53 protein-coding genes and 7 tRNA genes (2 of these 60 only partly in view) are annotated in these 56,459 nt (G+C 63.9%); 11 read left to right on the forward strand and 49 right to left on the reverse strand.

Features of this window, described 5'->3' with window-relative positions; genetic code table 11:
- The 6 genes in view from KSS90_RS18220 to ccmA are tightly spaced (at most 46 nt apart) and all read right to left on the reverse strand, a layout consistent with a single transcriptional unit that may run on beyond the window.
- A protein-coding gene (locus tag KSS90_RS18220) for a heme lyase CcmF/NrfE family subunit (RefSeq protein ID WP_217869825.1) crosses the window boundary here: on the reverse strand, positions 1-25 show its start. The gene continues 1,949 nt to the left of window position 1, outside the view; 25 of the gene's 1,974 nt are visible here — the first part of the coding sequence; its start codon is at positions 23-25; its stop codon lies off the left edge, out of view.
- Between the two features lie 11 nt (positions 26-36).
- Complete coding sequence (gene ccmE, locus KSS90_RS18225) at positions 37-492, reverse strand: cytochrome c maturation protein CcmE (protein ID WP_023632021.1); 456 nt, start codon at positions 490-492, stop codon at positions 37-39.
- Positions 489-665 carry a heme exporter protein CcmD gene (gene ccmD, locus KSS90_RS18230; protein ID WP_217866701.1) on the reverse strand — a complete coding sequence of 59 codons (177 nt, stop codon included), beginning with the start codon at positions 663-665 and terminating at the stop codon, positions 489-491. Before ccmD ends, ccmE begins: the two co-directional genes overlap by 4 nt.
- Positions 662-1,429, reverse strand: a complete 768-nt coding sequence (locus KSS90_RS18235) for a heme ABC transporter permease (RefSeq protein ID WP_023632019.1) — start codon at positions 1,427-1,429, stop codon at positions 662-664. Before KSS90_RS18235 ends, ccmD begins: the two co-directional genes overlap by 4 nt.
- A gap of 46 nt (positions 1,430-1,475) precedes the next feature.
- Entirely contained in the window at positions 1,476-2,144 is a 669-nt protein-coding gene (gene ccmB, locus KSS90_RS18240; RefSeq protein ID WP_031315999.1) for a heme exporter protein CcmB, read from the reverse strand.
- On the reverse strand, positions 2,141-2,773 hold the full coding sequence (gene ccmA, locus KSS90_RS18245; RefSeq protein ID WP_217866702.1) for a cytochrome c biogenesis heme-transporting ATPase CcmA: 633 nt from the start codon (positions 2,771-2,773) through the stop codon (positions 2,141-2,143). Before ccmA ends, ccmB begins: the two co-directional genes overlap by 4 nt.
- A 133-nt stretch (positions 2,774-2,906) precedes the next feature.
- On the opposite strand from ccmA, the gene fliK reads away from it, so the two are divergent.
- Positions 2,907-4,475 (forward strand): flagellar hook-length control protein FliK, encoded by a 1,569-nt coding sequence (fliK, locus tag KSS90_RS18250; protein WP_217866703.1) that lies wholly within the window; start codon positions 2,907-2,909, stop codon positions 4,473-4,475.
- The gene (locus KSS90_RS18255) at positions 4,472-4,813 is read left to right on the forward strand and encodes an EscU/YscU/HrcU family type III secretion system export apparatus switch protein (protein ID WP_217866704.1); all 342 of its coding nucleotides are present in this window, start codon (positions 4,472-4,474) and stop codon (positions 4,811-4,813) included. The genes fliK and KSS90_RS18255 overlap by 4 nt, the downstream gene beginning before the upstream one ends.
- On the opposite strand, the gene KSS90_RS18260 is transcribed toward KSS90_RS18255, so the two are convergent.
- The gene (locus tag KSS90_RS18260; RefSeq protein WP_217866705.1) at positions 4,804-5,985 is read right to left on the reverse strand and encodes a M91 family zinc metallopeptidase; all 1,182 of its coding nucleotides are present in this window, start codon (positions 5,983-5,985) and stop codon (positions 4,804-4,806) included. The genes KSS90_RS18255 and KSS90_RS18260 overlap by 10 nt on opposite strands.
- A gap of 263 nt (positions 5,986-6,248) precedes the next feature.
- Here KSS90_RS18260 and KSS90_RS18265 point away from each other — a divergent pair, with 263 nt between their 5' ends.
- The gene (locus tag KSS90_RS18265) at positions 6,249-9,005 is read left to right on the forward strand and encodes a dermonecrotic toxin domain-containing protein (protein WP_217866706.1); all 2,757 of its coding nucleotides are present in this window, start codon (positions 6,249-6,251) and stop codon (positions 9,003-9,005) included.
- A 57-nt stretch (positions 9,006-9,062) separates the two neighbouring features.
- Here the strand turns inward: KSS90_RS18265 and KSS90_RS18270 are convergent, their stop codons facing one another.
- The 18 genes from KSS90_RS18270 to leuC form a co-directional block, all read right to left on the reverse strand.
- On the reverse strand, positions 9,063-9,458 hold the full coding sequence (locus tag KSS90_RS18270) for a DUF2802 domain-containing protein (RefSeq protein WP_217866707.1): 396 nt from the start codon (positions 9,456-9,458) through the stop codon (positions 9,063-9,065).
- Position 9,459: 1 nt separating this feature from the next.
- Positions 9,460-9,939, reverse strand: coding sequence for a chemotaxis protein CheW (locus KSS90_RS18275; RefSeq protein WP_023630607.1), 480 nt, complete (start codon positions 9,937-9,939; stop codon positions 9,460-9,462).
- A gap of 67 nt (positions 9,940-10,006) precedes the next feature.
- A complete protein-coding gene (locus KSS90_RS18280; RefSeq protein WP_217866708.1) occupies positions 10,007-10,927 on the reverse strand; it encodes a CheW domain-containing protein in 921 nt (306 codons plus the stop codon).
- A complete protein-coding gene (locus tag KSS90_RS18285; RefSeq protein WP_046854695.1) occupies positions 10,927-11,715 on the reverse strand; it encodes a ParA family protein in 789 nt (262 codons plus the stop codon). The genes KSS90_RS18280 and KSS90_RS18285 overlap by 1 nt, the downstream gene beginning before the upstream one ends.
- A 78-nt stretch (positions 11,716-11,793) precedes the next feature.
- Entirely contained in the window at positions 11,794-12,651 is an 858-nt protein-coding gene (gene motD / locus KSS90_RS18290; protein ID WP_217866709.1) for a flagellar motor protein MotD, read from the reverse strand.
- 3 nt (positions 12,652-12,654) lie between these two features.
- Positions 12,655-13,395: a flagellar motor protein gene (locus tag KSS90_RS18295; protein WP_217866710.1), complete on the reverse strand. Its 741-nt coding sequence runs from the start codon at positions 13,393-13,395 to the stop codon at positions 12,655-12,657.
- Complete coding sequence (locus KSS90_RS18300; protein ID WP_217866711.1) at positions 13,395-14,519, reverse strand: protein-glutamate methylesterase/protein-glutamine glutaminase; 1,125 nt, start codon at positions 14,517-14,519, stop codon at positions 13,395-13,397. The genes KSS90_RS18295 and KSS90_RS18300 overlap by 1 nt, the downstream gene beginning before the upstream one ends.
- A 45-nt stretch (positions 14,520-14,564) precedes the next feature.
- On the reverse strand, positions 14,565-16,772 hold the full coding sequence (locus KSS90_RS18305) for a chemotaxis protein CheA (RefSeq protein WP_217866712.1): 2,208 nt from the start codon (positions 16,770-16,772) through the stop codon (positions 14,565-14,567).
- 12 nt (positions 16,773-16,784) lie between these two features.
- A complete protein-coding gene (locus tag KSS90_RS18310; RefSeq protein ID WP_217866713.1) occupies positions 16,785-17,573 on the reverse strand; it encodes a protein phosphatase CheZ in 789 nt (262 codons plus the stop codon).
- Between the two features lie 19 nt (positions 17,574-17,592).
- Entirely contained in the window at positions 17,593-17,967 is a 375-nt protein-coding gene (locus KSS90_RS18315) for a chemotaxis response regulator CheY (protein WP_177182950.1), read from the reverse strand.
- A gap of 104 nt (positions 17,968-18,071) precedes the next feature.
- A complete protein-coding gene (gene fliA / locus KSS90_RS18320; RefSeq protein WP_038706555.1) occupies positions 18,072-18,812 on the reverse strand; it encodes an RNA polymerase sigma factor FliA in 741 nt (246 codons plus the stop codon).
- Positions 18,809-19,642 carry a flagellar synthesis regulator FleN gene (fleN, locus tag KSS90_RS18325; protein WP_023630864.1) on the reverse strand — a complete coding sequence of 278 codons (834 nt, stop codon included), beginning with the start codon at positions 19,640-19,642 and terminating at the stop codon, positions 18,809-18,811. The genes fliA and fleN overlap by 4 nt, the downstream gene beginning before the upstream one ends.
- 114 nt (positions 19,643-19,756) lie before the next feature.
- On the reverse strand, positions 19,757-21,070 hold the full coding sequence (flhF, locus tag KSS90_RS18330; RefSeq protein WP_217866714.1) for a flagellar biosynthesis GTPase FlhF: 1,314 nt from the start codon (positions 21,068-21,070) through the stop codon (positions 19,757-19,759).
- An 11-nt stretch (positions 21,071-21,081) separates the two neighbouring features.
- Complete coding sequence (gene flhA / locus KSS90_RS18335; RefSeq protein WP_217866715.1) at positions 21,082-23,211, reverse strand: flagellar biosynthesis protein FlhA; 2,130 nt, start codon at positions 23,209-23,211, stop codon at positions 21,082-21,084.
- A gap of 206 nt (positions 23,212-23,417) precedes the next feature.
- Entirely contained in the window at positions 23,418-24,530 is a 1,113-nt protein-coding gene (gene asd, locus KSS90_RS18340) for an aspartate-semialdehyde dehydrogenase (protein ID WP_023630514.1), read from the reverse strand.
- Between the two features lie 63 nt (positions 24,531-24,593).
- Positions 24,594-25,676 (reverse strand): 3-isopropylmalate dehydrogenase, encoded by a 1,083-nt coding sequence (leuB, locus tag KSS90_RS18345; protein ID WP_217866716.1) that lies wholly within the window; start codon positions 25,674-25,676, stop codon positions 24,594-24,596.
- Positions 25,677-25,790: 114 nt separating this feature from the next.
- Positions 25,791-26,432 (reverse strand): 3-isopropylmalate dehydratase small subunit, encoded by a 642-nt coding sequence (leuD, locus tag KSS90_RS18350; RefSeq protein ID WP_217866717.1) that lies wholly within the window; start codon positions 26,430-26,432, stop codon positions 25,791-25,793.
- Positions 26,429-27,862, reverse strand: a complete 1,434-nt coding sequence (gene leuC, locus KSS90_RS18355) for a 3-isopropylmalate dehydratase large subunit (RefSeq protein WP_217866718.1) — start codon at positions 27,860-27,862, stop codon at positions 26,429-26,431. The genes leuD and leuC overlap by 4 nt, the downstream gene beginning before the upstream one ends.
- A gap of 130 nt (positions 27,863-27,992) precedes the next feature.
- Between leuC and KSS90_RS18360 the strand changes: the two genes are divergently transcribed.
- Together KSS90_RS18360 and KSS90_RS18365 are read left to right on the forward strand one after the other, a co-directional pair.
- The gene (locus KSS90_RS18360; RefSeq protein ID WP_217866719.1) at positions 27,993-28,871 is read left to right on the forward strand and encodes a LysR family transcriptional regulator; all 879 of its coding nucleotides are present in this window, start codon (positions 27,993-27,995) and stop codon (positions 28,869-28,871) included.
- Positions 28,872-28,933: 62 nt separating this feature from the next.
- Entirely contained in the window at positions 28,934-32,230 is a 3,297-nt protein-coding gene (locus KSS90_RS18365; protein ID WP_217866720.1) for a PAS domain S-box protein, read from the forward strand.
- Positions 32,231-32,470: 240 nt separating this feature from the next.
- On the opposite strand, the gene KSS90_RS18370 is transcribed toward KSS90_RS18365, so the two are convergent.
- From KSS90_RS18370 to gltX, 12 genes are all read right to left on the reverse strand, one after another.
- Positions 32,471-32,914, reverse strand: coding sequence for an Hsp20 family protein (locus tag KSS90_RS18370; RefSeq protein WP_046854716.1), 444 nt, complete (start codon positions 32,912-32,914; stop codon positions 32,471-32,473).
- 147 nt (positions 32,915-33,061) lie between these two features.
- The gene (locus KSS90_RS18375; protein ID WP_217866721.1) at positions 33,062-34,033 is read right to left on the reverse strand and encodes a tRNA dihydrouridine synthase; all 972 of its coding nucleotides are present in this window, start codon (positions 34,031-34,033) and stop codon (positions 33,062-33,064) included.
- A gap of 52 nt (positions 34,034-34,085) precedes the next feature.
- On the reverse strand, positions 34,086-34,520 hold the full coding sequence (locus KSS90_RS18380; RefSeq protein ID WP_023632910.1) for an acyl-CoA thioesterase: 435 nt from the start codon (positions 34,518-34,520) through the stop codon (positions 34,086-34,088).
- Positions 34,521-34,564: 44 nt separating this feature from the next.
- Complete coding sequence (locus tag KSS90_RS18385) at positions 34,565-35,398, reverse strand: alpha/beta fold hydrolase (RefSeq protein ID WP_217866722.1); 834 nt, start codon at positions 35,396-35,398, stop codon at positions 34,565-34,567.
- 24 nt (positions 35,399-35,422) lie between these two features.
- The gene (locus KSS90_RS18390; protein WP_023631831.1) at positions 35,423-35,962 is read right to left on the reverse strand and encodes a TetR/AcrR family transcriptional regulator; all 540 of its coding nucleotides are present in this window, start codon (positions 35,960-35,962) and stop codon (positions 35,423-35,425) included.
- A gap of 171 nt (positions 35,963-36,133) precedes the next feature.
- A tRNA-Glu gene (locus tag KSS90_RS18395) sits at positions 36,134-36,209 on the reverse strand.
- 42 nt (positions 36,210-36,251) lie between these two features.
- Positions 36,252-36,327 (reverse strand) — tRNA-Ala (locus KSS90_RS18400).
- A 67-nt stretch (positions 36,328-36,394) separates the two neighbouring features.
- Positions 36,395-36,470 (reverse strand) — tRNA-Glu (locus KSS90_RS18405).
- Between the two features lie 42 nt (positions 36,471-36,512).
- Positions 36,513-36,588: transfer RNA gene (locus tag KSS90_RS18410), tRNA-Ala, on the reverse strand.
- Positions 36,589-36,640: 52 nt separating this feature from the next.
- Positions 36,641-36,716: transfer RNA gene (locus KSS90_RS18415), tRNA-Glu, on the reverse strand.
- A 72-nt stretch (positions 36,717-36,788) separates the two neighbouring features.
- Positions 36,789-36,864: transfer RNA gene (locus tag KSS90_RS18420), tRNA-Ala, on the reverse strand.
- Between the two features lie 281 nt (positions 36,865-37,145).
- Complete coding sequence (gltX, locus tag KSS90_RS18425; RefSeq protein ID WP_110995663.1) at positions 37,146-38,627, reverse strand: glutamate--tRNA ligase; 1,482 nt, start codon at positions 38,625-38,627, stop codon at positions 37,146-37,148.
- Between the two features lie 143 nt (positions 38,628-38,770).
- Between gltX and KSS90_RS18430 the strand changes: the two genes are divergently transcribed.
- Positions 38,771-39,826, forward strand: a complete 1,056-nt coding sequence (locus KSS90_RS18430; protein ID WP_217866723.1) for an HlyD family secretion protein — start codon at positions 38,771-38,773, stop codon at positions 39,824-39,826.
- A complete protein-coding gene (locus tag KSS90_RS18435; protein WP_496198580.1) occupies positions 39,816-41,366 on the forward strand; it encodes an MDR family MFS transporter in 1,551 nt (516 codons plus the stop codon). The genes KSS90_RS18430 and KSS90_RS18435 overlap by 11 nt, the downstream gene beginning before the upstream one ends.
- Positions 41,367-41,527: 161 nt before the next feature.
- On the opposite strand, the gene uvrB is transcribed toward KSS90_RS18435, so the two are convergent.
- Positions 41,528-43,543 carry an excinuclease ABC subunit UvrB gene (gene uvrB, locus KSS90_RS18440; protein ID WP_217866724.1) on the reverse strand — a complete coding sequence of 672 codons (2,016 nt, stop codon included), beginning with the start codon at positions 43,541-43,543 and terminating at the stop codon, positions 41,528-41,530.
- A gap of 288 nt (positions 43,544-43,831) precedes the next feature.
- On the opposite strand from uvrB, the gene KSS90_RS18445 reads away from it, so the two are divergent.
- The 3 genes from KSS90_RS18445 (at position 43,832) to KSS90_RS18455 (ending at position 46,537) form a co-directional block, all read left to right on the forward strand.
- A complete protein-coding gene (locus tag KSS90_RS18445) occupies positions 43,832-45,028 on the forward strand; it encodes an amino acid aminotransferase (RefSeq protein WP_094012465.1) in 1,197 nt (398 codons plus the stop codon).
- A gap of 61 nt (positions 45,029-45,089) precedes the next feature.
- A tRNA-Asn gene (locus tag KSS90_RS18450) sits at positions 45,090-45,165 on the forward strand.
- Positions 45,166-45,292: 127 nt separating this feature from the next.
- Positions 45,293-46,537 carry a cytidine/deoxycytidylate deaminase family protein gene (locus tag KSS90_RS18455; protein WP_217866725.1) on the forward strand — a complete coding sequence of 415 codons (1,245 nt, stop codon included), beginning with the start codon at positions 45,293-45,295 and terminating at the stop codon, positions 46,535-46,537.
- A 13-nt stretch (positions 46,538-46,550) separates the two neighbouring features.
- Here KSS90_RS18455 and KSS90_RS18460 read toward each other — a convergent pair whose 3' ends face one another.
- The 5 genes from KSS90_RS18460 to KSS90_RS18480 all read right to left on the reverse strand — a co-directional run bounded on the left by KSS90_RS18460 (position 46,551) and on the right by KSS90_RS18480 (position 50,099).
- The gene (locus KSS90_RS18460; protein WP_217866726.1) at positions 46,551-46,964 is read right to left on the reverse strand and encodes a cupin domain-containing protein; all 414 of its coding nucleotides are present in this window, start codon (positions 46,962-46,964) and stop codon (positions 46,551-46,553) included.
- A gap of 158 nt (positions 46,965-47,122) precedes the next feature.
- Positions 47,123-47,683, reverse strand: a complete 561-nt coding sequence (locus tag KSS90_RS18465; protein WP_217866727.1) for a DUF1285 domain-containing protein — start codon at positions 47,681-47,683, stop codon at positions 47,123-47,125.
- A gap of 11 nt (positions 47,684-47,694) precedes the next feature.
- Positions 47,695-48,300 carry a DUF4823 domain-containing protein gene (locus tag KSS90_RS18470; protein ID WP_046856524.1) on the reverse strand — a complete coding sequence of 202 codons (606 nt, stop codon included), beginning with the start codon at positions 48,298-48,300 and terminating at the stop codon, positions 47,695-47,697.
- A 66-nt stretch (positions 48,301-48,366) separates the two neighbouring features.
- A complete protein-coding gene (locus KSS90_RS18475) occupies positions 48,367-49,335 on the reverse strand; it encodes a GTP 3',8-cyclase MoaA (protein WP_217866728.1) in 969 nt (322 codons plus the stop codon).
- 128 nt (positions 49,336-49,463) lie between these two features.
- Entirely contained in the window at positions 49,464-50,099 is a 636-nt protein-coding gene (locus tag KSS90_RS18480) for a TetR/AcrR family transcriptional regulator (RefSeq protein WP_023630645.1), read from the reverse strand.
- 73 nt (positions 50,100-50,172) lie between these two features.
- Between KSS90_RS18480 and KSS90_RS18485 the strand changes: the two genes are divergently transcribed.
- Positions 50,173-51,306 carry an aminotransferase class V-fold PLP-dependent enzyme gene (locus KSS90_RS18485; RefSeq protein ID WP_217866729.1) on the forward strand — a complete coding sequence of 378 codons (1,134 nt, stop codon included), beginning with the start codon at positions 50,173-50,175 and terminating at the stop codon, positions 51,304-51,306.
- A 243-nt stretch (positions 51,307-51,549) separates the two neighbouring features.
- Here the strand turns inward: KSS90_RS18485 and KSS90_RS18490 are convergent, their stop codons facing one another.
- The 6 genes in view from KSS90_RS18490 to fabF are tightly spaced (at most 34 nt apart) and all read right to left on the reverse strand, a layout consistent with a single transcriptional unit that may run on beyond the window.
- Positions 51,550-52,332: a TatD family hydrolase gene (locus KSS90_RS18490; protein WP_217866730.1), complete on the reverse strand. Its 783-nt coding sequence runs from the start codon at positions 52,330-52,332 to the stop codon at positions 51,550-51,552.
- Positions 52,333-52,366: 34 nt separating this feature from the next.
- Positions 52,367-53,353, reverse strand: coding sequence for a DNA polymerase III subunit delta' (locus tag KSS90_RS18495; protein ID WP_217866731.1), 987 nt, complete (start codon positions 53,351-53,353; stop codon positions 52,367-52,369).
- On the reverse strand, positions 53,346-53,978 hold the full coding sequence (gene tmk, locus KSS90_RS18500) for a dTMP kinase (RefSeq protein ID WP_217866732.1): 633 nt from the start codon (positions 53,976-53,978) through the stop codon (positions 53,346-53,348). Before tmk ends, KSS90_RS18495 begins: the two co-directional genes overlap by 8 nt.
- Positions 53,975-55,150 carry an endolytic transglycosylase MltG gene (gene mltG / locus KSS90_RS18505; RefSeq protein WP_217866733.1) on the reverse strand — a complete coding sequence of 392 codons (1,176 nt, stop codon included), beginning with the start codon at positions 55,148-55,150 and terminating at the stop codon, positions 53,975-53,977. Before mltG ends, tmk begins: the two co-directional genes overlap by 4 nt.
- Before the next feature lie 3 nt (positions 55,151-55,153).
- Positions 55,154-55,969 carry an aminodeoxychorismate lyase gene (pabC, locus tag KSS90_RS18510; RefSeq protein WP_217866734.1) on the reverse strand — a complete coding sequence of 272 codons (816 nt, stop codon included), beginning with the start codon at positions 55,967-55,969 and terminating at the stop codon, positions 55,154-55,156.
- Positions 55,969-56,459: the end of a beta-ketoacyl-ACP synthase II gene (gene fabF / locus KSS90_RS18515; RefSeq protein WP_217866735.1), read on the reverse strand. It continues 754 nt past the right edge of the window; only the last 491 of its 1,245 coding nucleotides appear in the window; its start codon lies off the right edge, out of view — the gene reads right to left on this strand; it ends in the stop codon at positions 55,969-55,971. The genes pabC and fabF overlap by 1 nt, the downstream gene beginning before the upstream one ends.

A 56,459-nucleotide genomic window follows, 5' to 3' on the forward strand; every position in this document is an offset into this window, starting at 1 on the left:
CCAATTGGCCCAGTTCGGGGATCACCAGAGCCGCGTTCATGGCTTGGCCCCCGCATCGCTGGCGGCCTGGCCGCTTTCCTTCAGGGCCTTGGTGACTTCCGGCGGCATGTATTTCTCGTCGTGCTTGGCCAATACCTCGTCGGCCACCACCACGCCGTCAGCGTTGAGTTTGCCGAGGGCGACGATGCCCTGCCCTTCGCGGAACAGGTCGGGGAGAATGCCACGGTAGGTGATCGGCACCGATTTGCTGTAGTCGGTGACCACGAAGCGTACGTCGAGCGAGTCGGCCGAGCGCTGCACCGAGCCCTTCTCGACCATGCCGCCGGCGCGGATGCGGGTGTCCAGGGGCGCCTCGCCGTTGGCGATCTGCGTCGGGGTGTAGAACAGGTTGATGTTCTGCTGCAGCGCACTCAGGGCAAAGCCCACGGCGACGCCGACACCGGCCAACAGGCCGAGGATGATGAACAGGCGTTTCTTGCGCTGCGGATTCACGGTTTGTTCTCCCGGCGCAGACGACGCGCCTCTTCTTGCAGGTAGCGACGGCGGGCCAGCAGCGGCGCGGCGACATTCAGCGCCAGCACCGCCAGGCAAATGCCATAGGCCGACCAGACGTACAGGCCATGATGGCCCATGGCGAGAAAATCAGCGAAGGAGGCAAAACTCATCGTGCCGCCTCCCGGCCAAGCTGGCTCAGCACTTCATCCTTGACCCAGCTGGCCCGCGCTTCGCGCTTGAGCACTTCCAGACGCATGCGCAGCAGCAGCACGGCGCCGAAGAAGCAATAGAAGCCCAACGCGGTGATCAGCAGCGGCGCCCACATTTCCACCGGCATTGCCGGCTTTTCGGTGAGGGTGAAGGTGGCGCCCTGGTGCAGGGTGTTCCACCACTCCACCGAGTATTTGATGATCGGGATGTTGATCACGCCGACGATCGCCAGTACCGCGCAGGCCTTGGCCGCGCTGTCGCGATTGCTGATGGCCTGGCCCAGGGCGATGATGCCGAAGTACAGGAACAGCAGGATGAGCATGGAGGTCAGGCGCGCATCCCAGACCCACCAACTGCCCCAGGTGGGCTTGCCCCAGATCGCCCCGGTGACCAGCGCCACCGCGGTCATCCAGGCACCGATCGGCGCCGCGCACTGCAGCGCGACATCGGCCAGTTTCATCTTCCACACCAGCCCCACCACGCCCGCCACGGCGAGCATCACATAGCACGACTGCGCCAGCATGGCGGTCGGCACATGGATATAGATGATGCGGAAACTGTTGCCCTGCTGGTAGTCCTGGGGGGCGAAGGCCAGCCCCCAGGTGATGCCGACCAGCAACAGCACGATGGCGCAAACGGTCAGCCACGGCAGCATGCGGCCGCTGATGGCATAGAACCATTTTGGGGAGCCTAGCTTGTGGAACCACGTCCAGCTTATTTTCATCAGGGTACATCCAGGGTGTTGGCCGGGCTGCAATGCCCGGCACTCGTTATTCGCCGACGCTGATCTTCAGCCCGGCCGCGATCGCAAAGGGTGCCAGTGTCACCGCCAGCGCCGTCAGGCTGGCGAGCCAGAGCAGATGACCGGTGGCGGGCATATTCTGCAACGCCGCCTGCAACGCACCACTGCCCAGGATCAATACAGGGATATACAACGGCAGAATCAGCAATGCCAGCAGCAGACCACCGCGCTTGAGACCGACCGTCAGCGCCGCCCCCACCGCGCCCAGCAGGCTCAGCACCGGGGTGCCCAACAGCAGGGAGGCGAGCAGCACCGGCAGGCAACTGGGCGGCAAACCCAGCATCAGCGCCAGCAGTGGTGCCAACAATACCAGCGCCAACCCGGAAAAGATCCAGTGCGCCAGCACCTTGGCCAGCACCAGCATGGCCAGCGGGTGCGGCGAAAGCACCCACTGCTCGAGCGAGCCGTCCTCGAAATCACTGCGGAACAACCCGTCCAGCGACAACAGTACCGCCAGCAAGGCCGCGACCCAGACCAGTCCTGGCGACAAGGTTTGCAACAATTGCGTCTCTGGCCCTACCGCCAGGGGGAACAGGGCGACGACGATGGCGAAGAACACCAGCGGGTTGGCCAGCTCCGCCGGGCGGCGGAACAACAGACGCGCCTCGCGGCGCAACAGAAGAAGGAATACGCTCATGCCGCCCATTGTCCCAGGTTCAGCTCGCGATAGCCGGATGGCTTGCGTTCGAGCGTATGGTGGGTGGTCAGCACCACGGTACCACCCTGCTCGCAGTGCGCTGCAAGGTGCGCTTCCAGTTGCGCCACGCCCTGCTTGTCGAGGGCGGTGAAAGGTTCGTCGAGGATCCACAGCGGCGGGCTGTCGAGGTACAACCGAGCCAGGGCCACCCGGCGCTGCTGGCCGGCGGACAGGGTATGGCAGGGCACATCCTCGAAACCGCGCAGGCCGACGGCCTCCAGCGCCTTCCAGATCGCCTCGCGGTTGGCCGGGCGATGCAATGCGCAGAGCCAGGCAAGGTTCTCTTCGGCGGTGAGCAAGTCCTTGATCCCGGCGGCGTGGCCGATCCACAGCAGGATGCTGGCCAGGGCATGGCGTTGCTCGGCCAACGGCTCGCCCCCCAGCAGGATCTGCCCGGCGGTGGGTTGCATGAGCCCTGCCAGCAGGCGCAGCAGGCTAGTCTTGCCGCTGCCGTTGGGGCCGGCGACCTGCAGCATGTCGCCAGGGTGCAGCTCGAAGTGCAGGTGCTCGAACAGCAGCCGCCAGTCGCGCTCGCAGGCCAGGCCCGCGGCTTGGAGGTGAAGGGTCACGGTATCGCCTTATGCAGTCTGTGTCTCAAGTCGCTTCAACCCTTGCCGTTATACTGGCAATGGCGAGCGAGCGGCATTATTGCACGCGCCACCGCGCTGCCAAGAGGGCTGGTTCGACAGGTTGTATACAATCATGACTGAAATCAATAGTCTCAGCACACAAACCGCGGTAAGCGCCCAAGCGACAAGGGCCGCGATGTCCGGCGAACTGCTGCGCCTGCTGCAAGCCCAGCCCGGTCTGCTGCCGCCTGGAGAGACCGCCGAAGCCGAGGTCGTCACCCTGCGCCAGATCGGTCAGGAATTCCAGATGCTGCTGCGGCTCACCCAGGCCAATGGCAACCAGATCCAGGTATTGACCACCGCCAGCCAGCCGATGCCCCCCGGCAGTTTGATCACCGTCACCCAGCCCGAGAGCAGCCGCCTGGCGGTGATGGTGCAGCAGGCCATTGCCGGCAACATCGCCACCTTGACTCAACTGGATACCCGGCAGCTCCCGGTCGGCACCTTGCTGCAGGCCAAGGTGCTGACCAGCCAGGCCCTGCCGCAAAGCCCTGGCTCAGCCGTCACCTTCCGCTCGCTGGTGAGCCTGCTAAACAGCAGCCAGGCCGGTGCCACCCTGGCCATCGACAGCCCGCGCAGGCTCCCCGTGGGCAGCCTGCTCAGCGCGCTGGTGCAGGGCGAGCAGGCGTTGCGCTTCGTGCCCCTGAGCGGTCGCCAGGACCAGTTGGCCGTCACCCAGCATCTGTCGACCCAACAGAGCCTCCAGGCCTCGCTGCCGGGCGTACTCGACAACCTGCAGCGGATCACCAGCAACCCCGATGCCGCCCCCGAGCTGCGTGCCAGTGCCGAACGCCTGCTCGCCAGCCTGCCGGATGCACGGCAAATGGGGGATGCCAAGGGGCTGGCGCAGGCGCTCAATAATAGCGGCACGTTCTTCGAGTCCAAACTACTCGGCGGGCTGGCCAGCGGTATAGCGCCCGACCTGAAGGCGCAGCTGGTCAAGCTGGTCGCCCAGGCACTGCCCAATGTTCCCGGACACCCGCCGCTGGCCCCCGCGCTGGCGACTGGCACCCTCGCCCAGGCCCTGCCCGGCCTGGCCCGCAGTGCCCTGGGCATGCTTGGCCAGGTCAGCCCTCGGCCATTGCCCAGTGCATTCCCCCTGCCCTCGCGCCTGCTGCAGAAGCTGGAAAGCGAAGGCGATTTGCAACAATTGCTGCGCCTGGCCGCTGCCGCCATTTCCCGCTTGCAAAGCCACTCGCTGTCCAGCCTGCAACAAAGCGGCACGCTCGAGAACGGCAACCAGCAGACCACCTGGCAGACCGAAGTGCCGGTACGCCATGGCCAGGAATTCATCCCCCTGCAGGTCAAGCTGCAACGCGAGGAGACCCCGAAACAGCAAACCGAACGGGAGCGCGAACAGCATGATCCGCTGCAGGCCCTATGGCGTATAGAGCTGGCCTTCGACCTGGTGCCACTGGGCCCGCTGCAGGTACAGGCACAATTGATCCAGGGCCGACTGTCAGGCCAGCTGTGGGCGGAACAGGAACGTACCGCGCGCTTGATCGACAGTCAGCTTGGCACCCTGCGCGAGCGCCTGCTGGCCCGTGGGCTGGATGTCGGCGACCTGGAGTGCCACCCCGGCACGCCCCCGCAGGGCCCGCGCACACGCCTCGAGCAACGTTGGGTGGATGAAACCGCATGAAGCACAAACAGCCACGCCAGGCCATCGCCCTGAGCTACGACGGCCAACAGGCCCCGACCCTGAGCGCCAAGGGCGACGACGAACTGGCCGAAGCCATCCTCGCCCTGGCCCGTGAGCACGAAGTGCCAATCTACGAGAACGCCGAACTGGTGCGCCTGCTGGCACGCCTAGAGTTGGGCGAGCAGATTCCCGAAGCGCTGTACCTGACCATCGCCGAAATCATCGCCTTCGCCTGGCAACTGCGCGGCAAGGTGCCGGTAGGCTTCGCCGACGAACCGCCAAGTGAACGCGACATCACGCCAACATTGCTGCACCTGCCGCCATCCGCTCAGGGATAAGTCAGCCGAGCAGGCAAACCGAGCTCACGACGTAGCGCGTTTTCGTTGAATGGATCAGGGTTGGTGCTTACCGCCGGAGTGGCGGCGTCATCATCGAAGTCAAAGGGCGGCTGACCGCTGTCGAGGCCGACGGCCTGCATTTCACCGTTACCCAGAATGCTGCCGGTCGCGAAGTTCCAAGCATGGCAAAGCTCATGATATAGGATCACCAGCGAAGGAAAACCGGGCATGTGGACAAGAGGATTATAGGAAACCACCATTTCTTGGATCCGAGCCCCTCGGCTACCGTTCACCACGCCTGCCCCTCCTTGGGCCCTGTCGTAGCCGGCCGTGGCATTGTCAAGCATGTCGCTATGCTCGATCTTCACTTTCACATTTCTAGCCACCAGATCTTCGAGCAGCACCGACGCCGTCGGGCTCGCCCTGAGTACGTTCAAGTGACGGATAACGTGTTGGATGTACTCAGGCGAGCCTTGGATATCGAACGTCTGAGTGTAGGCTTGAGGGAGCGAAGCATCATCCAGCGAGTGCATCAGCGGGGCATCGAAACCATCGACCGGGGTAACATTTCCGACCCTACCGTACACCCGATCATCGAGTGCGCCAGTGGTCAAGCGGTTATCGCCAGTGAGCGCTTCGATGATCGCCCGCCCGCCCTCGACGTAAACCCTGTCATCGCCGGGCCCACAGTGCAACATGCCAAGGTCGGCATCGCTGACGATCAAGTCGTTGCCGGAGCCGCCCTCGATCTCGACATCGGCCTGGCCCTTGGCAATGACTCGATCCGCGCCAGGCCCAGCACCGACCACGACGCTGCCCCCTGTCTGCGCCGACCCCATGCGCTGCAGATGGACTTCATCATCACCCTCCCCTGTTTCTATCACCGCGAGGGTGCTGGCATCGGTCAACATGAGCACCTTGTCATTGCCCTTGCCGGTCTTGATATGCAGCAGTTGTCCAGGTGCCGGTTCCACCTCGTAGACAACGTCCCACACGTGTATGGAGATACCGCTCAGTCGTGGTTCCACACGTAGCTCAACGGCCTTAATCAGCACTTCGATACGCAGTGCCGTACCCTCCTGAAAAATTGCCAACTGACGATCACGAAAAGGCAAAGGTTCGTGCCGAGGCGGATCCACGGGCGTATTCACAACGACATGATTCAAGCTCATAGCATGGTCTTCCAGAAAATGACTGAGCCTGGATCCTAGCGACGTCCACAACGGCGAGTGCGCTGCACAGGCTAACACCTGCATCCCATCCGAATGTGCCGGCCCCACCTGCGCTGACCAAGGGCCGTAGTAACTAACGCTTCAGCGCTGCATGAACTTGGCGCTAGCAGGGATTGAGCAGTCATTCAGGCTCAAATATGCACCGCAGTTGGCAAAAGCTTATGGCCAACCATGCAGGCTCCCCCCACCACCAGGCCTGGATCATGCTTAAGCTCAACATCAACGCCAGCGGCGTGCAGTTCGTCCGCGATCACCTCAAAAGCTTCCCCCGCCCCGACCGGGCAGCGGCCAACGCCATCCGCACCTGGAGCGCCGGGCGCGGCCAGCCGCTGGATCCGGACCGGGTCGCGGTTGTCACCTTCCACTACCAGCCACAAGGGGCGCAGGGCTACCTCGCCACGGTCATCGAACGCATGACTCTGACCCAGGCGGTACTGAGCAACTGGCAAGGTGAAACCAACAACAACCTGGCCGGCGCGCTGTTCGCCAGCCCCTGGGCCGGCACTTTCCCCGATGGCCCCGTCACTTTCGTCGACGCCCTGCCCACGCCCAGCCAATGGCAAACCGGCGCCAGCTATCAGGTCTACAACGGCCTATTCCGTATCGAACAACCCGAGCGTATCGATGCCAGCAGCCATGTACTGGTCGCGGCCGAGGCGTTCCAGTCGTTCATCTGGGATCTGGACCTGCACACTGCCTACGCGACTATGCTGGACAACTATTGGGAAGCGTCCTTCGCCAGCCATCGATTGACGGCCAAGCTTGCCTTCATCACCGCCTGCAACAAACAGGTACAGGAAGGCAGCCTCAGCGATGCGGCGCGCAAGCTCGCCTGGCAAGCCGCCGGCCTGAGTGAGGAGGCCCCAGGCCTGCAGGCCTGCACGCTGAACATCTATGGCTACGCCAGTACCGACGCACTGCTGCTAAGCACCACTGATGCCTCGCTGGTCGTGCTCTACTTGCCCGGCAACAGCTCGCCCTTGCACCAATTCGCCAATCTGGACGCCCTGCGCGACTGGGTCGGCGTGCAATGCCGGGACGGGCAAAAGCGTGCCGCGCTGAAGCGCTACTTCGCCCAAGCCGACGGGCCGGATGGCCTGGATTTCAGCGGCCTGGACGAAGCCCTGATCGGCCTTGGGACCTACCCTGCCATACACCACCGCTCGCCGCAGCGCGCCGGTTTCACCACGGACGGGCCCTGGTCTGCGCGCCAGTACGTGCATTACCGGCCAGAACATTACAGCGCGCCGCTGACCGGCGACCTGTTCCAGGCACTGGCCGAACGCCAGAAAGCCCGAACCTATGCCGACGCCGATTTCATCATCACCAGCGATTACGACGTGAGCAAAGCCCGCTGGCGCGGCTACCTGAATTCGGCCATGAACCTGCTGGCGCCGCTGGCGCTGGTGGTGCCCGAACTGTTGGTGATCGTTGCCGCCGGCGGCATTGCCCAATTCGGCCTGGGGCTGGACCAGGCCATCAACGGCAAGGACGCACAACGACAGGCCGAAGGTGTCCAGACCCTCACCTACGGCCTGCTCAACGCAACGGTCCTGCCAGTCGCGCTCGAACACCTCGGCCAGTTGTTCCGGGTCAAGAGCGAAGGCTTCGTCATTCTTCCCAGCCGGATCAACGAGCAATGGGGCTACCCGCTTAGCCCACTGGACGCCCCGCGGCTCCCTGAAATGGAAGTGGCCCGCTACTTCAACATTCCCGACAATATCGCGCCCCTGGCTGGAGCCGACGAGGCCACCGCCGGCGCGGTGATCAGGAGCCCCAGGTACGATGGCCGACCGGACATGCTCTCGACCTGTATCGATACCTACAATGAAGAAGTGGTGTACGACATGGAGCAGGACGCGTTCATCATCGAACGCGACACCAACCAAGTCAGTCCTCGACTCTACGCGGCCCGCGCGGGCTCCAGGGAGTTGCGTTTCGTGGAGCGCGGACGCCCGATCACCGACCTGATGCGCAGCGTCACCTTGCGAGCGCTGGGCGTGGACCTGCCCCTGCCCCTCGAACTTCCTCTCGCCCCCGCCCTTGGCAGCGCCCCCATTGCAAAGACCATCTCCTGTCTGTGGGTGGGCGACAGAGCCATCGGCGCCGACTTGATCGACAACCTGGGCCACAACGCCACCCAACTGAAGAACAGCACCTACACCTACCGCCTGTACCTGTCGAACGCCAACACGGCCGCGTACGAGCAAAATCTGCGCCTGCTCGCCGAAGGAGCGCCCGATTTGCAGGTGTTACCCCTGGAGGAGCAGCCGTTCTACAAGGCGTTCAAGCAGAGCCCCTACCATCGGCAATATCAGGCGGCGCTGGACGGCAATGGCGGGGTAGCGACCAACTTCGCCTCGGCATCGGACACCTTGCGTTACTACATGCTCGACCAGCAAGGCGGCTTATACATGGATGTGGACGACAGCTTCCTGGCAGCCGGCGAGTATCCCTACGTGGTCGACGGGCAAGGCCTTGGCCAGCCCGGCGAGCCTATCGACCGAGTGCCTTTGCTGGCAACCCCTGACGGCCTGGTGCTGCCGCCACCGATGTCCAACGAGAAGATGGGTATGACCTGCCTGTACAACACCAGCATGATCGGCAGCCATGCCAACAACCCGACGCTCAAGGCCATCCTCGAGGAGATGCACGCGCGGTTCCAGGCCAGCCCGGCGTTCTACGACAGCAAGCCGGACCTGGCCAGCGACCCAGCGGGATTCTATCGTTATGCCAGCGAACTGAGCCGGTTGACAGGGCCACGCCTGCTCACCGATGTGCTCGATCGAGAGCTGGCGAGCCTCTACCGCCTGCGACAGGTGTTCAATCTGAGTTGCCTGCCCAAGGTAAATGCCTGGCAGTACGTGAACCCGGACGCGGTGGCGCAAGCCACGCACGCCCTCTTGCCTTTGAATCGGATTGCCAAGGTCGGCGGTAACCACTCCTGGGCCAGGACCTGATGCAACGGCAAGGATCCGAATGAGCGGTAGCTACAACACCAAGCTGGGCAACCGTGATCACTCGCCGCGGTGCAGCTTGCTCATCAACTGCGCCTCGGCCTGGGTCAAGCCGCAGGTCTGGGTGAGCTCCTCGACGCTGGCGCCCATCCCCACCAGCTTGGCGGCCTGGGCGAAGGTCACGCTGTTGGGGTCGCGCTGCTCGAGTTGCTGCAGCTTCTCAGGCAACGGCGCCAGCACCGCGCGCAACTCATGGATCGCTTCGCCCATGCGCACGGTGCCGTTCTGGTAGTCGTCCAGACGCTTGGCGAGGTCTTTGATGCGCTGGTCACGCAGCGCATCGCCCTGGGCCTGCTGGGCGGCCAGCTCGCGCTGGCGCTTGCTGTAGTTGAGGAAGAACCACAGGCTCAGGGCCCACAGCAGCGCCAGGAAGATGACAGCAACCTCGAAGATCAACTCAGATGTTCTCCAGCTCGGACCACTCTTCCTCGGTCATCATCTTGTCCAGCTCGACCAGGATCAGCAGCTCGCCGTTCTTGTTGCACACGCCCTGGATGAACTTGGCCGATTCTTCGTTGCCGACGTTCGGCGCGGTCTCGATCTCCGACTGACGCAGGTACACCACTTCAGCAACGCTGTCGACGAGGATACCGACCACCTGCTTGTCCGCCTCGATGATGACGATGCGGGTGTTGTCGGTGACTTCGCTCGACATCAGGCCGAAGCGCTGGCGGGTGTCGATCACCGTCACCACGTTGCCGCGCAGGTTGATGATGCCCAGCACATAGCTGGGGGCGCCCGGTACCGGGGCGATCTCGGTATAGCGCAGGACTTCCTGCACCTGCATGACATTGATGCCGTAGGACTCGTTGTCCAGACGGAAGGTTACCCACTGCAGGATCGGATCTTCGGAACCTTGTGCAGACGACTTTTTCATTCCCCTAGCCCTCAAAATCCGCCATTGGCGGTGTGCTCTGTATTACCGCGGCAGTAGCGGCGTTGATTCAGTTGTGTTTGGTGTTCATTTTCTTGACCGCACCACTGGCGATCAGCTCGGCCAATTCGGCGACATCGAGCAGCGCGCACATGTGTTCGATCACCGTGCCGGCCAGCCACGGGCGTTGGCCACGCTGGCTACGCCACTTGATCTCGTTCGGGTCCAGACGCAACGAGCGGCTGACCTGATGTACGGCCAATCCCCACTCGTAGCCCTGGACCGAAATAACGTACTGCAGGCCCTGACGGAAGTCGTCGCGGTAACGGTCCGGCATCACCCAGCGCGCCGTGTCGAGCACCTTTAGGTTGCCCGCCTGGCACGTGAGGATACCGAGGAACCAGTCCGGCTGGCCGAACAGCGGCGTCAGCTCCTGACCGGCCAGGGTATAGATCGACCCCAGGCACACCAGCGGTACCGCCAAGGTCAACCCGGCGACATCGAACAGCAGGCACTCGAACGGCTCAGCGGCCCATTCCGGGCGCCCATCGACCGTGGTCGGCGGTGTCGGCGCGCCAGGTGAAGCCGACACATGCAGCTCCACCAGCGGCATCGCGGGCGCGATGGCCGGGGTATCGGTCAGCACCGGGATGCTGGCCTCAGCCACCACCTCGTGCTCGACCACGGCGACCACCGGCTCCATCACTGGCGCGGCGGGTGGCAGCACGGTCGGCAGGATCTTGGCCTGCGGCTCGGCGAAAGGCCGGGGCGCAGGCATGACCGGCGCTACCTGGCGCTGGGCATCGCGGGCCTGTTCCTCGCGTACCGCCGCCTCGAACTCATCGCCGGGAGCCTGTTCCACGGGCTGCGCGCCTGGCGCGTCTTGCTCGTGCGGCAACTCGAGCGGCTCGGTGGCCTCCTGCAGCAACCCATCAAGGTAGGACTGCAAGGCCATCTGAGGCTTGGTGGTGATGTGCGGGGCCTGGTTCATCAGGCCACCTGCAACGCGGAGCGGTAAGTGAGCAGGTGCTTGAGCAGCGCCCGGTAAGCGACCACGCCACGGCTCTTGCCATCGAACTGCGAAGGCGTGACGCCGTTGCGGCTGGCATCACGCAAGCGCGTATCCACCGGAATGTAACCTTGCCAGACCTGGTCGCCATAAGTGTCGCGCAGCACCTTCAGGGTACCCAGCGAAGCCTGGGTGCGGCGGTCGAACAGGGTCGGCACGATCTGGTACGGCAACGCCTGCTTGCGTGAACGGTTGATCATCCCCAGCGTGCCGACCATGCGCTCCAGGCCCTTGACCGCGAGAAACTCGGTCTGCACCGGGATCACCAACTGCTGGCTGGCGGCCAGGGCGTTGACCATCAGCACGCCCAGCAAGGGTGGGCTGTCGATCAGGGCGAAGTCGAAATCCTGCCACAGCTGCGCCAGACTCTTGGCGATCACCAGGCCCAGGCCACTCTGCCCCGGCGACTGGCGCTCCAGCACCGCCAATGCAGTGCTCGACGGCAGCAGCGAGATGCGTTCGTCACTGGTGGGCAGCAGCAATTGGCCCGGCAGCCCTTCGGGCACCGTGCCCTTGTGCAGGAACAGGTCGTAGCAGCTGTGCTCCAGCGCATCGGGGTTGTGCCCGAAGTAGCTGGTCATCGAACCGTGCGGGTCAAGGTCGACCACGACCACGCGCTTACCCGCCTCGGCCAGCAGGCCGGCCAGGGCGATGGTGGTGGTGGTCTTGCCGACGCCACCTTTTTGATTGGCTACTGCCCAGACTCTCATCGTGCGTTGCTTCCTCCCGGGATGGCCGCCTGCCCTGCCGGGAACGGTGTGAAATTCAGTGACGGGGAATTGACGAAATCAGCCCCCGCCCCCCGCTGCTGGCGAGGCTGGTGCACTTTGTGTGCCAGCCCGGCGCATCGCCGCATCCGGGGTGGCATTGGCGCTGCCACTGCCGGTCAGGCTGCGACGCACCTCGAGGTTGCGCGAGATCACCAGTACCACGCGCCGATTGCGCGCACGGCCTTCGGCGCTGTCGTTGCTCGCTACCGGCTGGTACTCGCCATACCCCACCGAGGCCATGCGAGCCGGGCTGATACCCTCCATGGCCAGCAGGCGCACGATGCTCGCCGCCCGCGCCGACGACAGCTCCCAGTTGGTCGGATACTGCGCAGTGCGGATCGGCAGGTTATCGGTGAAGCCTTCCACATGCACCGGGTTGGCGAACGGTTTGAGGATCCGGGCCACCTTCTCGATGATCTCGAAGGCGACATCGCTGGGCATGGCGTCGGCACTGGCGAACAGCAGCGAGGAGTTGAGCTCGATCTCCACCCACAGTTCGTTGCCGCGCACGGTCATCTGGTCGGACTTGATCAGGTCACCGAAAGCGTCACGCACATCGTCGGTGATGGTCTTGAGCGGATCGGCGCTGGTCTGGGCCAGGCCGGCGTCGGTCTGCTCGCTATCCTTGATCAACGGCTCGGCCGGCTTGACGCTCAACGGCCGCTCATCGCCGATGGGGATCGGTTTCATGCTGCGCTCGGGGTCGTTGAACACCCCGATCAGCGCCTGGGATATCTGCTTGTACTTGCCCTCGTTGATCGACGAGATCGAGTACATGACCACGAAGAAAGCGAACAGCAGGGTAATGAAGTCGGCATACGAGACCAGCCAACGCTCGTGGTTCTCGTGCTCTTCGATCTTGCGACGGCGGGCCATGGCTTACTCCATGAAGCCTTGCAGCTTCAGCTCGATCGAGCGTGGGTTCTCGCCTTCGGCGATCGACAGCAGGCCTTCGAGCAGCATCTCGCGGTAACGCGATTGGCGCAGGGTGATGGCCTTCAGCTTGTTGGCGACCGGCAGCAGGATCAGGTTGGCACTGGCCACGCCATAGATGGTGGCGACGAACGCCACGGCGATGCCGTTGCCCAGCTGCGACGGGTCGGCCAGGTTGCCCATCACATGGATCAGGCCCATGACCGCGCCGATGATACCGATGGTCGGCGCGTAGCCGCCCATGCTCTCGAATACCTTGGCGGCCTGGATGTCACGGGACTCCTGGGTCAGGAAGTCGACTTCGAGGATGCTGCGAATGGCTTCCGGCTCGGCGCCGTCGACCAGCAGTTGCAGGCCTTTGCGCGCATAGGGATCTGGCTCGGAGTCAGCCACGCCTTCCAGGCCCAGCAGACCCTCCTTGCGCGCCGTCAGGCTCCAGTTCACCACCCGGTCGATGCCCCCGGCCAGATCGACCCGTGGCGGGAAGAAGATCCAGCGGACGATCTGCAAGGCACGCTTGAACGATGACAACGGCGACTGCAGCAATGCCGCCGCCAGGGTACCGCCCAGCACGATCAGCGCCGCCGGGCCGTTGATCAGCGCACCGACGTGGCCGCCCTCCATGAAATTACCGCCGACGATGGCGACAAAGGCGAGGATCAGGCCGATCAGGCTCAACACATCCATCAGACGCAAGCCTCGACCAGGTGCTTGCCGATCTCGTCCAGGCTGTAGACGGCGTCGGCGAGGTTGGCCTTGACGATGGCCATGGGCATGCCATAGATCACGCAGCTGGCTTCATCCTGCGCCCACACGGTGCTGCCACCCTGCTTGAGCAGGCGCGCGCCTTCGCGGCCATCGGCGCCCATGCCGGTGAGAACCACCGAGAGCACCTTGTCGCCGTAGGATTTTGCGGCGGAGCCGAAGGTGATATCCACGCAAGGCTTGTAGTTCAAACGTTCGTCGCCCGGCAGGATCTTCACCGTGCCACGGCCGTCGACCATCATCTGCTTGCCACCCGGAGCCAGCAGGGCCAGGCCAGGGCGCAACACGTCACCGTCCTCGGCCTCCTTGACGCTGATCTTGCACAATTTGTCCAAGCGTTCGGCAAAGGCCTTGGTGAAGGCAGCCGGCATGTGCTGGATCAGCACGATCGGCGCCGGGAAACCGGCGGGCAGCTGGGTCAGCACCCGCTGCAGCGCCACCGGGCCACCCGTGGAGGTGCCGATGGCGACCAGTTTGTATGGCTTGCGCTTGGGTGCCGGCGAATGCGCGGCAGCCGGTGCCGCGGCACGGGCCGGGGCGGCAGTGCGCGCAGGCGCGGTGCCAGCGAAGCTGCTGGCTGGGGCGTGGCTGCTGGCCGGCGTCGGCGCTGCTGCCGGTGCCGGGCTGGAATAGGCACTGAAGCGGCGATTGCTGCGCGAGATGGTGTGGACCTTCTCGCACAGCATCTGCTTGACCTTTTCCGGGTTGCGCGAGATGTCTTCGAAATTCTTCGGCAGGTAGTCGACCGCACCGGCATCCAGGGCATCGAGGGTGACGCGGGCGCCTTCGTGGGTCAACGAGGAGAACATCAATACCGGCGTCGGGCAGCGCTGCATGATGTGGCGCACTGCGGTGATGCCGTCCATCATGGGCATTTCATAGTCCATGGTGATGACATCGGGTTTGAGCGCCAGCGCCTGGTCGATCGCTTCCTTGCCGTTGGTCGCGGTACCCACGACCTGGATCGTCGGGTCCGCAGAGAGAATTTCCGAGACGCGGCGGCGGAAGAAACCGGAATCATCCACCACCAGGACCTTGACTGCCATAAACACTCCGTTAGGCGGCGCACCCGCCTGGGCGCGCCACCGAAATCAAATACGCCGGGCGGCGTAACGCTTGAGCATGCTCGGGACGTCGAGGATCAGCGCGATACGGCCGTCACCGGTGATGGTCGCGCCGGACATGCCCGGGGTGCCCTGCAGCATCTTGCCCAGCGGCTTGATCACCACCTCTTCCTGGCCGACCAACTGATCGACGACGAAACCGATGCGCTGGGTGCCAACCGAGAGGATCACCACGTGACCTTCGTGCTGCTCCTCGTGCTCCTGGTCCTGGACCAGCCAACGCTTGAGGTAGAACAGCGGTAGCGCCTTGTCGCGCACGATCACCACTTCCTGGCCGTCGACCACGTTGGTGCGCGACAGGTCGAGGTGGAAGATCTCGTTGACGTTGACCAGCGGGAAGGCGAAGGCCTGGTTGCCCAGCATCACCATCAGCGTCGGCATGATCGCCAGGGTCAGCGGCACCTTGATGACGATCTTCGAACCCTGGCCTTTGGCCGAGAAGATGTTGATCGAGCCGTTGAGCTGGGAAATCTTGGTCTTCACCACGTCCATGCCGACGCCGCGGCCGGATACGTCGGAAATCTCGGTCTTGGTCGAGAAGCCCGGGGCGAAGATCAGGTTGTAGCAGTCCGACTCGCTCAGGCGATCGGCCGCATCCTTGTCCATCAGGCCCTTTTCCACGGCCTTGGCGCGCAGGATGCTCGGGTCCATGCCCTTGCCGTCGTCGGAGATCGACAGCAGGATGTGGTCGCCCTCCTGCTCGGCGGACAGCACCACCCGGCCCATGCGCGACTTGCCAGAAGCCTCGCGCTCGTCGGGCATTTCGACGCCATGGTCGACGGCGTTGCGCACCAAGTGCACCAACGGGTCGGCCAGGGCCTCGACCAGGTTCTTGTCGAGGTCGGTCTCTTCGCCGACCAGTTCCAGGTTGATCTCTTTCTTCAACTGGCGGGCCAGGTCGCGAACCAGGCGCGGGAAGCGGCCGAAGACTTTCTTGATCGGCTGCATGCGGGTCTTCATGACCGCGGTCTGCAGGTCGGCGGTGACCACATCGAGGTTGGACACGGCCTTGGACATCGCCTCGTCGCCGCTGTTGAGCCCCAGGCGCACCAGGCGGTTACGCACCAGCACCAGTTCGCCGACCATATTCATGATCTCGTCCAGACGCGCGGTGTCGACCCGTACGGTGGTCTCCGCCTCGCTGGCGCCGTGCTTTTCGGCAGCCGGCGCCGGCGCGCGGGCCGGGGCAGCAGGCTTGGCAGCGGCTGGCGCAGGTGCCGGCGCAGGCTTGGCAACCGGCTTGGCTTCGGCCTTGGCCGCGACCGGGGCGGCTGCGACGGCGGCGGCAGGCGCCGCGGCAACAGCTGCTTCGCCAGAAAACTTGCCCTTGCCGTGCAACTGGTCGAGCAACGCCTCGAATTCGTGTTCGGTAATGCTCTCGTCAGCCGCCGCGGGTGCGGCGCTGGCTACAGGCGCAGCGACGCCAGGCAATGCGTCGACGGCGAAGGTGCCTTTGCCATGCAACTGATCGAGCAGCGACTCGAACTCGTCGTCGGTGATCTCGTCGCTGGCCGGGGCCGCAGGCACACTGGCAGCGGCATCGGGCGAAAACTGGCCCTTGCCGTGCAGTTGGTCGAGCAACGACTCGAATTCGGCGTCGGTAATCTCGTCACCGCCAGCGCTGAGCTGTTCACCCTGCAGCTGCTCATGAACCTGAGCTTCGGCCTTGACCGCATCGAGCGAATCGAGCAGTTGCTCGAACTCGGTGTCGGTGATGTCGGGCTCGGCGGCCGGGGCCTCGTCGACCGAGGCGACCTCTTCCACCGGGGCAGCCACTTCGGCACCACCGGGTTCGGCCAGACGCGACAGCGCAGCCAGCAGTTCCGGCGTGGCCGGCGTGATGTCGGTGCGCTCACGCACCTGACCGAACATGCTGTTGACCGTGTCGAGTGCTTCGAGCACCACGTCCATCAGCTCCGCGTCGACCCGGCGCTCACCCTTGCGCAGAATGTCGAACACGTTCTCGGCAATGTGGCAGCACTCCACCAACTCGTTGAGCTGAAGGAAGCCGGCGCCCCCTTTTACAGTGTGGAAACCGCGGAAAATCGCATTGAGCAGGTCCGCATCATCGGGTCGGCTTTCCAGCTCGACCAATTGCTCGGACAGTTGCTCGAGGATTTCGCCGGCTTCTACCAGGAAATCCTGGAGGATTTCTTCATCGGCGCCGAAGCTCATTAAACGTGCTCCTTAAAAACCCAGGCTGGACAACAGATCGTCGACATCGTCCTGGCTGGACACGACGTCTTCACGCTTATCGGCATGAATCTGCGGACCTTCACCCCGAGTCGGATGTTTTTCTTGATCTTTTTCAGCGCGCAGCTGCTGGTGGTCATGTTCGATACCGGCAAAACGGTCGACCTGGCTTGCCATCAGCACGAGCTTGAGCAGATTGCTTTCGACTTCGGTAACCAAGGTGGTCACCCGCTTGATCACCTGGCCGGTGAGATCCTGATAATCCTGGGCCAGGACGATATCGTTGATATGGCCCGCGACCTTCTGATTACCCTCGGCGCTATGCGTCAGGAAACTGTCCACGCGCTTGACCAGCTCACGGAATTCCGGCGCCGCCACCTCGCGGCGCATGAAACGCTGCCAGTCGGCGGAAAGGTTCTGGGCCTCGCTGGCAAGGTCGTTGAGCACCGGGGTGCATGCCTCCGCCAGGTCCATGGTGCGGTTGGCCGCACCTTCGGTGAGGCGAACCACGTAGGAGAGGCGCTCGGCGGCATCGGTAATCTGCGACACTTCCTCGGCCTGCGGCATGGCCGGGTCGATCTGGAAGTTGACGATCGCACTGTGCAGCTCGCGGGTGAGCTTGCCGACTTCCTGGTACAGCCCGCGGTCGCGGGTCTGGTTCAGTTGGTGGATCAGCTGCACCGCCTCACCGAAGCGGCCGCGCTCGAGGCTCTCGACCAGCTCCTGGGCATGCTTCTTCAGGGTTGATTCGAACTCACCCAAAGAGTTGTTGGTTGACTCCATTGCGCCCCCCAGACGTGACTCAGCCGTTGACGCGTTCGAAGATCTTTTCGATCTTTTCTTTCAGCGCCAGAGCAGTGAAAGGCTTGACCACATAGCCGTTGACGCCGGCCTGGGCCGCTTCGATGATCTGCTCACGCTTGGCTTCTGCGGTGACCATCAACACCGGCAGGTGCTTGAGACGCTCGTCGGCGCGAACGGCGCGCAGCAGGTCGATACCGGTCATGCCCGGCATGTTCCAGTCGGTTACCAGGAAGTCAAAAGGCTCGCTGTTGAGCATCGGCAGTGCCGTGTTGCCGTCATCAGCTTCCTTGACGTTGGTGAACCCCAGGTCACGCAACAGGTTCTTGATGATCCGCCGCATCGTCGAAAAGTCGTCAACGATGAGGATTTTCATGTCTTTGTTCAATTAGACCTCCAAGCAGTCTTTAACGCGCTCGGCGCCGAGCGCGCGCTCAATCAATTCGGCACTACAAAAAAACGACTGCACTGAACCTGGGTTCAACGTGCCCGCCACTCCCCAAGGCGGCTACGCAAACGCGCGGCGCACTGGCTGTGCAACTGGCTGACACGGGATTCGCTGACCCCCAGCACCTCACCGATTTCCTTGAGGTTCAACTCTTCGTCGTAGTACAGCGCCAGGACCAGGCGTTCGCGCTCCGGCAGGTTGGCGATCGCATCGGCCAGCGCAGCCTGGAAGCGCTCGTCTTCCAGATCACGCGCCGGCTCCAACTGGCCGCTGGCTCCGTCCTCGTGCAGCCCTTCATGCTCGCCGTCCTGCAAAAGGTCGTCGAAACTGAACAGGCGGCTGCCCAAGGTGTCATTCAGAATCCCGTAGTAATCATCGAGACTCAATTGGAGTTCGGCAGCAACCTCGTGATCTTTAGCGTCACGGCCCGTCTTTGCTTCGACACAGCGGATCGCGTCACTGACCATGCGCGTGTTGCGATGCACCGAGCGTGGTGCCCAATCACCCTTGCGCACCTCGTCGAGCATGGCGCCGCGGATGCGGATACCGGCGTAGGTCTCGAAACTGGCACCCTTGCTGGCATCGTATTTATTGGCCACTTCCAGCAGGCCGATCATCCCGGCCTGGATCAGATCCTCGACCTGGACATTGGCCGGCAGGCGCGCCAGCAGGTGGTAGGCGATACGCTTGACCAACGGCGCGTAGCGCTCGATCAGCTCGTACTGCGCGTCCTTGGCGGCCTTGCTGTACATCTTGAAACCGCTCGCGTTCATAGCACCGGCCCTGCACTGGTGGGTTGCACCAGGCGCTCGACAAAGAATTCCAGATGCCCACGCGGGTTGGCAGGCAGCGGCCAGCTATCGACCTTCTGCGCGATGGCCTTGAACGCCAGCGCACACTTGGACCGAGGGAAGGCCTCATAGACCGCCCGCTGCTTCTGCACGGCCTTGCGCACGCATTCGTCGTAAGGCACGGCACCGACATATTGTAGGGCGACGTCGAGGAAGCGGTCCGTGACCTTGGTCAACTTGGCGAAAAGGTTGCGGCCTTCCTGCGGGCTCTGGGCCATGTTGGCCAGCACACGGAATCGATTCATCCCGTAATCACGGTTGAGCAGCTTGATCAGCGCATAGGCGTCGGTGATCGAGGTCGGCTCGTCGCACACCACCAGCAACACTTCCTGGGCGGCGCGAACAAAGCTGACCACCGAGTCACCGATACCCGCAGCCGTGTCGATCACCAGCACATCGAGATTGTCGCCGATATCGCTGAAGGCCTGAATCAGGCCGGCGTGCTGCGCGGGCGCCAGATGCACCATGCTTTGCGTGCCGGAGGCCGCCGGGACGATGCGCACACCGCCAGGCCCCTGCAACAGTACGTCACGCAACTCGCAGCGGCCTTCGATCACGTCGGCGAGGGTGCGCTTGGGCGTGAGCCCCAGCAGAACGTCGACATTGGCCAGGCCCAGGTCGGCGTCCAGCAACATCACCCGGCGGCCGAGCTCGGCCAGCGCCAGGGACAGGTTCACTGAAACGTTAGTCTTGCCGACGCCACCTTTGCCACCGGTCACGGCGATCACCTGTACGGGATGCATGCTACCCATGTCTGTTCTTTACCTTGTCTCGCTTGGACCCAGGCCACATGAGGGGCTGAACATTCAAGGCCACGGTCCGGCCGGGCAACCCCATGATGTAGGTACTTTGCACAGTATTCACCCTCAACCCGCGCGCTTGCCAGGGCTGTGGTACAGATCAGCGAACATGTCGGCCATGGCCTCGTCGCTGGGCTCTTCCTGCAATTGCACACTGACAGCGCGGCTTACCAACTGGTGCTTGCGCGGTAGCTGCAGGTCGTCGGGAATGCGCGGCCCATCGGTCAGATAGGCCACCGGCAACTCATGACTGATAGCCAGGCTCAGCACTTCACCGAGACAGGCCGTTTCGTCGAGTTTGGTCAGGATGCAACCGGCCAGCCCACAGCGTTTGTAGCTGTGGTAGGCGGCGGTGAGCACCTGCTTCTGGCTGGTGGTCGCCAGCACCAGGTAATTCTTCGCGGCGATGCCGCGCCCGGCCAGGGTCTCGAGCTGCATGCGCAGCGCCGGGTCGCTGGCCTGCAGGCCGGCGGTGTCGATCAGCACCACACGCTTGCGCAGCAGCGGCTCCAGGGCCTGGGCCAGCGACTCGCCCGGGTCGACATAGGTGACCGGCACGTTGAGGATACGCCCCAGCGTCTTGAGCTGCTCCTGGGCACCGATGCGGAAGCTGTCCATGCTCACCAGCGCCAGGTTGTTCGCGCCGTACTTGAGCACGTAGCGCGCGGCCAGCTTGGCCAGCGTGGTGGTCTTGCCCATGCCGGCCGGGCCGACCATGGCGATCACCCCGCCCTCTTCGATCGGTTCGATCTCGGGCACGTCGATCATCCGCGCCAGGTGCGCCAGGACCATGCGCCAGGCATGACGTGGTTCTTCGATGCCGGCGGTGAGGTCGAGCAGCTCGCGGGCCAAGCCACCGGAAAGGCCAAGGCGCTGCAGCCGGCGCCAGAGGTTGGCCTGCTGCGGCTTGCTGCCTTGCAGCTGGCTCCAGGCGAGCGAACCGAGCTGGACTTCCAGCAACTCGCGCAAGCCGGTCAACTCAAAACGCATGGCATCGAACAGGCGTGGATCAACAGGTGCCGACGCAGGCGCGACAACCGGCGCGGGCTCATCGACATGCGGCTCGATCAACGGCTCCGAGGCGGTCAGCGGTTGCCCGGCGAACAATTGCCGGTTACCGCCTTCGCTGGCTTCGCCACGCCCGCTCAGCTCGGCCTGGGCGTTGACGATGCGCGACTGCGTCTTGCGCAGCTCGTCTTCGAGCTCAGCGTTGGGCACGCGCGGGGCCAGGGCGGACAGCTTGTAGTCCAGCGCAGCCGTCAGCTCGACACCGCCGGCGATGCGCCGGTTGCCGATGATGGCGGCGTCGGAGCCGAGCTCATCACGGACCAGCTTCATGGCCTGACGCATATCGGCGGCAAAAAAACGCTTAACTTGCATAACCCACTACCTCAGCCGTTGGGGCCCACGGTGGCAACGATGGTGACTTGCTTGTTGTCAGGTATTTCCTGATACGCCAAAACATGCAAATTCGGTACAGCCAGGCGGCCGAAGCGCGACAGCATGGCACGGATCGGGCCGGCAACCAGAAGTATGGCCGGCTGGCCCTGCATTTCCTGGCGCTGGGCTGCCTCGATCAACGAACGCTGAAGCTTTTCGGCCATGCTCGGCTCAAGAAGAACACCATCTTCCTGACCTTGCCCGGCCCTTTGCAGACTATTGAGCAAGATTTGTTCCAACCTTGGCTCAAGGGTGATCACAGGCAGCTCCGACTCAACGCCGACAATGCTTTGCACGATGGCGCGGGACAATCCGACGCGCACCAGCGCCACCAGCGCGGCGGTATCTTGACTCTTCGCCGCATTGTTGGCGATGGCTTCGGCAATACTGCGAATGTCGCGCACCGGCACCTGTTCGGCGAGCAATGCCTGTAGAACTTTAAGCAGACCCGACAAGGAAATGACACCCGGCACCACCTCTTCGGCCAGTTTCGGCGAAACCTTGGCCAGCACCTGCAGCAATTGCACCACCTCCTCGTGCCCGATCAGCTCGTGGCAGTGCTTCTGCAGTATCTGGTTCAGGTGGGTGGCGACCACGGTACTGGCGTCCACCACCGTATAGCCCAGCGATTGCGCCTGGGCGCGCTGGCCGACATCGATCCATACCGCCTCCAGGCCAAACGCCGGGTCTCGCGAGGCAATGCCGTTGAGCGTGCCGAACACCTGGCCGGGGTTGATCGCCAGCTCCCGGTCGGGGTAGATCTCGGCTTCGGCCAGGATCACGCCCATCAGCGTCAGGCGATAGGCGCTGGGCTGCAGGTCAAGGTTGTCGCGAATATGCACGGTGGGCATGAGGAAGCCCAGGTCTTGGGAAAGCTTTTTGCGCACGCCCTTGATCCGCGCCAGCAACTGCCCACCCTGGTTGCGGTCGACCAGCGGAATCAGCCGGTAGCCGACTTCCAGGCCGATCATGTCGATGGGAGTGACGTCGTCCCAGCCCAGCTCCTTGGTTTCCATGGCGCGCTGCGGTGACGGCAGCAGGTCCTGCTGACGCTGCACCTCCTGCAAGGCGACGACCTTGGCCTTCTGCTGTTTCTTCCAGACCAGATAGGCGCCGCCACCGGCGAGGGCGCCGAGGCTGAGGAAGGCGACATGAGGCATGCCCGGCACCAACCCCATGACGATCATCAGACCGGCAGAGACGGCCAGGGCCTTGGGCGAATCGAACATCTGCCGATTGATCAGCTTGCCCATGTCCTCGGAGCCCGAGGCGCGGGTAACCATGATCGCAGCGGCGGTGGACAGCAACAGCGATGGCAACTGCGCCACCAAACCGTCACCGATGGTCAACAGGGCATAGACCTTGCCGGCATCGGCGAAGGTCATGTTGTGCTGCAGCATACCGATGAGCATGCCGCCGATGAGGTTGATGAACAGAATCAGCAAACCGGCAATGGCGTCGCCGCGCACGAACTTGCTGGCACCGTCCATGGAACCGTAGAACTCGGCCTCCTGGGCGACCTCGGCACGGCGGGCCTTGGCCTGGACCTGGTCGATCAGGCCGGCGTTGAGGTCGGCATCGATGGCCATCTGCTTGCCGGGCATGGCGTCGAGGGTGAAGCGTGCGCTCACCTCGGAAATGCGCCCGGCGCCCTTGGTAACCACCACGAAGTTGATGATCATGAGGATGGCGAACACTACCGCACCGACGACGTAGTTGCCGCCGATCACCACTTCACCGAAGGCCTGGATCACCTTGCCCGCAGCGCCGTGGCCTTCCTGGCCGTGAAGCATGACCACGCGGGTGGAAGCGACGTTGAGCGCCAGGCGCAGCAAGGTCGCCACCAGCAGAATGGTCGGGAAGGCAGCGAAATCCAGCGGACGCAAGGCATACACGCAGACCAGCAGGACCACGATCGACAGGGCGATGTTGAAGGTGAAGAACACGTCGAGCAGGAACGGCGGGATCGGCAACATCATCATTGCCAGCATCACCAGCAGGAGCAGCGGCACACCGAGATTGCCCCGACCGAGACCGGCCAGGTTGTTACGGGCACTGCTGATTAACTGAGTGCGATCCACCGCGATTCCTCTTCAAGCAAAACTTTGACGCCTGCGTGGCGACTGGCGCTGCCTTTGCAAGAAGCTTTCCAACTTTTCTGAGAACAGGCATTTTTGAGGGGCTCGGATTCCGCATACCCCAAAAAACAACAAACCTGGCGCGAACAAAAAACCCGCATCACTCTCGCGATGCGGGTTCTTGGACAGCCCGGCTCAACCCAGACCTATCACCGCTCCAGCAGAATCCGCAGCATACGCCGCAACGGCTCGGCAGCCCCCCACAGCAGCTGGTCACCGACGGTGAAGGCACCCAGGTACTGCGATCCCATGTTCAACTTGCGCAGCCGCCCAACCGGTACGTTCAGGGTTCCGGTGACCTGTGTCGGGCTCAGCTCCTGCATGCTGATCTCACGCTGGTTCGGCACCAGCTTCACCCAAGGGTTGTGCTGGCTGATCATGCCTTCGATATCCGCCAGTGGCACGTCCTTGTTCAACTTGATGGTCAGCGCCTGGCTGTGGCAGCGCATGGCGCCGATACGCACGCAGATGCCGTCGACCGGGATCGGGCTCTTGAAGCGACCGAGGATCTTGTTGGTCTCGGCCTGGGCTTTCCACTCTTCGCGGCTCTGGCCGTTCGGCAGTTCCTTGTCGATCCACGGGATCAGGCTGCCGGCCAGCGGCACGCCGAAGTTGTCGGTCGGGAAGCCTTCGCCACGCATGGCCTCGGCCACCTTGCGGTCGATGTCGAGGATGGCGCTGGCCGGGTTGGCCAGATCGTCGGCGACCGCCGCGTGAATACCGCCCATCTGCTTGATCAGCTCACGCATGTTCTGCGCGCCGGCACCCGACGCCGCCTGGTAGGTCATGGCGCTCATCCACTCGACCAGACCGGCTTCGAACAGGCCGCCCAGGCCCATCAGCATCAGACTGACAGTGCAGTTGCCGCCGATGTAGTTCTTGGTGCCCGCATCCAGCTGCTGGTCGATGACCTTGCGGTTGACCGGGTCGAGGATGATCACCGCGTCGTCCTGCATGCGCAGGGACGAGGCGGCGTCGATCCAGTAGCCCTGCCAGCCGGCTTCGCGCAGCTTGGGGAACACTTCGTTGGTGTAGTCGCCACCCTGGCAGGTCAGGATAACGTCGAGGGTCTTGAGCTCTTCGATGTTGTAGGCATCCTTGAGCGGCGCAATGTCCTTGCCCACCGCAGGGCCCTGACCACCGACATTGGAGGTGGTGAAGAACACCGGCTCGATCAGGTCGAAGTCCTGCTCTTCGAGCATCCGCTGCATGAGCACCGAACCGACCATTCCACGCCAACCGATCAGACCTACACGTTTCATCGCAACTACACCTTTGCTAAAAGTGGGCCGCCACCGGGAGTTTTGGGTGGCGGGCCAGAGAGATTACAGATTCCGCAGCGCTGCGACTACTGCATCGCCCATTTCCTGCGTACCGACCTTGCGGCAACCTTCGGAGAAGATGTCACCAGTACGCAGGCCCTGGTCCAGCACCAGGCTCACGGCCTGCTCGATGGCCTCGGCGGCGACCGTCTGGTTGAAGCTGTAGCGCAGCATCATCGACACCGAGAGGATGGTCGCCAGCGGGTTGGCGATGCCCTGCCCGGCGATGTCCGGCGCCGAACCGTGGCACGGCTCGTACATGCCCTTGTTAGCCGCATCCAACGACGCCGATGGCAACATGCCGATGGAACCGGTGAGCATGGAAGCCTCATCCGACAAAATGTCGCCGAACATGTTGTCGGTCACCACCACGTCGAACTGCTTGGGCGCACGCACCAGCTGCATGGCGGCGTTGTCCACGTACATGTGGCTCAGCTCGACGTCCGGGTAGTCCTTGGCCACTTCCTCGACCACTTCGCGCCACAGCTGGCTGGAGGCCAGGACGTTGGCCTTGTCCACCGAGCACAGCTTCTTGCCGCGCACACGGGCCATGTCGAAGCCGACGCGGGCGATGCGGCGCACTTCGCTTTCGCTGTATGGCAGGGTGTCGTAAGCCTGGCGCTCGCCGCCTTCCAGCTCACGCTGGCCGCGTGGCGCGCCGAAGTAGATGCCGCCGGTCAGCTCGCGGACGATGAGGATGTTCAGGCCGGCGACGATCTCTGGCTTGAGCGACGAGGCGTCGGCCAGTTGCGGATAGAGGATGGCCGGCCGCAGGTTGGCGAACAGGCCCAGTTGCGAACGGATCTTCAGCAAGCCGCGCTCCGGGCGGATGTCACGCTCGATCTTGTCCCACTTCGGGCCACCCACGGCGCCCAGCAGCACGGCATCGGCCTGGCGCGCGCGCTCCAGGGTCTCGTCTGCCAGCGGCACGCCGTGCTTGTCGATGGCCGCGCCACCGATCACGTCGTGGGTGAGGCTGAAGCCGAGCTGGAACTTGTCGTTGGCCAGCTCCAGCACCTTGACCGCCTCGGCCATGATTTCCGGACCGATGCCATCACCTGGGAGAATCAGAATCTGCTTGCTCATGCTTTCCTCTATCCAATCAAGCGGCGCGCCCTGTCGGCGCGCCGATAAACTCAGTGTCCAACGGGCCTCATCGCGGGGCAAGCCCGCTTCCACGCGTGGTGATGAGGCCTTCGATCAATCGCGGAACAACCACGGCTGGCTGGCGCGGTGCTTGCCCTCGAACACCTTGATCGCGTCGCTGTCCTGCAGGGTCAGGCCGATATCGTCCAGGCCGTTGAGCAGGCAGTGCTTGCGGAACGCGTCGATCTCGAACTTCAGCACTTTGCCGTCAGGGCGGGTCACGGCCTGGGCGTCGAGGTCGATGGTCAACTGGTAGCCCGGGCTGGCCTCGACCTGTTTGAACAGCTCGTCGACCTCAGCGGCGTCGAGAATGATCGGCAACAGGCCATTCTTGAAGCTGTTGTTGAAGAAGATGTCGGCGAAGCTCGGCGCAATCACGCTGCGGAAACCGTACTCATCAAGTGCCCACGGCGCATGCTCGCGGCTCGAGCCGCAACCGAAGTTCTCCCGCGCCAGCAACACGCTGGCACCTTGGTAGCGCGCGTGGTTGAGCACGAAGTCCTGGTTCAACGGGCGCTTGCTGTTGTCCTGGTAAGGCTGGCCGACGTCGAGGTAGCGCCACTCGTCGAACAGGTTGGGGCCAAAGCCGGTGCGCTTGATCGACTTGAGGAACTGCTTGGGAATGATCTGGTCGGTGTCGACGTTGGCACGATCCAATGGCGCGACGAGGCCGGTGTGCTGGGTAAAGGCTTTCATGCTGCGCTCCCTTGGATCAACTCGCGGACATCGATGAAGTGGCCGGTCACCGCGGCGGCGGCGGCCATGGCCGGGCTGACCAGGTGGGTACGGCCACCGGCGCCCTGGCGACCCTCGAAGTTGCGATTGGAGGTGGACGCGCAGTGCTCGCCGCTTTCCAGGCGGTCCGGGTTCATCGCCAGGCACATCGAGCAACCCGGTTCACGCCACTCGAAGCCGGCCTCGAGGAAAATCTTGTCCAACCCTTCGCGCTCGGCCTGGGCCTTGACCAGGCCCGAACCCGGCACCACCAGCGCCTGCTTGACGTTGGCGGCGACCTTGCGGCCCTTGGCGATCTCGGCGGCGGCGCGCAGGTCTTCGATGCGCGAGTTGGTGCATGAGCCGATGAACACGCGGTCGAGCTGGATGTCGGTGATCGCCTGGTTGGCGGCCAGGCCCATGTACTTGAGGGCGCGCTCGATCGAGCCGCGCTTGATCAGGTCGGGTTCGGCGGCCGGGTCGGGCACGCGCTGGTCGACGGCAAGGACCATCTCAGGCGAGGTACCCCAGCTGACCTGCGGCTTGATCTGGGCGGCGTCGAGCTCGACCACGGTGTCGAAAACCGCGTCGGCATCGGAGACCAGGCCTTTCCAGGCCTCGACGGCCTGCGTCCACTGCGCACCCTTCGGTGCGTAGGGACGACCCTCGACATAGCCGACGGTGGTGTCGTCGACCGCCACCAACCCAACACGGGCGCCAGCCTCGATGGACATGTTGCAGATGGTCATGCGGCCTTCCATCGACAAGTCGCGGATGGCGCTCCCGGCGAACTCCATGGCATGGCCGTTGCCGCCGGCGGTGCCGATCTTGCCGATCACGGCGAGAACGATGTCCTTGGCGGTGACGCCCGCAGGCAACCGACCTTCAACGCGAACCAGCATGTTCTTCATCTTCTTGGCCACCAGGCACTGGGTGGCGAGCACGTGCTCCACCTCGGAAGTGCCGATGCCATGGGCCAGGGCGCCGAATGCGCCATGGGTGGAGGTGTGCGAGTCGCCGCAGACCACGGTCATGCCCGGCAAGGTCGCGCCCTGCTCCGGGCTGATGACATGCACGATACCCTGACGCTCGTCATTCATCTTGAATTCGACGATGCCATATTCGTCACAGTTCTCATCGAGGGTCTGCACCTGAAGGCGCGACACTTGGTCGACGATGGCCTCGATACCACCCTTGCGCTCGGGGGTGGTCGGTACGTTGTGGTCAGGGGTAGCGATGTTGGCATCGATGCGCCAGGGTTTGCGGCTGGCCAGGCGCAGGCCTTCGAAAGCCTGGGGCGAAGTCACTTCGTGGATGATGTGGCGGTCGATGTAGATCAAGGACGAGCCGTCATCGCGGCGCTTGACCTCATGAGCTTCCCAGAGTTTGTCGTAGAGCGTTTTGCCAGCCATCAGACTGTTCCTCATCAGCGTCTTTCTATGCCAAAGACCCCTTGGCTTGTACGGACGATGCTATGGCGATAGATTGAATAACTCAAATTCATAATTTTCATGCTTTGCATAACTATCAGGAATCCGAAAAGTGGACCTGGCCAACTTGAGCGCTTTTATCGCGATTGCCGAAACCGGTAGTTTTTCCGGCGCCGGCGAACGCTTGCACCTGACACAACCCGCCATCAGCAAACGCATCGCCGGCCTGGAGCAACAATTGAATGTGCGCCTTTTCGATCGCCTGGGTCGCGAAGTGAATCTCACCGAAGCCGGTCGCGCCTTGTTACCGCGGGCCTATCAGATTCTCAACGTGCTCGATGATACGCGACGGGCACTTACCAATCTGACCGGTGAAGTGGGAGGTCAGCTCACCCTGGCCACTAGCCACCACATCGGCTTGCATCGACTCCCCCCGGTATTGCGGGCTTTCACCCGGCGACACCCCGAAGTAGCACTGGATATTCAGTTCATGGATTCAGAAGCCGCCTACGACGAAATTCTCCATGGCCGCGCCGAAATTGCCGTTATTACCCTCGCCCCAGAACCTCACCACCTGATCAAGGCGACACAGGTCTGGAACGACGCCCTGGACTTCGTCGCCGCGCCTGAGCACCCGCTGGCCAGCAACGGCACGGTCAGCCTGGCAGACGTGGCGCGTCATCCAGCGGTATTCCCCGGCGGTAACACATTCACCCACCACATCGTCCAGCGCCTGTTCGAAAGCCAGGGCCTGGTGCCGAATATCGCCATGAGCACCAACTACCTCGAAACCATCAAGATGATGGTGTCGATCGGCCTGGCCTGGAGTGTGCTGCCACGTACTATGCTCGATGAGCAGGTGGCGCCCATCGCCCTGCCCGGCATACAGCTGTCACGCCAGCTAGGCTACATATTGCACACGGAGCGCACGCTATCGAATGCGGCCAGGGCCTTCATGGCGCTGCTCGACAGCCACGCCGGAGCTGTCTGACCGGTCGCAAGCACGGCATTTCTCTCCACAAGGACGCGTTTTCCGCCAAAGGTCTGGTATCGATGCCCAAATCAGCAAACCGCTTTCCGCGCCTGCCCCGTATTCCCGCGGCCGACCCCCAGGAGTCGGAACAGGCCTGGCAGAACGCTCCCCAGTTGCTGGCCGCGCTCAACGCCGCGCGTCTGGGCGCCTGGCTCTGGGACATCGAGAGTGGCCGGGTGAGCTGGTCGCGGGGCACCCAGGCGCTGTTCGGCTTCGACCCGCAACGCCCGCTGCCCAACGACGTCGACTACCTCGACCTGCTGCCCGAAGAAGACCGCGCCCGTACGCGCCAGGCGTTCCAGGCCGTGGTCAACGGTGAACCGGTCGAGCAAGCCATGCGCCATCGCATCCGCTGGCCCGATGGCAGCGTGCATTGGCTGGAGATCAACGGCAGCCTGACCCACGACCCCCATGGTCGCCCGCAGATGATCGGGGTGATCCGCGAGATCACCCGCCAGCGCGAGCGCGAAACCGCGCTGATCAATTCGGAGAAGCGCTTCGCCACCCTGTTCCACCTCAGCCCCAACGCTATCCTCCTGACGCGGCGCCACGACGGCCTGATCATCGAGGTCAACCAGCACTTCGAGCACATGTTCGGCTGGCCGGGCGCCCAGGTGGTCGGCAAGACCAGCGTGGAACTGGGCTTGTGGGTCAACCCCGAGCAACGTCACCAAGTGCTGGAGGCCACCCGCGCCGGCAGCGGTCCGTTGACCCTCGAGGTGCAGTTCCGCGCCACCAACGGCAAGGTTCACGATGGCATTCTCTGCACCCAGGGCATCGAACTCGAAGGCGTCACCTACCTGATCAGCACCTTCGTCGACACCACCGAGCGCAAACGCGCCGAACAGGCGCTCAAGGACAGCCAGGAGCGTCTCGACCTGGCCCTGGACTCGGCACAACTGGGCACCTGGGACTGGCACATCCCCAGCGGCATGCTCTACGGCTCGGCCCGCGCGGCACAACTGCACGGGCTGGACCCGGTGCCCTTCCACGAATCGTTCGAGGCCTTTTTCGAAGGCGTCCCCGAGCACGAACGCAGCGTCATGCGCCAGGCCTACCGCAGCCTGCGCGAAGGACCGGCCGGCAATTACCAGATCACCTACCGCGTACAGCTCGACAACGGTAGCTCGCGCTATATCGAAAGCCGCGCCCGCCTGTACCGCGACGACCAGGGCAACCCGCTGCGCATGGCCGGCACCCTGCTCGACATCACCGACCAGGTGGAGCGTGAACAGCGCCTGACGGCCTCGGAGGAAAAATTCGCCAGCCTGTTCCAGGTCAGCCCCGACCCGATCTGCGTGACCCGCCAGGACAGCGGCCAGTTCATCGAGATCAACCCGGCCTTCAGCCAGACCTTCGGCTGGGCCCCCGAGCAGATTCTCGGCCACACCGCCGAGGAAATCGGCCTGTGGGCCGAGTCGGCCGAACGCGCCCAGCGCATCGAACGGGTGATCCGCGACCAGGCCCTGAGCAATGTGGCGGTGGTGGTCAATCACCGCAACGGCACGCCGCTGACCTGCGTGATCTCCAGCCGCCTGATCAGCGTCGACAGCCAGCCGTGCAGCGTCACCACCCTGCGCGACATCACCCAGCAGCAACGCGCCGAGGCAGCGCTCAAGGCCAGCGAGGAGAAGTTCGCCAAGGCGTTCCATTCCAGCCCCGACGCCATCACCATCACCGAGCGCCACAGCGGGCGCTACGTGGAGGTCAACGACGGTTTCAGCCGGCTGACCGGCTACAGCCCCGAGGAAGTAGTGGGCCGCACGGTCTACGAAATCGGTATCTGGGCCGACGAGAAGCAGCGCGCCGCCCTACTCAACGAGCTGCGCGAGCGCGGCCGGGTGCATCACCGGGAGATGCTCGGGCGCAACAAGCGCGGCGATATCCTGACCGTGGAAGTGTCGGTGGAGCCGATCAATCTCAACGAGACCGATTGCCTGCTGATCAACGCCCGCGACGTCAGCCTGCTGAAGAACGCCCAGGCGCAGATCCGCCACCTGGCCTACCACGACCCACTGACCAACCTGCCCAACCGCGCCCTGCTGATGGACCGCCTGAGCCAGCAGATCGCCCTGCTCAAGCGCCACAACCTGCGCGGTGCCCTGCTGTTCCTCGACCTCGACCACTTCAAACACATCAACGACTCCCTCGGCCACCCGGTGGGCGACACGGTGCTGAAGATCATCACCGCCCGCCTCGAGGCCAGCGTGCGTCTGGAAGACACCGTGGCCCGCCTGGGCGGCGACGAATTCGTGGTGCTGCTCAGCGGCCTGGAAGGCAGCCGCGAACAGGTGGAAAACAAGGTGCGCGAACTGGCTGACACCCTGCGCGAGCTGCTGGCCGAACCGATGTCGCTGGACGGCCAGCGCCTGCAGGTCACGCCGAGCATCGGCGTGGCGCTGATCCCCGACCATGGCGCCACCCCCGCCGACCTGCTCAAGCGTGCCGACATCGCCCTGTACCGCGCCAAGGACTCCGGGCGCAATACCACGCAGTTGTTCCACACCACCATGCAGAAGGCCGCCAGCGAGCGCCTGCGCATGGAGAGCGACCTGCGTCTGGCCCTGGCCCGCGGTGAACTGGCCCTGCACTTCCAGCCCCAGGTCGATGCCCGCGACAACCGTATCGTCGGCGCCGAAGTGCTGCTGCGCTGGCACCACCCGCAACTGGGCCAGCAGCCTCCGGCGCAGTTCATCCAGGTTCTCGAAGAAAGCGGCTTGATCCTCGAGGTTGGCAGCTGGATTCTCGACGAAGCCTGCGACGCCTGCGCGCGCATGCTCGCCGACGGCCTGATCGACGCCGACGATTTCAGCCTGTGCGTCAACATCAGCCCACGGCAGTTCCGCCAGAACGATTTCGTCGAGCGGGTGCTGCGCAGCCTCGACGACTACCGCCTGCCCCGGCGCATGCTCACGCTGGAGATCACAGAAGGCATCGTCATCCAGAACCTGGAGGACACCATCAGCAAGATGCGCGAACTCAAGCACCATGGCGTGAGCTTCGCCATGGACGACTTTGGCACGGGCTATTCGTCGCTGACCTACCTCAAGCGTCTGCCGGTGGATGCCTTGAAGATCGACCAGACCTTCGTACGCGACGCGCCGGTCGATCCCAACGACGCCGAGATCGTCCGCGCGATCGTCGCCATGGCTCGCAGCCTGGAGCTCGCGGTGATTGCCGAGGGGGTGGAACTGACCGAGCAGCTGGAGTTCCTCGAGCGCCAGGGCTGCCATCTGTACCAGGGCTACCTGCACAGCCGACCACTGCCACTGCCGGAGTTTCGCCAGATCCTGCTGGAGGCACCGGCGGATTACTGAGGGCTGGATACGCCGCAGGACGCAAAAAGGGCACCCGAAGGTTAATGCCTGTCAGTTAGCGTCACTGGGGCTGCTACGCAGCCCATCGCCGGCAAGCCGGCTCCCACAGGGACCGCGCAATTAGTGAGGCCTGCGCTGTATTTGTGGGAGCCGGCTTGCCGGCGATGGGCCGCAAAGCGGCCCCTATCGCTTAACTGACTGGCATTAACCCGAAGGTGCCCTTTCTTCCCTGCGCTGCAATCAGTTCAGCGCCGGCTTGTCGCCGTTGATCGGGATACGCTTGGCTTTGGCTTCTTCCGGCACGATGCGCAGCAGTTCGATGCTGAGCAGGCCGTTGGCCAGGCCCGCGCCCTTGACCTCGATGTGGTCGGCGAGGCGGAACGACAGCTTGAAGGCGCGCTGGGCGATGCCCTGATGCAGGAAGGTGACGCCTTCGCTGGCATTGTCGCGCTTGCCACCGGTTACGGTCAGGACGCCTTTTTCGACCTGCAGGTCGAGGTCCTGCTCCTGGAAGCCAGCTGCGGCGACCACGATGCGGTAGTGGTCATCGCCATGCTTTTCCACGTTGTAGGGTGGGTAGCTGCTACCCGCCTCGTTGCGGGCGGCGGCTTCGAACAGGTCGTTGAAGCGGTCGAAACCGACGGAGTTGCGGAAAAGTGGTGCGAGAGAGAAAGCGGTAGTCATGGTCATGAACTCCTGAGATTCAGCAAGTTAAGTCACTACGCGACCCGACTTCGGCATCGCGTACTCAAGAGATATGTCCGGGCGAAATGCTTTCAAGGGCTGGCATGAAAAAATTTGCGCTGCGGTGGGCCTCATCGCGGGGCCAGCTCAGGCGACACAGGCCTCCACGGCCTGCGACTGCATCCCCAGCAAGCCGCTGATGCGCTGACAGTCATCCTCCCGACGCAACTCGGCGAACAATGCCACCGCCTCGGGATAACCGCGGGTCAGCATCGCCAGCCACTGCTTCATCCGCCCCGGGGCGTAGCGTGGCGACAGCTTGTCCTGGGCCTGGCGCCAGAACTCGCGCAGCAGCGGCATCAGCTCTTCCCAGCTCATCGGCTGGTACTCGACGCCATCGCGGGCTGCAGCGATCTGCAGGGCCAGGTCCGGGCGCGACACCAGCCCGCGCCCCAGCATGATGTCCTTCGCTCCGCTGACCTCGCGGCAACGCCGCCAGTCATCCACCGTCCAGATCTCGCCATTGGCGAACACCGGCACCTTGACCACATCCTGCACCCGCGCCACCCATTCCCAATGGGCCGGCGGCTTGTAGCCCTCGACCTTGGTCCGCGCATGCACCACCAGGTGCGCCGAGCCGCCCTCGGCCAGCGCCGTGGCGCAGTCCAGGGCACCGTCGGGGCTGTCGTAGCCCAGGCGCATCTTCGCGGTCACCGGGATATGTGCCGGCACCGCCCGGCGCACTTCACGGACGATGGCATGCAACAGCTCCGGCTCCTTGAGCAGCACCGCCCCGCCGCGCGACTTGTTGACGGTCTTGGCCGGGCAACCGAAATTCAGGTCGATCACCGGCGCGCCCAGCTCGCAAGCCAGCGCCGCGTTCTCGGCCAGGCATACCGGGTCGGAGCCGAGCAATTGCACACGCATCGGCACGCCAGCGGCGGTACGGGCGCCCTGGCGCAGCTCCGGCGCCAGCTTGTCGAACGAAGAGGCCGGCAGCAGGCGGTCGCAGACGCGGATGAACTCGGTGACGCACCAATCGATACCGCCCACACGGGTCAGGACGTCGCGCAGGATGTTGTCGACCAGCCCCTCCATGGGGGCCAGGGCAATTTGCATTTCAGGGTCTCGCCACGAAAAAGGCGGCAGTCTAGCAAACTTCCGCCAGCCGTCAGCTGCCGGTCAGCGCCGGGCCGTAGCCGTCGATGAATTCCGCCGGCATGCGCCTGGGCTTGCCGCTGGACAGCTCGATGCAGGCGAAGGTGGTCTGTGCCCGCAGCAAGGTAACGCCGTCGCTCGGGCGCTTGAGCTGGAAGCGCCGGGTCATGCGCAGGCGCTGGTCCCAATCGATGATCCAGGTGGCCAGTTGCAGCTCGTCGTCCTCATAGGCGGCGGCGAGGTAGTCGATTTCATGGCGGACCACCGCCATGGCCCGGTCCAGCCGACGATACTCGGCCAGGTCCAGCCCCAGACGCTGGGAATGGCGCCAGGCGCAGCGCTCCAGCCAGGTGACGTAGACGGCGTTGTTGGCGTGGCCGAGGCCGTCGATATCCTCGCTGCCGACGCGAAGGTCGATGATGAATGGTGCCGCCAGATCCCAGCTCATGCCCGCTCCTGGTTTTCAGTGAACGGGCAGAGTGTACCGGATGCTCAGGCGCTTTGCCGCGCCCGCTCGGTGGAGCGTGCGAGCAGCTCGATCACCGCCTGGCCTAGGCGCGGATCGGCCAGCACCCGCTGATGACCGCCCTCCTCCAGCAGCAGCAGGCGGCTGTCAAACCAGGCCTGGTGAATCAGCGGCGCCTCGCTGGCGGCCACCACGGGATCGTCCTCGGCATGTACTACCAGCCCCGGCACATCCAGTTGATAGGCACTGACATCCAGGCGCGCCACCTGGACGCCGACATCGCGCTCCACCTGGCGGATGAACGCGGCCCTGGCCCGGGCCGGCAAGCCCAGTCGCCGGGCAAAGCCCCGCAGCACGCCGAGCAAGCGGGCCGGGGCGGCGATGCTTACCGCCGCATCGGTGCGCAGCCCCCACTGCAGCGCCAGCAACAGGCTGGCGCCGCCCATCGAGTGTCCGATCACCGCGCGCAACGGCGGCAGTTCGGCGGCGGCCTCGAGCAACGCGCGGGCAAACGCCACCACATGCGCCTGCTCGCCGGGCGAGCGCCCGTGTGCCGGCCCTTCCAGCGACACCACGGTATGGCCGCTGTCCACCAGCCGCTCGATCAATGCCGCGAACTGGGTGGGGCGCCCTTCCCAACCATGCATCAGCAATACCGTCGGCCCCTGCCCCCAGCGCAACGCCGACAAACCGAAGCGCAAGGTGATGCGCTCGGCCCTGGCCAGCAGCGGCAGCTCCCACGGTTTGGGCGGCAGGTTGCGCGGGGTCATGAAGGCGCGGCGCATCTTGCCGGCGATATGTTCAGGGGCCAGGTGGCCGAGGGTGCCATTGACGCCACGAATCCAGCTCAGGGTAGTCATCGCCTTGCTCCAGGGTCAGGTTGCTCAGATCACCGCCGACTTGGCGGCACGCAGTATCCGGTCGGACAACTCGCCGTCGCCCAGGGCGCGGGCCACGGCGAGGCCGCCAACCATCAGGGCGAAATCGGCGAGCGCCTTGTCGATGTCCTCGGGGCGGTCGACCATTTGCGCGGTCATCAGCTCGATGTGCTCGGCCAGCACGTCACGGAAGGCGTCGGGCAGGCGCTGCATTTCGCTCAGCGCATTGGGAATCGGGCAGGCCTGCACTTCGGTATCGCGGTGCTTGCGCGACAGGTAGAAGGCCGCGACCAAGGCCCGGCGCTCGGTACCGTCAAGGGCTGGATCGAGCTGGGCGAGCAAGGCACGGCGTTCGGCGAGCAGCTGGCTGAAGGCTTCGAGCATGAGCTCGTCCTTGCTGTCGAAGTGGGCATAGAAGCCGCCGACCGTCAGCCCCGCGGCGCCCATGACCTGGCTGACGCTCGGATCGGCCGGCCCCTGCTGGACCAGTGCGCTGCGCGCCGCATCGAGGATGCGTTGGCGGGTCTTGCTCTTCTTGTCGCTCATGGCTCACCTCTAAATATTATGATCGACATATTATGCTCATAATATTTTCTGGCAAGCGGAATCTGCGGCCATTGATCGGCACAGCTGGGTTTTTTGGAAGGCAGAAAAAACAAAAGGCCCATTCAATAAGCGAATGAGCCTTATAAGTCCTGCAAAACGCAGGTAAAAAATTGGCGTCCCCTAGGGGACTCGAACCCCTGTTACCGCCGTGAAAGGGCGGTGTCCTAGGCCACTAGACGAAGGGGACTTAAACCTTCGTGCCGACCCGCTGTTGCGAATCGTGGCGAATTGGTGGAGCTAAGCGGGATCGAACCGCTGACCTCCTGCATGCCATGCAGGCGCTCTCCCAGCTGAGCTATAGCCCCGAGTAAAACAAAAGACTCATCGATCTGGATGATGAGCCTTTCAACTCCCGCAAAACGCGGGTAAAAGTGGCGTCCCCTAGGGGACTCGAACCCCTGTTACCGCCGTGAAAGGGCGGTGTCCTAGGCCACTAGACGAAGGGGACGTAACCTTCGTGCCGACCCGCTTTCGCGAATCGCGGCAAAATTGGTGGAGCTAAGCGGGATCGAACCGCTGACCTCCTGCATGCCATGCAGGCGCTCTCCCAGCTGAGCTATAGCCCCGGATTTCTAGCCTCTCGGCCCAGCGACATGTAAAACATCGCTTGTGCAAAACTGGCGTCCCCTAGGGGACTCGAACCCCTGTTACCGCCGTGAAAGGGCGGTGTCCTAGGCCACTAGACGAAGGGGACGAACCTTCTTACCTTCAAGACCCGTTCGCTGGAACCGGTCTTGCCTGACGACCTTGGCCATCAAGCGGAATTTGGTGGAGCTAAGCGGGATCGAACCGCTGACCTCCTGCATGCCATGCAGGCGCTCTCCCAGCTGAGCTATAGCCCCACAATGTCGCTTTGAACCGAAGCGCTGGCTGGGTGCCTGGCGTTTCGTTTTCGTTCATCGCTGTGGACGGGGCGCATATTAAGATCGGATTGCAGGGCTGTCAAACGAATTTTCGAAAATATTCAAAAATTTTTTCACAGATAACAATCACTTACCGCCCTGCCCTGCCCCTCTGCGAGGAGTGCGGCCCATGGGAGCGGGCTTGTCCAGCGATGGCGGTCATTAATCCGACATCGCAATCGCCGGGCAAGCTCGCTCCCACATGGCTGGAAAAGCCTGGATCAGGCGATGTTCGCCAGCAGCTTTTCCCACTCCTTGTTTTCCTTCTTCGACACGCCGCCGAGCAGGTCGATGGCCTGGCGCAGACGGTAGCGTGTCAGGTCGGGGCCGAGGATTTCCATGGCATCGAGCACCGACACCGAGCTGGCCTGACCGGTGATGGCGGCGAACATCAGCGGCATGGCGTCGCGCAACTTGAGCTCAAGCGACTCGACCACGGCCTGGATGCAGGCGGTGATGCGGTCCTTTTCCCACTGGCGCAGGCTTTCCAGCTTCCACAGGATCAACTGCATCACCTGGCGCACCTGGTCGGCCGACAGTTTCTTGCTCTCGAACAGCTTGGCGTCGAGCTTCAGCGCGCCTTCGAAGAAGAAGCCACCCAGCGGGGCGACCTGGCTGAAGGTCTCGACCCGGCCCTGAACGTGCGGGGCGATCTTCATCATGTAGTCGCTGTTGAACGCCCACTTCTGCACGCGCGCGGCGAACTCTTCCACCGGCAGTTCACGCAGCCACTGGCCGTTGAGCCACGACAGCTTCTCGATGTCGAAAATCGGCCCGCCCAGGGAGATGCGCGACAGGTCGAAGTGTTCGACCATCTCGGCCAGCGAGAACTTCTCGCGCTCATCCGGCATCGACCAGCCCATGCGGCCCAGGTAGTTGAGCATGGCTTCGGGCATGAAGCCCATGCGCTCGTAGAAGGTCACCGAGGTCGGGTTCTTGCGCTTGGACAGCTTGCTCTTGTCCGGGTTGCGCAGCAGCGGCATGTAGCACAGCTTGGGCTGCTCCCAGCCGAAGTACTCGTACAGCTTGATCAGCTTGGGCGCCGATGGCAGCCACTCTTCACCACGCAGCACATGGGTGATGCCCATCAGGTGGTCGTCGACCACGTTGGCCAGGAAGTACGTCGGCAGGCCATCGTTCTTCATCAGCACCTGCATGTCCATGCGATCCCATGGGATCTCGACATCGCCACGCAGCATGTCCGGGACCACGCAGATGCCTTCGCTCGGCACCTTCATGCGGATCACGTGGGGCTCGCCAGCGGCCAGGCGGCGTTGCACTTCCTCATCGCTCAGCAGCAGGGCGCGGCCGTCATAGCGCGGGGTTTCGCCGCGGGCCATCTGCTCGGCACGCATCTGCTCCAGCTCTTCGGCGGTGCAGAAGCAGTAGAAGGCGTGGCCTGCATCGACCAGCTCCTTGGCATATTTGGCGTAGATCTCGCCGCGCTCGCTCTGCCGGTACGGGCCATGCGGGCCGCCGACGTCCGGGCCTTCGTTCCATTCGATGCCGAGCCAGCGCAGGGCGTCGAAGATCTGCTGCTCCGACTCGCGGGTGGAGCGCAACTGGTCGGTGTCTTCGATACGCAGGATGAACTCACCGCCGTGCTGCTTGGCGAAGCAGTAGTTGAACAGGGCGATGTAGGCGGTGCCGACATGGGGGTCGCCAGTGGGCGATGGCGCAATACGCGTGCGAACGGTGGTCATGGTGAGTCTCGAACGAAGAATGAAACAAAGGCCGGATGTTAGCAGGGAGCGGGCATCGGGCTCCAGCAATGGCGCTATCGTCACTTGTGACCTTGCTACCGGCAGCTGTTAAATTTACTTACAATTTCGCAACGAATACCCCCATGCCTACCCCACTCAAACGCCGCTTACTGGTCTTCATCACCCTGGTGCTGCTGGTCGGCCTCGCCTTCCTGGCCCACTGGTATTTCAAGGGGCGCTTCTACGAGAGCACAGACAACGCCTATGTGCAGGGCGAAATCACACGTATCTCCAGCCAGTTGGGTGCGCGTATCGACGAGGTGCGTGTCGAGGACAACCAGCACGTGAGCAAAGGCGACGTGCTGGTGCGCCTGGAGGCCGCCGACTTCGAGCTGGCCGCCGAGCGTGCCCGCGCCGCCCTGGCCAGCCGTGAGGCCGAACTCGCCCAGGCACGCAGCCGCCTGACCCAGCAAGGCAGCCTGATCGCAGCGGGCCAGGCCCAAGTTGCCGCCAACCAGGCCACCCTCGACCGCTCACAATTGGACCTCAACCGCGCCCAGGCCCTGCGCAAACCTGGGTTCGTCTCCGAAGAGCGAGTGACAACCCTGTCGGCCGAAAGCCATGTCGCCCGCTCCCAGGTGGACAAGGCCCAGGCCGACCTCAAGGGCCAGCGCCAGCAGGTCGACGCCCTGGCCGCCGAACTCAAGCGCCTCGACGCACAGATCGCCAATGCCCACGCCGACCTGGCCCAGGCCGAGCTGAACCTGACCCGCTGCGAGATCCACGCGCCGATCAGCGGCACCATCGGCCAGCGCAACGCACGCAACGGCCAGGTGGTGCAGGCCGGCGCCTACCTGCTATCGATCGTCCCCGATGAGGACATCTGGGTACAAGCCAACTTCAAGGAAACCCAGATCGGCAGGATGCACCCCGGCCAACGCGCCGAGCTGGTGTTCGACAGCTACCCCGACACCCCGATCGAAGGCCGGGTCGACAGCCTGTTCGCCGCCTCCGGAGCACAGTTCAGCCTGCTGCCGCCGGACAACGCCACCGGCAACTTCACCAAGGTGGTGCAGCGCCTCCCGGTCAAGCTGACCTTCGCCGCGGACAACCCGCTGCACGGTCGCATCCGCCCAGGCATGTCGGTTACCGTCACCGTCGACCTGCGTGGCGAAGACGACGACCAGCATGGCCGGTGACACGCTCCTGCGCCCCACCGCCGAGCCAACCCGACGCGACTGGATCGCGGTGATGAGCGTGATGCTCGGCGCCTTCATGGCGGTGCTGGACATCCAGATCACCAACTCCTCGCTAAAGGACATCCAGGGCGCGCTGTCGGCGACCCTGGAGGAAGGCTCGTGGATCTCCACCTCCTACCTGGTGGCCGAGATCATCATGATCCCGCTGACCGCCTGGCTGGTGCAGCTGCTCTCGGCCCGACGCCTGGCGGTGTGGGTGTCGCTGGGCTTCCTGCTGTCGTCGCTGTTGTGCTCGATGGCCTGGAACCTCGAGAGCATGATCGTGTTCCGCGCCCTGCAGGGCTTCACCGGCGGCGCGCTGATCCCGCTGGCCTTCACCCTGACGCTCATCAAGCTACCCGAGCATCACCGCGCCAAGGGCATGGCCATGTTTGCCATGACCGCCACCTTCGCCCCGTCCATCGGCCCGGCCCTGGGCGGCTGGCTGACCGAGAACTGGGGCTGGGAATACATCTTCTACATCAACATCCCGCCGGGGCTGCTGATGATCGCCGGGCTGCTCTACGGGCTGGAGAAGAAGGAAGCGCACTGGGAACTGCTCAAGAGCACCGACTACGCCGGCATCGTCACCCTCGGCCTGGGCCTGGGTTGCCTGCAGGTGTTTCTCGAGGAAGGCCATCGCAAGGACTGGCTGGAGTCGAGCCTGATCGTCAGCCTGGGCACCGTCGCCCTGCTCGCCCTGATCCTGTTCGTGATCCTGCAGTTCTCCCGGCCGCACCCGTTGATCAACCTGCGCATCCTCGGCAACCGCAACTTCGGCCTGTCGAGCGTCGCCAGCCTGGGCATGGGCGTCGGCCTGTATGGTTCGATCTACCTGCTGCCGCTCTATCTGGCGCAGGTGCAGGGCTACAACGCCCTGCAGATCGGCAAGGTGATCATGTGGATGGGCGTACCGCAGCTGTTCCTGATCCCGCTGGTGCCGCAACTGATGAAGGTGATCCCGCCCAAGGTGCTGTGCGCCCTGGGCTTCTGCCTGTTCGGCGCGGCCAGTTTCGGCTCCGGCGTGCTCAACCCGGATTTTGCCGGCCCGCAGTTCAACCAGATCCAGGTAATCCGCGCCCTCGGCCAGCCGATGATCATGGTGACCATCTCGCTGATCGCCACGGCTTACATCCAGCCGCAGGATGCGGGGTCGGCTTCAAGCCTGTTCAACATCCTGCGCAACCTGGGTGGCGCCATCGGCATCGCCCTGCTGGCGACGCTGCTGGATGCACGGACCAAAGTGTATTTCGACTATTTGCGCGAGGCGGTGGTGCCGAACAATCCGCAGGTCGCCGAACGCCTGGCGCAACTGGCCGAACGCCTGGGCAGCGACAATGCGGCACTGGGCAAGCTGTCGGAAATCACCCACCAGCAGGCCCTGATCATGGCCTACAACGATGCCTTCCACTTCGTCGGCACCGGCCTGGTGGTGAGCATGCTGGCGGTGCTGTTGACGCGTAAGCTGCCGCAGGGGTTGAAAGCCGGAGAAGCACATTGAGGGGGTGCTACCCGCCCCATCGCCGGCAAGCCGGCTCCCACACCGACCGCGTCGATTTCAAGGTATTTACCCAAACTTGCGCAAACCCTGTGGGAGCCGGCTTGCCGGCGAATGGGCTGCGAAGCAGCTCCTGTCTCCCACAGAGGTAACACCCTGATCCATCAACTGGCCAGCAAGCGCTCGCGCAACTGTCCGATCTCGTCGCGCAACTGCGCCGCCGCCTCGAACTCCAGGTCGCGGGCGAACTGGAACATCTTCTCTTCCAGTTGCTTGATGCGCTTGGTGATCTGCGCCGGGGTCTGCAGCTCGACCTCGTAGCGCCCGGCCTCCTCCGCCGCCTTGGCCATGCCCTTGCGCTTCTTGCTGCGGGCTCCAGGCACGGTGGCGCCTTCGAGGATGTCGGTGATGTCCTTGACCACGCCCTTGGGCACGATGCCGTTGGCTTGGTTGAAGGCGACCTGCTTCTCGCGGCGCCGCTCGGTCTCGTCGATGGCGCGCTGCATGGAGCCGGTGATGTTGTCGGCGTAGAGAATCGCCCTGCCGTTGAGGTTACGCGCGGCGCGGCCGATGGTCTGGATCAGCGAACGCTCCGAACGCAGGAAACCCTCCTTGTCGGCGTCGAGGATCGCCACTAGCGACACCTCGGGCATGTCCAGGCCCTCGCGCAGCAGGTTGATCCCCACCAGCACGTCGAAGGTACCCAGGCGCAGGTCGCGGATGATCTCCACGCGCTCGACGGTGTCGATGTCCGAGTGCAGGTAGCGCACCCGTACATCGTGGTCGGCCAGGTAGTCGGTGAGGTCCTCGGCCATGCGCTTGGTCAGCGTGGTGGCCAGCACCCGCTCGCCCAGGGCGACGCGCTTGCCGATCTCCGAGAGCAGGTCGTCGACCTGGGTCAGCGCCGGCCGCACCTCGACCTGCGGGTCGACCAGGCCGGTGGGCCGCACCACCTGCTCCACCACCCGCCCGGCGTGCTCGGCCTCGTAGGGGCCGGGGGTGGCCGAGACGAAGATGGTCTGCGGGCTGACCGCCTCCCATTCATCGAAACGCATGGGCCGGTTGTCCAGTGCCGACGGCAGGCGGAAGCCGTACTCCACCAGGGTTTCCTTGCGCGAACGGTCGCCCTTGTACATGGCGCCGACCTGCGGAACGCTGACGTGGGATTCGTCGATCACCAGCAGCGCGTCATCCGGCAGGTAGTCGTAGAGCGTGGGCGGCGGCGCGCCGGCCGGGCGGCCGGAGAGGTAGCGCGAGTAGTTCTCGATGCCGTTGCAGTAGCCCAGCTCGAGGATCATCTCCAGGTCGAAACGGGTACGCTGCTCCAGGCGCTGCGCCTCGACCAGCTTGTTGCTCGCGTTCAGGTACTCGAGGCGCTGCTTGAGCTCCTCCTTGATGCCGTCCACTGCCTCGACCAGGGTTTCCCGCGGGGTCACGTAGTGGCTCTTGGGGTAGAAGGTGAACCTTGGCAGCTTGCGGATGACCTCGCCAGTGAGCGGGTCGAAGGCGGCGATGTTCTCCACTTCGTCGTCGAACAGCTCGATGCGGATGGCCTCGAGGTCCGATTCGGCCGGGAAGATGTCGATCACGTCGCCGCGCACGCGGAAGGTGGCGCGGGCGAAGTCCATCTCGTTACGGGTGTATTGCAGGTCGGCCAGGCGGCGCAACAGGGCGCGCTGGTCGAGCTTGTCGCCACGGTCGACGTGCAGGACCATCTTCAGGTACGTCTCGGGGCTGCCCAGGCCGTAGATGCACGACACGGTGGTGACGATGATCGCGTCGCGCCGCTCCAGCAGCGCCTTGGTCGCCGACAGGCGCATCTGTTCGATATGGTCGTTGATCGAGGCGTCCTTCTCGATGAACGTATCCGACGACGGCACGTAGGCTTCCGGCTGGTAGTAGTCGTAATAGGAGACGAAATATTCGACGGCGTTGTTCGGGAAGAATGCCTTGAACTCGCCGTACAGCTGGGCGGCCAGGGTCTTGTTCGGCGCCAGCACCATGGTCGGGCGCTGCACCTGCTGGATTACGTTGGCGATACTGAAGGTCTTGCCCGAGCCGGTCACCCCGAGCAGGGTCTGGTGCGAAAGGCCGGCGTCGATGCCCTCGACCATCTGGCGAATGGCCTCGGGCTGATCGCCGGCCGGCTGGAAGCGGGTGACGAGCTGGAACTCGGACATGACGGACCTCGTGGATGTCGCGGCAACTGTAAATTTAGCCAGTAGTCTATACCCAAATGCGCCCTCGGGGCGCCAGATTCAAGTGCGGCCTTCGCCCCTTCAAGGCAATGGACCGGGCAATTCGACCAATGGTCGAAAAATATTTGCGCAAACAGCCGGAAAAGCTGCGCCAGACTGTCGCAGTGACCGGTGGGTATCACTATACTGACTCCCCGTTTGCGCACCGCTTCAGTGCCTTCGGCTGGAGCGTGGCGACCCTATCACTCTCCTATCAGAGCCAAGGTAACAATGAGCCTGTTTTCCGCTGTCGAGCTGGCACCCCGCGACCCTATCCTGGGCCTCAACGAAGCATTCAACGCCGACCCACGCACCGACAAGGTGAACCTGGGCGTGGGCGTCTACTGCAATGAGGAAGGCCGCATCCCGCTGCTGCGCGCGGTGATCGCAGCCGAGACCGCCCGTGCCGCCCAGCACGCCTCCCGCGGCTACCTGCCGATCGACGGCATCGCCCAGTACGACCAGGCCGTGCAGAAGCTGATCTTCGGCGCCGAATCGCCGTTGCTGGCCGCAGGCCGCGTGGTCACCGTGCAGGCCGTCGGCGGTACCGGCGCGCTGAAGATCGGCGCCGATTTCCTCAAGCGCCTGCAGCCGGGCGCCGTGGTCGCCATCAGCGACCCAAGCTGGGAAAACCACCGCGCCCTGTTCGAGAGCGCCGGTTTCCCGGTACAGACCTACCGCTACTACGATGCCGCGAGCCAGGACGTCAACCGCGCCGGCATGCTCGAAGACCTGAACAGCCTGCCATCGGGCTCGGTCATCGTGCTGCACGCCTGCTGCCACAACCCGACCGGCGTCGACCTGTCGCTGGACGACTGGAAGAACGTGCTGGAAGTGGTCAAGGCCAAAGGCCACATCCCGTTCCTCGACATGGCCTACCAAGGCTTCGGTGCCGGCATCGACGAAGACGCCTTCGCCGTGCGCCTGTTCGCCGAATCGGGCCTGGAGTTCTTCGTCTCCAGCTCGTTCTCCAAGTCGTTCTCGCTGTACGGCGAGCGGGTCGGCGCATTGTCGATCGTCACCGCCTCGAAGGACGAGAGCACCCGCGTGCTGTCGCAGGTCAAGCGGGTTATCCGCACCACCTACTCCAACCCGCCGACCCACGGCGCCAGCATCGTCGCCGCGGTGCTCAACAGCCCTGAGCTGCGCCAGATGTGGGAAACCGAACTGGCCGAAATGCGCGAGCGTATCCACGGCATGCGCAAGCAGATGGTCGAGCTGCTGGCCGAGTACGGCGCCAAGCGTGACTTCAGTTTCGTCGGCCGCCAGTGCGGCATGTTCTCCTACTCGGGCCTGACCGTTGAGCAAGTGGCACGCCTGAAGAACGAGTTCGGCATCTACGCGCTGGACACCGGCCGCATTGCGGTCGCCGCGCTGAACCAGAGCAACATCCACGTGGTCACCAAGGCCATCGTAGAAGTGCTGTAACTGCTTGATTGTCTAGGGGAAGCTTGACTTCCCCCAGACACGCAGTAAGATACGCGCAGATTCCGCGATAGCTCAGTCGGTAGAGCAAATGACTGTTAATCATTGGGTCCCTGGTTCGAGTCCAGGTCGCGGAGCCAAATACTGAAAACCTCCAGATGCGCAAGCACTGGAGGTTTTTTCTTTTCCGGACTCCGCGCTTGTTTTCCGACTGCCCTGGACTATCGTCTGCCTGCGCACCCCGCGCAGCAACGACAGGGAGTCAACATGGACACCGTTCGCAATGCCCAGCAAGCCGTGGAAGTGGTCGCCGATCAATCCATCCTCGCCGCACTGCAGAAGACGTTCGCGGTAGGCGGCTGCATCGTCGAAAATGCCACCGGCAAGGTGTTGAAGGCCATGCACAACAATGTGCTGATGCCCTACCCCGAAAGCACCGCGCAACCGCCGTTCCTGCCCCATGACCCGACAGCCCACGGCGAACGCCAACTGGTGCAGTGGTACTACGACAATCGCCAGGTCCTGAACCTGCCGCCGCCCAGCGCGCTCACCGTGGTGACCACCCTGGACCCTTGCGCGATGTGCGCGGGCTCGCTGCTGACCGCCGGCTTCAACGTAGCGGTCAGCGCCATCGACACCTATGCCGGGGTCAATTACAACAGCCAGTTCGATTTCCCGACTCTGCCGCCGGACGTACGCCAAAAAGCCCAGCAGACCTGGGGCTACTACGCGGTAGACACGCCTATTGATCGATCGTATCAAGGTTCGACAGGCCCCATTTTCGCGAAGGAAACCATCGACGCGCGAGTATTCAGCCTGACCGGTTCGATCTTCGACGCCAGCGTCAACACGGTACGCGATGCGAGCAACAATAGCGGCCTACCGCCTGACGAGCTGAAGAACCCGGCATCGCTGCCGGCCAACAGCGCGGTGCGCAAGGCATTGACCGAACTCAGCCCATGGGCATTGACGGTCAAGTTCGACGATCCACGCATGCCGGGCGCGGCCTTGGCCAAGCCACTGACGGAAACCGCTCACCATGCCGACACGATGAATGCCGTAGCTTTGCTGGATCCGTTCGGCAACCTGCTGGCCTGCCTTGGCGGCCAGGAAAAGCAGTCGCCCATTCGCACGGCGTTCATGGAAACCACACGCCGCTATGCCCTGATGCGCTGGCAGTTGATGAACAGCAACGACCCACTGGTCCGCGCGGAGGCGCAGCAGTACCTCACCCATCCCAAGTACGGTACGTTCGTCTTCCTGTACATTCCCGATCCGCGCACCAGTGAAGCAGTGATGACCTTCGGTGCGTATGGCTCGACCATGGAGGGGCCTGTGCCACAGTCGTTCCCGTCCAACCTGCAGTACGTGCTGCTGCACCCCGGGGTGACACCACAGGCCGTGGCGCAGCTGGCGCAGAAGCTACCGCCCTTCTACACCCAGAGCGTTCAAGTCGCCCCTAGCCAGGTGCTGGACGACGCCTTGATCCAGGCCGCGAAGAGCGCGCTGTAATCCCCTCGGCCACTCATTGGGACAGGGGTTCGGTCACTGGCCGCCCCTCGTCCACCAGGCTCCAGACCAGCAACTTTGCCGACTCGGTCTTGCTCGCATTGCGCGAAACACTGTGGATGGTGCCTGGGGCCTCGTACCAGAACTCGCCGGTCTTGTAGGTCTTCTCAGGCTCGTCGTTGAGTTTGGAGGTTACCGCCCCTTCCAGCACATAGGCCATGACCGCTCCTGGATGCTGATGGGCGGGCGACGCCTGGCCGGGGCCATAACTGACCGTGAGCATCACGGCTTTCTTACCGGGAGCATTGGTGGGGAGCTGCTCTTGGAGAATCCTGACCTGGTCGGGCTTCTCGCCGTGGGCCCAGGTGGGCGACAACGGGGCGAGCAGGCCTAATGTCAGTAGGGCAATAGGTAGATGGATGGATCGCATCGGGTTTCTCCTGAGGGGTATCTGCCTGCAGGTTAAGCCCAGGGTTGTGCGGGGCAAATGGCCAATTCGCGGAAAAAACGGGAGGCCGATTGCCGGTTTATCGCTCGTTGCCGATATGAGTTGATTGCTGGTGTTTTGTTTCTGTAATGATACGGGTATCAGCCATTACGCCCAATTGGATAAAACTCACCCCGACTCCAAACCCCAAGCCACAACTCACCATCGATCTCCCGCGCCACCGCCAATTCCACCAACTGATAGAACACATTGCGATGGATCAACGCCTCGAGATTCGCGCGCATCAGCACATACGGAGAAGGCTCTTGGGTAACCGGATCGAGCTCAACTCGCAGCGGATTAGCAGGCCCTGCCTCGATCTGGTCGTCGACATTACTGGTAAACCGCAGCACTTGCTGCTCCCCACTACCCTCGACATCCAGCAGTACGGCAACAAACGGCGCGTCATCGACCCGGATCCCGACCCTCTCCACAGGCGTAACCAGGAAGTAGTCATCCCCGTCACGCCGAATGATGGTAGAGAACAACCGCACCATCGGCTTGCGCCCAATCGGCGTGCCCAGGTAGTACCAGGTACCGTCACGCGCGATTCGCATGTCGATGTCGCCGCAGAAATCCGGGTTCCACAGATGTACCGGGGGCAACCCCTTGTGCGCGGGGATCTGCGCCAGCAGATCGTTGGCCTTGCCGGAATCGCTCATGACACGCTCGCTCAGTTGCTCATGCCCAGAAGGCTACGAGCGTACTCGCGCATCGGCGCGGCAAGCAAATCCTGCGGAGTGTTGTCGTGGAACGTCAACAAACCGCCGCGGCTCTTGATCCGCGCCGTGTCGATCAGGTAACGGGTGCTGGTCTCGATCAGCATCATCTGCACCACGCCACGGTCCCAGCCCAGGCGGTCGACGGCCTGCTCGTCATACCATTCGTCACCGTTGCCGATACGGTCGTCGGTGCGGGCGAAACGGGTGTACAGCACGTAATCGGCGCCGACCGAACGGGCTTCGGCGATCGCGTCCTCCAGCCCCAGGGGGCCTTGTGCACGGCGCACCAGCGGGAAGTACTCGACGAAACTCTTGAAGGCCTCCTCGGCCACTGCGTTCTGCCGTGGTACCGGCCCCTTGCCCGGTGGCACGAAGGCACCCTGGCCGATGAAGATGAACGAGTCCGGCTGCAAGCGGATCGACAGGGTACGGGTGGTGTCGCTGTGATCCAGCAGGCCCGCATCACTCATGTGGTAACGGACGCCCTCGCCCATATCGCTGACATTCATGCAACCGCCCAACGCCATCAGCGTCAGCAGCAAGACCAGGCTACGCATCTTTCCTCCAGAAACCGGTGACGAAAAACCGGCGAATAGCCGCGGGATGCAGCTTTTGCGCCAGAGTCAGCCGCCGATCACCTTCATCACCATCACATCGCCGGAAAATGCCACATCCTGCTTGTCCGCCAGGGCCTTCACCAGTAGCCGCTGCAATGCCGGAAGCGCTTGATGACGGGGCTTATCGAGCAGGTCACCGACAAAGTGACGGTTACTCGACGACAGGCAACCATGCAGCCAGCCAGTGGACGACAGACGCAGGCGCGAACAACTGCGGCAGAATGGCACGCTCTCGTTGGCGATCACCCCGAAATGACCCTTGCCAGGAATGCGATAGCGCAAGGCCGTGGCATCCAACGGGCGTGGCGCCTGTTCATAGGCATGGGACTGCCCGATCAGCGCCAGCAGTTGCTCCAGGCCTACGAACTGCTGCAGGAAAGCGTTGCCATCACGCGCCAGGTGGCCCATGCGCATCAGCTCGATGAAACGCAGCTCGTAGCCGCGCTCGAGGCAGTAATCGAGCAGCGGCAGCACCTGGTCGAGGTTCTGCCCGCGCATGGGCACCATGTTGACCTTGATCGCCATCCCCGCGTCACTGGCCTGGGCCATGCCCGCCAGCACGCTGGCCAGGTCGCCGCCGCGGGCGATGCGGCGAAAGGCCGTGGCATCGAGAGTGTCGAGCGAGACGTTGAGCCGGCGGATACCGGCGTCGCGCAGCAGCGGCAGCTTGCGAGCGAGCAACTGGCCGTTGGTGGTCAGGCTGATGTCCCCGAGCCCCAGTCCCGCCACCGCGCCGAGGAAGGCCTCCAGGCGTGGGCTCACCAGCGGCTCGCCACCGGTGATGCGCAACCGCTCCACCCCGGCCGCCTCGACCAGGTACGCCACGCCGCGGGCCAGGGCATCCGCCGTGAGCTCGTCCTGCGCCGCCACCAGGCGCTTGCCGTCAGGCACGCAGTAGGTGCAGGCATAGTTGCAGGCAGCAGTCAGGCTGACGCGCAGGTTGCGAAAGCGCCTGCCTTGACGATCGACGATCATGGATGACTCCGGCATGGATGAATCGGGCCGGCAAAACCTGACTCAAAAATCAGGTTTTTGCAAGCCTTCCTGTCGAAGCCTTGAAGCGAGGATGCCTGGCGAAGGTCGACAGGCATCTTGCGAGGGCTTTAGTTCGCGCCTTCCGGATCGCGCTTGCGCTTGTTGCCCATGCGCACGCCGATGTCCATGAGGAACTGGAAGAAGCCCTCCTGGTCCTCGAGCACGTTGCTCCAGAACGGCGAGTGATACAGCGCCACGGCGCCATGGACCAGGGCCCAGGCCGCGCAATAATGGAAGTATGGCGGCACGTCCTCGAGCTTGCCCTCGCTGATGCGCCCCTTGATCAATTGTGTGAGGCGGTCGAAGTTGGAGGCACGGATGCTGTGCAACTGCTCGACCATTTCCGGCACCTGGTTGCCCTTGACTACCTTTTCTTCCAGGCGGTCGAACAGCCGGTAACGCTGCGGGTCGCGCATGCGGAACTCGAAGTAGGCGCGCGACAGGGCTTCCTTGTCGCGGTCGACGTCAGCCGAGTGCAGCAGCGCATTCAGGTCGCGCTCGTAGTCGAGCATCAGGCGCAGGTAGATCTCCGCCTTGGACTTGAAGTGCTTGTAGATCGTGCCTTTGCCGATGCCCACGGCGTCGGCGATCATCTCGACGGTGACGCTGTCTTCACCTTGTTCGAGAAACAGCTTGAGCGCCGTGTCGAGGATCTCTTGTTCGCGACGGCGAAACTCACGGACCTTGCGAGGTTCTTTCTGCATAAGAAGGACTGGGATGACAATCGAAGCGGATTATTATGCCTAACTGGCGGCAAAATGCACGGATCTTCCAACCATGTCTGTGTTTCTTGATGAGTTCGAGCAGGCCCCGGGCCTGTGTTACCTGAACCACGCGGCAATCGGCCCCTGGCCACGCCGGGCCGCCGAGGCCGTGGCAAGCTTCGCCCGTGACAATGTGCGCCTGGGTGCCAGCGGTTATCCGGCCTGGCTGGCCACCGAGCGACGCCTGCGCGAACGCCTGGCACGCCTGCTCAATGCCCCCACCAGCGGCGATATCGCCCTGGTGGGCAACACCTCCCAGGCGCTGTCGCTGGTGGCCTTCGGCCTGGACTGGCAGCCCGGCGACCAAGTCATCATCAGCGACGAGGAGTTCCCCTCCAACCGCGTGGTCTGGCAAGCGCTGGCCAACCATGGCGTCGAGGTGGTCGAGGCGAGCCTGGCCGGCGCCGACCCGGAAGCGGCGTTGCTCGCCGCCTGCGGTCCCCGGGCGCGACTGCTCTCGGTCAGCGCCGTGCAGTTCGCCAGCGGCCTGCGCCTGGACCTGGCACGCCTCGGCGTCGCCTGCCGCCGGCGCGGCGTGCTGTTGTGCATCGACGCCATCCAGCAGATGGGCGCCCTGCCCTTCGATGTACAGCGTTATCAGTGCGACTTCGCCATGGCCGACGGCCACAAGTGGATGCTCGGTCCAGAAGGGCTGGGCGTGTTCTATTGCCGTAGCGAACTGCGCAGGCAGTTGAAACTGCACGCCTACGGCTGGCACATGCTGGAACACCTCGGCGACTTCGAGCGCCGCGAGTGGCAACCGGCACGCAGTGCGCGGCGCTTCGAATGCGGCAGCCCGAACATGCTCGGCGCCTGCGCGCTGGAAGCGAGCCTGTCGCTGCTGGAAGATGTGGGCATGGCGGTGGTCGCCGAACAGTTGGGGCTGCGGGTCGAGCAACTGCATCAAGGTTTACTGGCGATCCCCGGCGTGCAGATGCACAGCCCTGCTGATTCTTCACGGCGGGCAGGGATCGTCAGCTTCAGCATCGATGGCCACGCCAACGCCGACATTTATCGAGCCTTGGGCAGCAAGGGGGTCATTTGCGCCCTGCGCGGCCCGGGCGTGCGGTTTTCCCCACATTTCTATACCGACCAGCGCCTGATCGACGAAGTACTGCGCCAGGTTCGCCAATTGGCAATGCATTGATCGCGCAAGGGGCTGCGCACGTATTCCAAATCTGTTTAAAAAACGATCAACAGCCGCTGGCAGCGCGCCAATCCTGGCCAATACTTCAAGTGTTGGCGCGGCACATCCCCCCCAAGTGGTGCGCCAATAAAGGTGCCCAGGGACCGTGTACCTTTGTTTTACTCCTAATGGTCTTAACCCGGATTCCCCCCCCAGAACCCGGGTTTTTTTTGTCCGGGCCTCAAGCTTTGGAGGGTGGAATACTCAGGCCACCCGCGCCAGCGGGAACAAGCGCTTGAAGTTCTCGGTGGTCTGCCCGGCCAGTTGCTCATAGCTCACTCCGCGCAACGACGCCACGTACTCGGCCACTTCCCGCACGTATTGCGGCAGGTTCGGCTTGCCGCGGTGCGGGATCGGTGCCAGGTACGGCGAGTCGGTCTCCACCAGCAGGCGGTCCACCGGCACCTGCCGGGCCACCTCGCGCAGGGCATCGGCATTACGGAAGGTGACGATGCCGGACAACGAGATGTAATAACCCAGGTCCAGCGCGGCCTTGGCCATCGGCCAGTCCTCGGTGAAGCAATGCAGCACACCGGCCTGGGGCAGGCTGGCCTCGCGCAGCAGCGCCAGGGTGTCCTCGCGGGCCGCACGGGTGTGGACGATGACCGGCTTGCCGGTCTGCCGAGAGGCTTCCAGGTGCAGGCGGAACGAAGCCTGCTGCAACTCGGCGGCTTCCGGCTCGTAGTGGTAGTCCAGGCCCGTTTCGCCAATGGCCACCACGTGCGGGTGGGCCAGTTCACGCAACAGCCACTCCAGGGCCGGCGTCTCACCGGGCGCCAGGTCGAGCGGATGCACGCCTACCGAGCAGTCGACATCGGCGTAACGCTCGCTCAACGCCTTGACCGCCCCGGCATTCTCGGCACTGACGCCAATGCACAGGAAATGCCCCACCCCACGCTCGCGGGCCGCCTGCAGGGCGGCGTCGAGGGAACCCTGGTGGGCACTGAGATCGAGACGGTCGAGGTGGCAATGGGAATCTACGAGCATGGGAACACGACACACATATAGGAAACGGTGGAAATCAACGCATGCCCGGCAGCTGCACCCAGTGGGCGAGCAACGCTTCGAGCAGCAATGCACGATTGAGGTTGGCCTTGCCCAGCACCTTCTGGCGCTGCTCGAGAATCCACGCCTGGACCTCGAGCACCTTGGCCTGCCGGCTTTTCTGCGCCAGGTACTGCAACACCTTGCGCATGTCGGGCAAGCCTAAACCCTCTTCGTCCTGGGTCAACTGATAACGCAGGATCAAGTGCGACCAGTCGCAGAACCAGTCGAACAGCAACAACAGGGGCACCGTGTTCCAGGCTTCGGCCAGCTGGGTAGGCGACTGCTGCTGCTTGAGCAGCTTCTTCACCCCTTCGGTAACCAGCGCCCGCTGCTCACGCACGCCCTGGGCCTGCAGACTGACCGCCATCAGCGGCGAACCCGCGGCCAGGGTCAGCAGCTCTTCGCGCTCCTGTTCGTCGCTGCCTTCGAGCGCGCTGGCCAGCCAGGCACGGCTCTGCTCCAGGCTTGGCTGCGGGCAGACCACCTGCTGGCAGCGACTCTTGATGGTCGGCAACAGACGGCTGGGCTGGTGACTGACCAGCAACAGCACGGTGTCGCCGGAAGGCTCCTCCAGGCTTTTGAGCAAGGCGTTGGAGGCATTGATGTTCATCGCCTCCACCGGCTCGATCAGCACCACCTTGCGTCCACCCTGCTGGGCGGTCTGCACCACGAACGACACCAGTTCACGCACCTGGTCGATCTTGATCGGCTTGTCGGCCTCCTCCGGCTCCAGCACGAAGTTGTCCGGGTGGCTGCCGGCCTTGAGCAACAGGCACGACTTGCACTGGCCGCAGGCATCCAGGCCCTGCGGCTGCTGGCACAACAGCCGCGCCATCAGGCGTTCGGCCAGGGCCCGCTTGCCGATGCCCTGGGGGCCGTGCAGCAGGTAGGCGTGGGCGTGTTGGGCACGCCCGGCCAGTTGCTGCCAGAGCGCCTGCTGCCAGGGGTAGGCCTCAGCCACGGCAACGCTCCAGGATGCCCGGCACCAAGGCGTCGATGGCCTGTTGCACCGCGCTCAAGGGCTGCGCGGCGTCAAGCAGGCGATAGCGCTGTGGCTGCTGGCCTGCGCGCTGCAGGTAAGCCTGGCGCACCGCCTCGAAGAAGGCCTGGCCTTCCTGCTCGAAACGGTCCAGCCGGCCACGGGCCGCAGCGCGGGCCAGGCCGACCTCCACGGGCAGGTCGAAGACCAAGGTGAGGTCGGGGCGTAGCTCGCCCTGTACAAAGCTCTCCAGGATGGCGATACGCTCTACCGAAAGACCGCGCCCGCCGCCCTGGTAGGCGTAGGTGGCGTCGGTGAACCGATCGCACAGCACCACGGCGCCACGGGCCAGCGCCGGGCGGATCACTTCGGCCAGGTGCTGTGCGCGGGCGGCGAACATCAGCAGCAGCTCGGTATCGACCGCCATGACCTCCTCGCTCGGGTCGAGCAGCAGTTCGCGAATGCGCTCGGCCAGCGGCGTGCCGCCAGGCTCACGGGTCATGACCACGTCGACGCCCTGTTCGCGCAAGCGCGCCGCCAGATACTCTCGATTGGTGCTCTTGCCCGCGCCTTCGGGGCCTTCCAGGGTGATAAACAAGCCGCTCACGAGCGTTCCTTAGGGTCTTCTGGCACCGGGGCGTTGGCCGGCGCGGATTCATCGGTGGGGGCCGGCGCGTCGCTTTCAGGTGCGGGCGCAGGGGCCGCTTCAGGAGTCGCCTGCGGTTCGGGCGTCGTCGGCTCGGCCTGCGGCGCAGGGCTCGAACGATAATCCGCCCGCCGCTTGATCTGGAACTCGCGCACCGCGCTGTTGTGATCGTCCAGGTCATCGGAGAACACATGGCTGCCGTCGCCACGGGCGACGAAGTACAAGCTCGAGCCATCGCTTGGGTTCAGCGCGGCGTGGATTGCCTCGCGCCCAACCATGGCGATCGGCGTCGGCGGCAGGCCGGTCATGGTGTAGGTGTTGTAGGGCGTCGGCTCACGCAGGTCGGCGCGGGTGATCTTGCCGTTGTAGCGCTCGCCCATGCCGTAGATTACGGTCGGGTCGGTCTGCAGCATCATGCCCAGGCGCATGCGCCGCACGAACACGCCGGCGATCTGCCCGCGTTCCTGGGGAATGCCGGTTTCCTTCTCCACCAGCGAGGCCATGATCAACGCCTGGTACGGGTCGCGATACGGCAGATCGGTGCTGCGCTCGGCCCACTCCTTGGCCAGCACTTCGTCCAGGCGCATGTAGGCCTGCTGCAACAACTCGACATCGCTCATGCCGCGCACGAAGCGATAGGTGTCGGGGAAGAAACGCCCCTCGGGGAACACGCCGGTATGACCAAGCTTGTCCATCACCTCGGTATCGGACAGGCCTTCGAGGGTGTGCTTGAGCTTTTCATGTTTCGCCACTGCGGCGCGCACCTGGCGGAAGGTCCAGCCCTCGACCAGGGTGAGGTTGTACTGCACCACATCGCCACGCTTCCAGGCATCGAACAACTGCCCCACGGTCATGCCCGGGGTCAGGCGGTATTCACCGGTGTGCAACGCCGTGCCGGCCATGTTGAAGCGCCAGTACAGGCGAAGCCACAGCGGGTCATCGAGCAGGCCTTCGCTCTGCATCCGATAGAACATACGATTGGGCGTCGTGCCATTGGGCACATCGAGCATGCGCTCCTGTGCCACTTGCAGCGGCTGCTCCAGGACCGAGTTGACCTTCCAGGCGGCCCAGCCCAGTGCCAGGCCGGCGAGGATCAAGCTCATTTCCAGCAGCAGCAGGAATTTGCGTCTCACGAATCAGGTATCCAGTAACGTACGGGCAACGGCCTGCAGTTTACGGGTGAGCGGCCCTGCCGGCCAGTTCAGCGCGGCGAATTCACGCACGGGCCAGATGCCGTAGACACTGTTGCAGACGAATACCTCATCGGCCTGCTCCAGCGCCTCCATCGGCAAGTCCCGCACCTGCGTGGGGATACCCAGCAGCGCAGCCTGTTCCAGCAATGCCGCGCGCATCACCCCAGCCACGCCGCAACGGCTCAGGTCGGCGGTGACCAATACCCCGTCCCGCACCAGGAACAGGTTGCTGTACACCCCTTCGATCACCCGCCCTTGGCCGTCACGCATCAAGCCTTCGGCAAACGCGCTGTCCTGCCATTCGGCACGGGCCAGCACCTGCTCGAGGCGGTTGAGGTGTTTGAGCCCAGCCAGCAGCGGTTGTTCCGCAAGGCGCGTCTCACAGGGAAACAGCCGCACGCCGAACTCGGCATGCTGCGCCGGGTAGGCCGGCAAGGGGCCGCCTTGCAGGATACGCCGTGCCTGCGCGCCGGCCAGCGGGGCATAGCCGCGCTGGCTGTCGCCGCGGGTCAGGATCAGCTTGGCGACGCCTTCGCCCTGTTGCCGGGCGAATTGCAACAGTTCATTGCGAACCAGCGTCAAGTCGGCTTCGATCGCCAGGCGCTGGCACCCCAGCGCCAGGCGGTCGAAATGCTGTGCGAGCAGGCTGGGCCTGCCGCCGCGCACCGCGATGGTCTCGAACAGGCCATCGCCGTAGGCCAGGCCACGGTTCTGCAGATTGACCGCAGCCGCGTCCTGGCCATCGATCCAGCTGAGCATCAGCCGGCGAACCGGCGGAACACCAGCGAACCGTTGGTCCCGCCAAAGCCGAAGGAGTTGGACAGCACCACGTCGATCGGCATGCTACGCGCCTGGTGCGGCACGAAGTCCAGGTCGCAGCCTTCGTCCGGCTCATCCAGGTTGATGGTCGGCGGCGCCATCTGGCTGTTGATCGCCAGGACGCTGAAGATCGCCTCCACCGCACCGGCGGCGCCGAGCAGGTGGCCGGTCATCGACTTGGTCGAGCTGACAGCCAGCTTGTAGGCGTGCTCGCCGAACACGCGCTTGATCGCGGCAACTTCCGCTACGTCACCGGCCGGCGTCGAGGTGCCGTGGGCGTTGATGTAGCTGACGTCCTCAGGCTGGATGCCAGCATCGCGCAGAGCGTTGGCCATGCAGCGGGCGGCACCCTCGCCGGAATCGGGCGGCGAGGTCATGTGGTAGGCGTCGCCGCTCATGCCAAAACCGACCAGCTCGGCATAGATGGTGG

Source organism: Pseudomonas maumuensis (assembly GCF_019139675.1).
Classification (GTDB): Bacteria; Pseudomonadota; Gammaproteobacteria; order Pseudomonadales; family Pseudomonadaceae; genus Aquipseudomonas; species Aquipseudomonas maumuensis.

What these genes read in the sequence shown, in the direction of transcription:
- fliK (WP_217866703.1), top strand. Translation starts at nt 2,907, where the DNA reads ATGACTGAAATCAATAGTCTCAGCACACAAACCGCGGTAAGCGCCCAA.
- KSS90_RS18485 (WP_217866729.1), top strand. Translation starts at nt 50,173, where the DNA reads ATGTCTGTGTTTCTTGATGAGTTCGAGCAGGCCCCGGGCCTGTGTTAC.
- KSS90_RS18255 (WP_217866704.1), top strand. Translation starts at nt 4,472, where the DNA reads ATGAAGCACAAACAGCCACGCCAGGCCATCGCCCTGAGCTACGACGGC.
- KSS90_RS18435 (WP_496198580.1), top strand. Translation starts at nt 39,816, where the DNA reads ATGGCCGGTGACACGCTCCTGCGCCCCACCGCCGAGCCAACCCGACGC.
- KSS90_RS18445 (WP_094012465.1), top strand. Translation starts at nt 43,832, where the DNA reads ATGAGCCTGTTTTCCGCTGTCGAGCTGGCACCCCGCGACCCTATCCTG.
- KSS90_RS18275 (WP_023630607.1), bottom strand. Translation starts at nt 9,939, where the DNA reads ATGAAAAAGTCGTCTGCACAAGGTTCCGAAGATCCGATCCTGCAGTGG.
- uvrB (WP_217866724.1), bottom strand. Translation starts at nt 43,543, where the DNA reads ATGTCCGAGTTCCAGCTCGTCACCCGCTTCCAGCCGGCCGGCGATCAG.
- KSS90_RS18380 (WP_023632910.1), bottom strand. Translation starts at nt 34,520, where the DNA reads ATGAGCTGGGATCTGGCGGCACCATTCATCATCGACCTTCGCGTCGGC.
- KSS90_RS18285 (WP_046854695.1), bottom strand. Translation starts at nt 11,715, where the DNA reads ATGAGAGTCTGGGCAGTAGCCAATCAAAAAGGTGGCGTCGGCAAGACC.
- gltX (WP_110995663.1), bottom strand. Translation starts at nt 38,627, where the DNA reads ATGACCACCGTTCGCACGCGTATTGCGCCATCGCCCACTGGCGACCCC.
- KSS90_RS18480 (WP_023630645.1), bottom strand. Translation starts at nt 50,099, where the DNA reads ATGCAGAAAGAACCTCGCAAGGTCCGTGAGTTTCGCCGTCGCGAACAA.
- KSS90_RS18390 (WP_023631831.1), bottom strand. Translation starts at nt 35,962, where the DNA reads ATGAGCGACAAGAAGAGCAAGACCCGCCAACGCATCCTCGATGCGGCG.
- KSS90_RS18305 (WP_217866712.1), bottom strand. Translation starts at nt 16,772, where the DNA reads ATGAGCTTCGGCGCCGATGAAGAAATCCTCCAGGATTTCCTGGTAGAA.
- ccmB (WP_031315999.1), bottom strand. Translation starts at nt 2,144, where the DNA reads ATGAGCGTATTCCTTCTTCTGTTGCGCCGCGAGGCGCGTCTGTTGTTC.
- KSS90_RS18300 (WP_217866711.1), bottom strand. Translation starts at nt 14,519, where the DNA reads ATGGCAGTCAAGGTCCTGGTGGTGGATGATTCCGGTTTCTTCCGCCGC.
- fliA (WP_038706555.1), bottom strand. Translation starts at nt 18,812, where the DNA reads ATGAACGCGAGCGGTTTCAAGATGTACAGCAAGGCCGCCAAGGACGCG.
- KSS90_RS18470 (WP_046856524.1), bottom strand. Translation starts at nt 48,300, where the DNA reads ATGCGTAGCCTGGTCTTGCTGCTGACGCTGATGGCGTTGGGCGGTTGC.
- KSS90_RS18365 (WP_217866720.1), top strand. Translation starts at nt 28,934, where the DNA reads ATGCCCAAATCAGCAAACCGCTTTCCGCGCCTGCCCCGTATTCCCGCG.
- fleN (WP_023630864.1), bottom strand. Translation starts at nt 19,642, where the DNA reads ATGGGTAGCATGCATCCCGTACAGGTGATCGCCGTGACCGGTGGCAAA.
- KSS90_RS18265 (WP_217866706.1), top strand. Translation starts at nt 6,249, where the DNA reads ATGCTTAAGCTCAACATCAACGCCAGCGGCGTGCAGTTCGTCCGCGAT.
- leuC (WP_217866718.1), bottom strand. Translation starts at nt 27,862, where the DNA reads ATGGCTGGCAAAACGCTCTACGACAAACTCTGGGAAGCTCATGAGGTC.
- KSS90_RS18295 (WP_217866710.1), bottom strand. Translation starts at nt 13,395, where the DNA reads ATGGATGTGTTGAGCCTGATCGGCCTGATCCTCGCCTTTGTCGCCATC.
- KSS90_RS18385 (WP_217866722.1), bottom strand. Translation starts at nt 35,398, where the DNA reads ATGACTACCCTGAGCTGGATTCGTGGCGTCAATGGCACCCTCGGCCAC.
- KSS90_RS18455 (WP_217866725.1), top strand. Translation starts at nt 45,293, where the DNA reads ATGGACACCGTTCGCAATGCCCAGCAAGCCGTGGAAGTGGTCGCCGAT.
- leuD (WP_217866717.1), bottom strand. Translation starts at nt 26,432, where the DNA reads ATGAAAGCCTTTACCCAGCACACCGGCCTCGTCGCGCCATTGGATCGT.
- KSS90_RS18370 (WP_046854716.1), bottom strand. Translation starts at nt 32,914, where the DNA reads ATGACTACCGCTTTCTCTCTCGCACCACTTTTCCGCAACTCCGTCGGT.
- KSS90_RS18235 (WP_023632019.1), bottom strand. Translation starts at nt 1,429, where the DNA reads ATGAAAATAAGCTGGACGTGGTTCCACAAGCTAGGCTCCCCAAAATGG.
- KSS90_RS18315 (WP_177182950.1), bottom strand. Translation starts at nt 17,967, where the DNA reads ATGAAAATCCTCATCGTTGACGACTTTTCGACGATGCGGCGGATCATC.
- KSS90_RS18430 (WP_217866723.1), top strand. Translation starts at nt 38,771, where the DNA reads ATGCCTACCCCACTCAAACGCCGCTTACTGGTCTTCATCACCCTGGTG.
- motD (WP_217866709.1), bottom strand. Translation starts at nt 12,651, where the DNA reads ATGGCCCGCCGTCGCAAGATCGAAGAGCACGAGAACCACGAGCGTTGG.
- KSS90_RS18310 (WP_217866713.1), bottom strand. Translation starts at nt 17,573, where the DNA reads ATGGAGTCAACCAACAACTCTTTGGGTGAGTTCGAATCAACCCTGAAG.
- KSS90_RS18460 (WP_217866726.1), bottom strand. Translation starts at nt 46,964, where the DNA reads ATGCGATCCATCCATCTACCTATTGCCCTACTGACATTAGGCCTGCTC.
- KSS90_RS18280 (WP_217866708.1), bottom strand. Translation starts at nt 10,927, where the DNA reads ATGAACCAGGCCCCGCACATCACCACCAAGCCTCAGATGGCCTTGCAG.
- KSS90_RS18475 (WP_217866728.1), bottom strand. Translation starts at nt 49,335, where the DNA reads ATGATCGTCGATCGTCAAGGCAGGCGCTTTCGCAACCTGCGCGTCAGC.
- KSS90_RS18465 (WP_217866727.1), bottom strand. Translation starts at nt 47,683, where the DNA reads ATGAGCGATTCCGGCAAGGCCAACGATCTGCTGGCGCAGATCCCCGCG.
- KSS90_RS18260 (WP_217866705.1), bottom strand. Translation starts at nt 5,985, where the DNA reads ATGAGCTTGAATCATGTCGTTGTGAATACGCCCGTGGATCCGCCTCGG.
- pabC (WP_217866734.1), bottom strand. Translation starts at nt 55,969, where the DNA reads ATGCTCAGCTGGATCGATGGCCAGGACGCGGCTGCGGTCAATCTGCAG.
- KSS90_RS18490 (WP_217866730.1), bottom strand. Translation starts at nt 52,332, where the DNA reads ATGCTCGTAGATTCCCATTGCCACCTCGACCGTCTCGATCTCAGTGCC.
- asd (WP_023630514.1), bottom strand. Translation starts at nt 24,530, where the DNA reads ATGAAACGTGTAGGTCTGATCGGTTGGCGTGGAATGGTCGGTTCGGTG.
- KSS90_RS18375 (WP_217866721.1), bottom strand. Translation starts at nt 34,033, where the DNA reads ATGCAAATTGCCCTGGCCCCCATGGAGGGGCTGGTCGACAACATCCTG.
- ccmD (WP_217866701.1), bottom strand. Translation starts at nt 665, where the DNA reads ATGAGTTTTGCCTCCTTCGCTGATTTTCTCGCCATGGGCCATCATGGC.
- leuB (WP_217866716.1), bottom strand. Translation starts at nt 25,676, where the DNA reads ATGAGCAAGCAGATTCTGATTCTCCCAGGTGATGGCATCGGTCCGGAA.
- flhF (WP_217866714.1), bottom strand. Translation starts at nt 21,070, where the DNA reads ATGCAAGTTAAGCGTTTTTTTGCCGCCGATATGCGTCAGGCCATGAAG.